At 58.1% G+C, this 54,626-nt stretch carries 51 protein-coding genes and 1 tRNA gene (1 of these 52 only partly in view); 25 read left to right on the top strand and 27 right to left on the bottom strand.

The annotated features are described in order from the left end of the window. From HUU60_04875 to HUU60_04865, 3 genes are all read left to right on the top strand, one after another. The coding region (locus HUU60_04875; protein ID NUL82045.1) for a DUF2380 domain-containing protein at positions 1-664 on the top strand (664 nt) is incomplete at its 5' end. A gap of 368 nt (positions 665-1,032) precedes the next feature. Next, positions 1,033-1,665, top strand: a complete 633-nt coding sequence (locus HUU60_04870) for a hypothetical protein (GenBank protein ID NUL82044.1) — start codon at positions 1,033-1,035, stop codon at positions 1,663-1,665. Beyond that, positions 1,655-2,155, top strand: a complete 501-nt coding sequence (locus HUU60_04865; GenBank protein NUL82043.1) for a hypothetical protein — start codon at positions 1,655-1,657, stop codon at positions 2,153-2,155. The genes HUU60_04870 and HUU60_04865 overlap by 11 nt, the downstream gene beginning before the upstream one ends. Before the next feature lie 55 nt (positions 2,156-2,210). Here HUU60_04865 and HUU60_04860 read toward each other — a convergent pair whose 3' ends face one another. Both HUU60_04860 and HUU60_04855 read right to left on the bottom strand, forming a co-directional pair. Then, positions 2,211-3,467 carry an MFS transporter gene (locus tag HUU60_04860; GenBank protein ID NUL82042.1) on the bottom strand — a complete coding sequence of 419 codons (1,257 nt, stop codon included), beginning with the start codon at positions 3,465-3,467 and terminating at the stop codon, positions 2,211-2,213. A gap of 21 nt (positions 3,468-3,488) precedes the next feature. Continuing rightward, positions 3,489-4,661 carry a Gfo/Idh/MocA family oxidoreductase gene (locus HUU60_04855; GenBank protein ID NUL82041.1) on the bottom strand — a complete coding sequence of 391 codons (1,173 nt, stop codon included), beginning with the start codon at positions 4,659-4,661 and terminating at the stop codon, positions 3,489-3,491. On the opposite strand from HUU60_04855, the gene HUU60_04850 reads away from it, so the two are divergent. The 3 genes from HUU60_04850 to raiA are packed head-to-tail and all read left to right on the top strand — an operon-like array spanning position 4,654 to position 7,453. Beyond that, positions 4,654-5,778, top strand: coding sequence for a TRAM domain-containing protein (locus HUU60_04850; GenBank protein NUL82040.1), 1,125 nt, complete (start codon positions 4,654-4,656; stop codon positions 5,776-5,778). The genes HUU60_04855 and HUU60_04850 overlap by 8 nt on opposite strands. Beyond that, on the top strand, positions 5,714-6,853 hold the full coding sequence (locus tag HUU60_04845) for a 2-C-methyl-D-erythritol 2,4-cyclodiphosphate synthase (GenBank protein ID NUL82039.1): 1,140 nt from the start codon (positions 5,714-5,716) through the stop codon (positions 6,851-6,853). Before HUU60_04850 ends, HUU60_04845 begins: the two co-directional genes overlap by 65 nt. Before the next feature lie 3 nt (positions 6,854-6,856). Then, on the top strand, positions 6,857-7,453 hold the full coding sequence (raiA, locus tag HUU60_04840) for a ribosome-associated translation inhibitor RaiA (protein ID NUL82038.1): 597 nt from the start codon (positions 6,857-6,859) through the stop codon (positions 7,451-7,453). Here raiA and HUU60_04835 read toward each other — a convergent pair. The 4 genes from HUU60_04835 to HUU60_04820 form a co-directional block, all read right to left on the bottom strand. Next, a complete protein-coding gene (locus tag HUU60_04835) occupies positions 7,450-8,064 on the bottom strand; it encodes an HD domain-containing protein (protein ID NUL82037.1) in 615 nt (204 codons plus the stop codon). The two genes, raiA and HUU60_04835, sit on opposite strands and share 4 nt — an antisense overlap. 17 nt (positions 8,065-8,081) lie before the next feature. Beyond that, positions 8,082-9,377: an HD-GYP domain-containing protein gene (locus tag HUU60_04830; protein NUL82036.1), complete on the bottom strand. Its 1,296-nt coding sequence runs from the start codon at positions 9,375-9,377 to the stop codon at positions 8,082-8,084. Positions 9,378-9,701: 324 nt separating this feature from the next. Then, positions 9,702-10,448, bottom strand: coding sequence for a hypothetical protein (locus tag HUU60_04825; protein ID NUL82035.1), 747 nt, complete (start codon positions 10,446-10,448; stop codon positions 9,702-9,704). 268 nt (positions 10,449-10,716) lie between these two features. Next, the gene (locus tag HUU60_04820; protein ID NUL82034.1) at positions 10,717-11,370 is read right to left on the bottom strand and encodes a helix-hairpin-helix domain-containing protein; all 654 of its coding nucleotides are present in this window, start codon (positions 11,368-11,370) and stop codon (positions 10,717-10,719) included. 65 nt (positions 11,371-11,435) lie between these two features. Between HUU60_04820 and HUU60_04815 the strand changes: the two genes are divergently transcribed. The 4 genes from HUU60_04815 (at position 11,436) to HUU60_04800 (ending at position 13,327) form a co-directional block, all read left to right on the top strand. After that, on the top strand, positions 11,436-11,936 hold the full coding sequence (locus tag HUU60_04815) for a DUF1854 domain-containing protein (protein NUL82033.1): 501 nt from the start codon (positions 11,436-11,438) through the stop codon (positions 11,934-11,936). Beyond that, a complete protein-coding gene (locus tag HUU60_04810; protein NUL82032.1) occupies positions 11,936-12,469 on the top strand; it encodes a hypothetical protein in 534 nt (177 codons plus the stop codon). The genes HUU60_04815 and HUU60_04810 overlap by 1 nt, the downstream gene beginning before the upstream one ends. Next, the gene (locus tag HUU60_04805; GenBank protein NUL82031.1) at positions 12,469-13,056 is read left to right on the top strand and encodes a phosphatase PAP2 family protein; all 588 of its coding nucleotides are present in this window, start codon (positions 12,469-12,471) and stop codon (positions 13,054-13,056) included. The genes HUU60_04810 and HUU60_04805 overlap by 1 nt, the downstream gene beginning before the upstream one ends. 61 nt (positions 13,057-13,117) lie before the next feature. Then, positions 13,118-13,327, top strand: a complete 210-nt coding sequence (locus HUU60_04800; GenBank protein ID NUL82030.1) for a hypothetical protein — start codon at positions 13,118-13,120, stop codon at positions 13,325-13,327. Between the two features lie 48 nt (positions 13,328-13,375). On the opposite strand, the gene HUU60_04795 is transcribed toward HUU60_04800, so the two are convergent. From HUU60_04795 to HUU60_04770, 6 genes are all read right to left on the bottom strand, one after another. Further along, the gene (locus HUU60_04795) at positions 13,376-14,113 is read right to left on the bottom strand and encodes a peptidoglycan DD-metalloendopeptidase family protein (GenBank protein ID NUL82029.1); all 738 of its coding nucleotides are present in this window, start codon (positions 14,111-14,113) and stop codon (positions 13,376-13,378) included. Between the two features lie 458 nt (positions 14,114-14,571). Beyond that, positions 14,572-16,257: a hypothetical protein gene (locus HUU60_04790; protein ID NUL82028.1), complete on the bottom strand. Its 1,686-nt coding sequence runs from the start codon at positions 16,255-16,257 to the stop codon at positions 14,572-14,574. After that, positions 16,254-17,447 (bottom strand): bifunctional phosphopantothenoylcysteine decarboxylase/phosphopantothenate--cysteine ligase CoaBC, encoded by a 1,194-nt coding sequence (gene coaBC / locus HUU60_04785; GenBank protein ID NUL82027.1) that lies wholly within the window; start codon positions 17,445-17,447, stop codon positions 16,254-16,256. The genes HUU60_04790 and coaBC overlap by 4 nt, the downstream gene beginning before the upstream one ends. A gap of 4 nt (positions 17,448-17,451) precedes the next feature. Continuing rightward, positions 17,452-18,063: a guanylate kinase gene (gene gmk, locus HUU60_04780; GenBank protein ID NUL82026.1), complete on the bottom strand. Its 612-nt coding sequence runs from the start codon at positions 18,061-18,063 to the stop codon at positions 17,452-17,454. Positions 18,064-18,106: 43 nt separating this feature from the next. After that, complete coding sequence (locus tag HUU60_04775; protein ID NUL82025.1) at positions 18,107-19,102, bottom strand: inositol monophosphatase; 996 nt, start codon at positions 19,100-19,102, stop codon at positions 18,107-18,109. A gap of 17 nt (positions 19,103-19,119) precedes the next feature. After that, the gene (locus tag HUU60_04770) at positions 19,120-20,154 is read right to left on the bottom strand and encodes a lytic transglycosylase domain-containing protein (GenBank protein NUL82024.1); all 1,035 of its coding nucleotides are present in this window, start codon (positions 20,152-20,154) and stop codon (positions 19,120-19,122) included. A 204-nt stretch (positions 20,155-20,358) separates the two neighbouring features. Between HUU60_04770 and HUU60_04765 the strand changes: the two genes are divergently transcribed. The 4 genes from HUU60_04765 to HUU60_04750 all read left to right on the top strand — a co-directional run bounded on the left by HUU60_04765 (position 20,359) and on the right by HUU60_04750 (position 25,445). Next, a complete protein-coding gene (locus tag HUU60_04765) occupies positions 20,359-22,089 on the top strand; it encodes a hypothetical protein (protein NUL82023.1) in 1,731 nt (576 codons plus the stop codon). A gap of 90 nt (positions 22,090-22,179) precedes the next feature. After that, complete coding sequence (locus tag HUU60_04760) at positions 22,180-23,631, top strand: NAD(P)H-hydrate dehydratase (GenBank protein NUL82022.1); 1,452 nt, start codon at positions 22,180-22,182, stop codon at positions 23,629-23,631. Between the two features lie 6 nt (positions 23,632-23,637). After that, the gene (locus HUU60_04755; GenBank protein ID NUL82021.1) at positions 23,638-24,354 is read left to right on the top strand and encodes a hypothetical protein; all 717 of its coding nucleotides are present in this window, start codon (positions 23,638-23,640) and stop codon (positions 24,352-24,354) included. A 14-nt stretch (positions 24,355-24,368) separates the two neighbouring features. Next, positions 24,369-25,445, top strand: coding sequence for a PilT/PilU family type 4a pilus ATPase (locus tag HUU60_04750; GenBank protein ID NUL82020.1), 1,077 nt, complete (start codon positions 24,369-24,371; stop codon positions 25,443-25,445). Here the strand turns inward: HUU60_04750 and dnaB are convergent. Next, the gene (gene dnaB, locus HUU60_04745) at positions 25,442-26,818 is read right to left on the bottom strand and encodes a replicative DNA helicase (protein ID NUL82019.1); all 1,377 of its coding nucleotides are present in this window, start codon (positions 26,816-26,818) and stop codon (positions 25,442-25,444) included. The genes HUU60_04750 and dnaB overlap by 4 nt on opposite strands. Before the next feature lie 39 nt (positions 26,819-26,857). On the opposite strand from dnaB, the gene HUU60_04740 reads away from it, so the two are divergent. The 3 genes from HUU60_04740 to lpdA all read left to right on the top strand — a co-directional run bounded on the left by HUU60_04740 (position 26,858) and on the right by lpdA (position 29,811). Next, entirely contained in the window at positions 26,858-28,141 is a 1,284-nt protein-coding gene (locus tag HUU60_04740) for an O-acetylhomoserine aminocarboxypropyltransferase/cysteine synthase (protein NUL82018.1), read from the top strand. 32 nt (positions 28,142-28,173) lie between these two features. Beyond that, positions 28,174-28,258 (top strand) — tRNA-Leu (locus HUU60_04735). A gap of 134 nt (positions 28,259-28,392) precedes the next feature. Further along, the gene (gene lpdA, locus HUU60_04730; GenBank protein NUL82017.1) at positions 28,393-29,811 is read left to right on the top strand and encodes a dihydrolipoyl dehydrogenase; all 1,419 of its coding nucleotides are present in this window, start codon (positions 28,393-28,395) and stop codon (positions 29,809-29,811) included. 6 nt (positions 29,812-29,817) lie between these two features. Here the strand turns inward: lpdA and HUU60_04725 are convergent, their stop codons facing one another. The 5 genes from HUU60_04725 to HUU60_04705 form a co-directional block, all read right to left on the bottom strand. Beyond that, on the bottom strand, positions 29,818-31,992 hold the full coding sequence (locus HUU60_04725; GenBank protein NUL82016.1) for a DUF255 domain-containing protein: 2,175 nt from the start codon (positions 31,990-31,992) through the stop codon (positions 29,818-29,820). Between the two features lie 204 nt (positions 31,993-32,196). Continuing rightward, positions 32,197-33,087: a lysophospholipid acyltransferase family protein gene (locus HUU60_04720; GenBank protein ID NUL82015.1), complete on the bottom strand. Its 891-nt coding sequence runs from the start codon at positions 33,085-33,087 to the stop codon at positions 32,197-32,199. Continuing rightward, positions 33,080-34,060, bottom strand: coding sequence for a tetraacyldisaccharide 4'-kinase (lpxK, locus tag HUU60_04715; GenBank protein ID NUL82014.1), 981 nt, complete (start codon positions 34,058-34,060; stop codon positions 33,080-33,082). Before lpxK ends, HUU60_04720 begins: the two co-directional genes overlap by 8 nt. Next, a complete protein-coding gene (locus HUU60_04710; GenBank protein ID NUL82013.1) occupies positions 34,057-35,049 on the bottom strand; it encodes a Gfo/Idh/MocA family oxidoreductase in 993 nt (330 codons plus the stop codon). Before HUU60_04710 ends, lpxK begins: the two co-directional genes overlap by 4 nt. After that, on the bottom strand, positions 35,050-36,117 hold the full coding sequence (locus tag HUU60_04705) for a PEP-CTERM sorting domain-containing protein (GenBank protein ID NUL82012.1): 1,068 nt from the start codon (positions 36,115-36,117) through the stop codon (positions 35,050-35,052). It lies immediately after the preceding gene. A 159-nt stretch (positions 36,118-36,276) separates the two neighbouring features. Between HUU60_04705 and recN the strand changes: the two genes are divergently transcribed. Both recN and HUU60_04695 read left to right on the top strand, forming a co-directional pair. After that, the gene (gene recN, locus HUU60_04700; protein NUL82011.1) at positions 36,277-37,953 is read left to right on the top strand and encodes a DNA repair protein RecN; all 1,677 of its coding nucleotides are present in this window, start codon (positions 36,277-36,279) and stop codon (positions 37,951-37,953) included. A gap of 76 nt (positions 37,954-38,029) precedes the next feature. Then, a complete protein-coding gene (locus HUU60_04695; GenBank protein ID NUL82010.1) occupies positions 38,030-38,248 on the top strand; it encodes a hypothetical protein in 219 nt (72 codons plus the stop codon). On the opposite strand, the gene HUU60_04690 is transcribed toward HUU60_04695, so the two are convergent. From HUU60_04690 to HUU60_04680, 3 genes are read right to left on the bottom strand one after another with little or no spacing between them, the layout of a single operon-like run. Further along, on the bottom strand, positions 38,245-38,706 hold the full coding sequence (locus HUU60_04690) for a cupin domain-containing protein (protein NUL82009.1): 462 nt from the start codon (positions 38,704-38,706) through the stop codon (positions 38,245-38,247). The genes HUU60_04695 and HUU60_04690 overlap by 4 nt on opposite strands. After that, positions 38,703-39,689, bottom strand: a complete 987-nt coding sequence (locus HUU60_04685) for an alcohol dehydrogenase catalytic domain-containing protein (protein NUL82008.1) — start codon at positions 39,687-39,689, stop codon at positions 38,703-38,705. The genes HUU60_04690 and HUU60_04685 overlap by 4 nt, the downstream gene beginning before the upstream one ends. Beyond that, the gene (locus tag HUU60_04680) at positions 39,682-40,671 is read right to left on the bottom strand and encodes an alcohol dehydrogenase catalytic domain-containing protein (GenBank protein ID NUL82007.1); all 990 of its coding nucleotides are present in this window, start codon (positions 40,669-40,671) and stop codon (positions 39,682-39,684) included. Before HUU60_04680 ends, HUU60_04685 begins: the two co-directional genes overlap by 8 nt. A 38-nt stretch (positions 40,672-40,709) precedes the next feature. Here HUU60_04680 and HUU60_04675 point away from each other — a divergent pair, with 38 nt between their 5' ends. Both HUU60_04675 and fahA read left to right on the top strand, forming a co-directional pair. Then, on the top strand, positions 40,710-41,504 hold the full coding sequence (locus HUU60_04675; protein ID NUL82006.1) for a hypothetical protein: 795 nt from the start codon (positions 40,710-40,712) through the stop codon (positions 41,502-41,504). After that, the gene (fahA, locus tag HUU60_04670) at positions 41,501-42,754 is read left to right on the top strand and encodes a fumarylacetoacetase (GenBank protein ID NUL82005.1); all 1,254 of its coding nucleotides are present in this window, start codon (positions 41,501-41,503) and stop codon (positions 42,752-42,754) included. The genes HUU60_04675 and fahA overlap by 4 nt, the downstream gene beginning before the upstream one ends. On the opposite strand, the gene HUU60_04665 is transcribed toward fahA, so the two are convergent. Then, complete coding sequence (locus HUU60_04665; GenBank protein ID NUL82004.1) at positions 42,751-43,938, bottom strand: winged helix DNA-binding domain-containing protein; 1,188 nt, start codon at positions 43,936-43,938, stop codon at positions 42,751-42,753. The two genes, fahA and HUU60_04665, sit on opposite strands and share 4 nt — an antisense overlap. 83 nt (positions 43,939-44,021) lie before the next feature. On the opposite strand from HUU60_04665, the gene HUU60_04660 reads away from it, so the two are divergent. Beyond that, positions 44,022-45,941 (top strand): APC family permease, encoded by a 1,920-nt coding sequence (locus tag HUU60_04660; protein NUL82003.1) that lies wholly within the window; start codon positions 44,022-44,024, stop codon positions 45,939-45,941. A gap of 6 nt (positions 45,942-45,947) precedes the next feature. Then, positions 45,948-46,388 carry a universal stress protein gene (locus HUU60_04655; GenBank protein NUL82002.1) on the top strand — a complete coding sequence of 147 codons (441 nt, stop codon included), beginning with the start codon at positions 45,948-45,950 and terminating at the stop codon, positions 46,386-46,388. Positions 46,389-46,425: 37 nt separating this feature from the next. On the opposite strand, the gene HUU60_04650 is transcribed toward HUU60_04655, so the two are convergent. Next, positions 46,426-47,961 (bottom strand): YifB family Mg chelatase-like AAA ATPase, encoded by a 1,536-nt coding sequence (locus HUU60_04650; GenBank protein NUL82001.1) that lies wholly within the window; start codon positions 47,959-47,961, stop codon positions 46,426-46,428. Between the two features lie 133 nt (positions 47,962-48,094). On the opposite strand from HUU60_04650, the gene HUU60_04645 reads away from it, so the two are divergent. Continuing rightward, entirely contained in the window at positions 48,095-49,789 is a 1,695-nt protein-coding gene (locus HUU60_04645) for a hypothetical protein (protein NUL82000.1), read from the top strand. Positions 49,790-49,836: 47 nt separating this feature from the next. After that, a complete protein-coding gene (locus HUU60_04640; protein ID NUL81999.1) occupies positions 49,837-50,205 on the top strand; it encodes a response regulator in 369 nt (122 codons plus the stop codon). Here HUU60_04640 and HUU60_04635 read toward each other — a convergent pair. The 4 genes from HUU60_04635 to HUU60_04620 form a co-directional block, all read right to left on the bottom strand. Further along, positions 50,202-50,723, bottom strand: coding sequence for a TlpA family protein disulfide reductase (locus HUU60_04635; GenBank protein NUL81998.1), 522 nt, complete (start codon positions 50,721-50,723; stop codon positions 50,202-50,204). The two genes, HUU60_04640 and HUU60_04635, sit on opposite strands and share 4 nt — an antisense overlap. A gap of 65 nt (positions 50,724-50,788) precedes the next feature. After that, complete coding sequence (locus tag HUU60_04630; GenBank protein ID NUL81997.1) at positions 50,789-51,610, bottom strand: hypothetical protein; 822 nt, start codon at positions 51,608-51,610, stop codon at positions 50,789-50,791. A 78-nt stretch (positions 51,611-51,688) separates the two neighbouring features. Then, the gene (gene gyrB / locus HUU60_04625; protein ID NUL81996.1) at positions 51,689-53,737 is read right to left on the bottom strand and encodes a DNA topoisomerase (ATP-hydrolyzing) subunit B; all 2,049 of its coding nucleotides are present in this window, start codon (positions 53,735-53,737) and stop codon (positions 51,689-51,691) included. A 93-nt stretch (positions 53,738-53,830) separates the two neighbouring features. Next, positions 53,831-54,626: the 3' portion of a BON domain-containing protein gene (locus HUU60_04620; protein ID NUL81995.1), read on the bottom strand. It continues 110 nt past the right edge of the window; 796 of the gene's 906 nt are visible here — the last part of the coding sequence; its start codon lies beyond the right edge, outside the window — the gene reads right to left on this strand; its stop codon occupies positions 53,831-53,833.

Below are 54,626 nucleotides of genomic sequence, written 5' to 3'. Positions count from 1 at the left end.
GGTCGATTTGCAGAACGGCGCGAACGCGAGGTATTATGTTTTGGACGCTCGCGGCCATGCGCGGGCGATGGTTGACAGCACGGGTTCGGCAACGGACTACTACGAGTACGATGCCTGGGGCAATGTTTTGCCGGGGTCTTACGGCTCGACGCCCAATCTGTTCAAATGGAACGCGGCGGCGGGCTGCCAGCACGTTCCCTTCACCGGTCTCTACCACGTCGACGCTCGCGAATACGACCCTCGGACCGCCCGCTGGCTGCAACGAGACCCCATCGGCCAATCCTCCGGCGACCCGAACCTCTATCGGTATTGCGGAAACGATCCTGTCAATCTGGCCGATCCGAGCGGATTGCAGCCGCCTTTACCTGCGATTGATAGTCCGCGCACTCCTCACGGCTATCTTGCGCAGGCGATGATCTGTTGGGGCCAGTTTAGCGCCCTGACAGTACAGTTTGGGCAACATGCGTCAATTCGGGCCACCAACGCTTGGACTAGCGCGATGGAAAATCTTGCCACGACTCGACTACATCATGTTTTTCCTCAGATGTTGCGCGAACAATTCAAGGGTATTGGAATACATATTGATAAGTACTTGTTGCGAGTTCCCGATTTCTTCCATAAATGGTTGCATAGTGGCGAGAATCGGGGGAGGATGGTGGAATAATCAATGGGAAGAGTTCTTTAAGGTGCCCGGAAGAACGCCAGATGATGCGGCGAAATTTTTGCGCAAACTTTTACAAAAGGTTGGTCTAACGGATGTCAAGTATGAAGAGTTCTTGAGAAGGTGAGATTGACATGTCCGATGTTTGACGGAGATAGCTAAAGACCATGGTGCATTTACTCGACCACTTAAGCGGATTGCCCGACCCTCTTTCACATGATCATAGCATATTGTGCACGCCTCGCAGGTACTGTCCAACTTGTGCGCTTTCCCCCCGATACAATTGTCAACGCGTCCCGGCTCGGCCTTCTAAGGCTATACAGTCACTATTAAGGCCATTTGAGGTCATCTCGGACATTTTTCAGTTCCTATTGAAGATAGTCGCATTTGAGATTGGCGATGAGGCCGACCGATACGTTTGGAGCCATGTCGAGCGGTTTGGGACATTGACGCCTCGTGAATTCGCTGAGATTGCGGGATTGATCAGAGATGCCCTTAATCTCCCGCCGGAACACCCGATCCTGCCTAGTCGCGGGATCGGCCCGTTGCGCTTGAATAAGTCTAGAATATTTCGAGAGTATGATGTAATAGGAAGTCCATTGCTTGGATATATCATTGTATCTCAACGAGCATTAAGTGTAATAATTGAAGAAAAACTGAGTGGGGTATTAGTGTATGAATGTGAGTCGGCGGCAAGCGTTGCGGACTGGCATGAACTGGTGATTATTGGGCAGTGTCGGCCTTCGCCCGATTCGGCAGAAGGTTGTTGGTGGGAATGCCCGGAATGCGGAGAAGTTTGGCTTAAGGGGGAGAGGGCCCTAGAAATAGATCTTAACTCCGTCGAAGCAGAAGTAGATTTTGCTCAGTTTGGCTCTCGCGGCCAGATTGTGATTTCGGATCGTTGCCGTGAAGCGCTAGCGAAGCACGGGTTGAGGCTCGGAATGAACATCCTGAGCGACCTCGTGGTTTCACACGAAGTCGATATGAGCAATCGTGATACCTAGGCGTCCCTCATCCATCGACGCGATCATCGGAACCGGCGCGACGCTGTATGGAACCGCCTCGTATGCCGATTCTCAGTTGGCGGGGTCGCTGGGGTCGCTCAGCTACAAGATCAATACCGGCTCTCCTTTCGCGTCGTTCGGCTATGCCTATTATGCGGACGGCGCTTTGGCCGAGGCGGCGGACACGGCAGGATCGACCTCGCGCAGCTACGAATGGGACTACAACCCGGACGGCTCGCTGCATTACGAGACGATCGGCAGTTCGACCACGGCTTTCGAGTACGACGACGGCGGCAATCTGGTCTATGCGGGCTCGCCGTGCGTGGGCGAGTACGAGGCCGCTTACGATGCGTTCGGGCGACGGGTTTGGGAGCGGATCGACCCTGCGGGCGGCTCGGCCATCGAGACGCATTGCAATTATGACTGTGTTCGGCTCGCGCGGACGCTTGCCCTCCCGATTGGCGATTTGTACGGTGATTTAGGACATTGAACCAAAGCGCCCAAGAAGAAGGGCGAAGCGCACTTTTGTTGACCGACGAAACCCCTCACTCATGGTGCGGGCGGCGTTTGACGACCCAGAAGCTGATCAGAGCGCTTAAGGTGATCATTAGGGCGCATCCAAAGAACGGCGTGCGGCGAGAGGCGAACTCCGCCACCCCGAAAAAGTCGATCGAAACGTGCTGATAGAGGTAGCCGCTGACCATTGCGCCGATGCCGCTACCGATGCCTTGCGCCATCGTAACGGCGCCCAATATAGCCCCTCGGCGAGACGGGTCGACTTCGCTCACCTCCGCCATCCAGGCCGGGAACGCCAGTAAGAACCCAATCGCTGTGATCCCGCCCGCTATAGCCATCACAGCCAAGTGATGTTGCGAAGCGATGATCCAAAGGCAAAGCCCCGATGCCAGCAAGCCCATGTGGATTGCGGTCGGTCGTCCCATTTTGTCCGCCAATCGTCCCAGGGGCACGCTCGCCAAGCCCATCATGACAGCCGGAACCAACAGCAACGCCCCAAATTTCGACTCGGAGAAACCGTACTCGTCCATCGCAAAGAGCTTGATCAACAGCATGACCAGTCCGATGCCCAAAAAGACCGTCAGCGATAGGAGCATGAAGCCTGGGGCCAACTTTATGGCCGACCAGATCTTGCTCAGGCTGCCCGGGTCGTCCTCGTCGTGCGCGTGCTGCTCGGGCCTATCGGCTGGAAACCAGCGATAGACCACCAAGGTCGTCGTTAAGAAGAGCGCGCTGATGACATAGTAGGCGGCTTGCTGATCGTTAAAGAAGTCGTTGGCCGCGCCGCCCACAAACGGACCGGACGCCACCCCCACCATATAGGTCAGATTGAGAAAGCTCATGGCCTGCGCTCTGTTTTTCTTGTCTACCGAGTCGGCCACGGCGGCAAAGGCGGTCGGCCAGAGCATTGCGGCGCCCAGTCCGTCCAGCGCGCGCAACAGCATAAAGCCGTATTTGTCATGGATCACCAGGCTCAGGAGGCTGGTTACAAGGGTGAGCATGGGCGCTAGCATCATCAGCCGCTTGCGACCGAAGCGATCGCTGAGCAGTCCCATGGGCGCACGGAGGATTCCCTCGGCCAGCAGAAAGATCGCCCCGATCGCCGTTACTTCGCTTTCGGAATAGTTGAGTTGATCGCGAAGATAGACCGGCACCTGCGAGATGTTGAGCGTCGCGTAGCCTAATTCGGCCAGTCCAGCCATAATGACCAGCGTCATCATGGGGCTGAGCGTTGGCGATTTAGACGTTCTCTCGCTCGGATCCGGCTTCAGATTGGGGGCCGCCATCGTTGTGCCAACCCAAGGGCCTTACAGCGCGATCTCGACCTCTTTTCCGGTTTCGGCCGACCGATAGATGCCGTCCAAGATTAGGTTGAGCGCCAAGCCTTGTTCGCCCGGCACGGGCGATGGCTTCCCATTTTGGATCGCATCCACAAACGCCTCCACCTCCGCATGGTAGGCGTTAATTTCCGGCAGGTGTCGCGGCGTCATGTCGAACAGCGTCTTGTTCTGCTCGGTAAAAATCTGGCATGGCGGATTGTTGAAGGGATCGGCATAGGCGCCGCCTTTATCGCCCAATAGGAGGGTGTTGAACTCGTCCTGAGCGATGTTGGCGCAGAAGCTTGATTCCAGCGAGACCGTCGCGCCGTTGTCGAACTTGATCAGGCCGACGGCGTAATCTTCTACCGAGAACTTTTCTACGTCCCATTGGCCCATCAGCCCGACCACATCGTGGCGATGGCCAAATTTGGCGTAGGCCGAGCCGTAGACGCTGACCGGCTTGGGATAGCCCATCAGCCAGAGCGTGGCATCCAAGATATGCACACCAATATCGATCAGCGGCCCTCCGCCCTGCTTCTCTTTGTCGATAAAGACGCCCCAGCCGGGGATGCCCCTTCGTCGTAACGCTCGCGCTCGGGCAAAGTAGACGTCGCCCAGATTGCCCTCGCCGATATATCGATGCAGGAACTGCGCCACGCCGGTGAATCGCCACTGCAGCGCTACTTGGAGGATTTTGCCGCTTCTTCTAGAGGCCTCGACCATCTTTCGGGCCTCGTCGGCGTTGCGGGCCAGCGGCTTCTCGCACAGCACGTGCTTGCCCGATTCGAGAGCGGCGATGGTCGGCTCCATGTGCATAAAGTTGGGGGTGCAGACGCTGACCGCATCGATCTCGCTCATCGCCAGGAGTTCCCTGTAATCGGTGAACCAGCGCTGGGCTCCGAACTTTTCTGCCGCGGATCTCGCAGTTTCTTCGTTAGCGTCCGCCACGGCTACGATTTGCGCTTTGTCCGTCAGCCTCGCATAGGCTGGCATGTGCTGCGCCTGCGCGATTCCCCCACTGCCGATGATGCCGATGTTGATCAAAGGAAGACCCTCCCGAAAATGAGTGGTGATAGTCGGCGAAGTATACCTAAACGGCGCAAAGGAAGGCGCCGATGCGCGTCTAAGACGTATAATGAGTGGAGGCCGAGCTATGTCCATCCATCGATTCATGCAACTGATGTTCATCGTCCTAGGGGCGATGTTGGGCGCTTTCTTGGGATTTGGCGTTTCTGAGACCCTATTTGGGGCGCTTTCTGCGCCAGGCGAAAAGGTTAGCGTAGACCCGGGCACTAAGTGGCGAATGGCTGCGGCGGGCATGGTGTTGGGCATCTTCTTGGGCCATCTGCTCTACTTGGCGCTCTCGGCCTTGGCGCATCGGCTGGAAGAAACGGAGCCGGACGAGAAGTTGGCGATCGGATTGGGCGTCATCGCTGGCGCGCTGATCACCTTCTTGCTCAATCCGCTCTTTGTGGCGTTCAATCCTAAATTGGGCTGGGCGCTGACCTTGGTGGCGCTGGTGGTCATCGTCTACATCAGTTGCGTCAGCCTAATGAGCATGAAAGACTACCTGCCCATCACAGCGCAGATGTCGCGCAAGTCTCGCGGCACCAAAGTCTTGGACACCAACGTCATTATCGACGGACGCATCTACGACATCATGCGCACGGGTTTCTTGGAGGGGCGGATATATGTGCCGGGATTTGTGTTGGACGAGCTGCAGCACATAGCCGACTCGACCGATCCGCTCAAGCGGGCAAGAGGGCGGCGCGGATTGGACGTGCTGAAGCGGCTGCAGCAGGACTTTACGCTGGAGATCAAGAATCAAGACCGGCTGGCGCCGCACATGGGCGACGCGGTGGACGCTCGGTTGGTTCGCTTGGCCAAAGCGATGCACGCCGACATCGTTACCAACGACTTCAACCTCAATCGAGTGGCCGAGCTGCAAGAAGTGCGCGTGATGAACATCAACGAGCTGGCGGAGGCCGTTCGGATCCATGTGTTGCCGGGCGAGGAGTTGGTGCTGGCCATCATCCGAGAGGGCAAGGAGGAAGGCCAGGGCATCGCCTATTTGGAAGATGGCACCATGGTCGTGGTGGAAGGCGGCAAGCCGCACATCTCGGAGACGATTCGAGTGGCCGTAACCAGCGTGCTGCAATCCTCGCAAGGCAAGATGGTGTTTGCCAAACCGATGGAAGGCGAACCGGAGGCGGATGATATCAACCAGGGAAGTTTTCGCGCTTATACTGGCGGCCGGAAGCGGCGCCCGCTTCGGTAGCGGCGATAAGCTTTGGCAATCGTTGCTCGGCCGCAAGGTCTGGCAGTTCAGTTTCGAGCAGTTCGCCAAACATCCGATGGTGTCCGGCGTTGCGGTGGTTTGCCCGCCCGATCGGATCGCTGATTATAGAAAAGAGATCGGCAACCGCGCAACGGTCGTCGAAGGCGGGAGGACAAGGGCCGAATCGGCTCGACTCGGACTGGCCGTCGCGCCCCGAGATGCGGCATTGATCGCGGTGCACGATGCGGCCAGGCCGCTGGTATCGCAGTCGCTCTTAACAAAATTGTTTGAGGCGGCCAGCGAACATGGCAGCGCGATCCCTGCACTGCCTGTGGTCGATTCGCTCAAGAACGAACTTGGCGAACCGGTCGATCGCTCCGGATTAAGGGCCGTCCAGACGCCGCAGGTTTTTAGACGAGAATGGCTTGCCGAGGCTTATGCAACGGGCGAAGAGGCCACGGACGATGCGGAGTTAGTGCGCCGCGCGGGCCATCCGTTGCGCTTTGTACCGGGGGAACCGACCAACGTAAAAATTACGAGAACGGAGGATATGAAACTGTTGAACCGGCTGGTTCCTACAGAAGTGCGAGTTGGCCACGGGTACGACATTCATGCGTTCGCCGAGGGCCGAAGGCTTATCTTGGGCGGCGTTGAGATTCCTTGGCACAAGGGCCTTGCCGGCCATTCCGACGCGGACGCGCTGACTCATGCGATTATGGACGCGCTGTTGGGCGCGGCAGGGCTGCCCGACATTGGTTGCCGGTTTCCGAACACCGACCCAACGTGGAAAGACGCCAATAGTCTGAGCTTATTGGCAAGCGTCGCAAAGGAACTGACCGAGAGCGGATGCCGTATCCTGAACATCGATGCCACTATCGTCGCGCAGGCGCCCAAGATGGCGCCCTTCGCCGAACAAATGAAGGCCAATCTTGCCAGTGCGATGGGCGTATCGCACCGAAAAATCGGCCTAAAAGCCACCACCCATGAAGGAGTCGGCTCGCTTGGCAGAGAAGAGGGAATCGCTTGTTTTGCAGCAGCCCTGATTGCGGCGCCGCTGGATGATTGTGGAGGTTAAAGAATGGACAAATCGAAGAACAAAGCCCCAAAGAAGAATAAGCCCAAGCCGGAACCTAATATGGTAGAGGCGCTCTATAGGAGCCCTCACGCCTCGTTTCCCGAAAGTCTCAAGAGACACGTCGAAAAGCGGCTCCAGAAGCTGACCAAGTTCTTTACGCGCATTCTCTCGGTCAGCGTTACTCACGAGGAGCTTCGCGGCAAGCATACGGTTTCGGTCAATTTGGACGCGGACGGTCGCGTCTTGCACGTCAGCCAAACCCACGCGGAGCAGAAGCGCGCGGTCGATGAGCTCTTTGATCGAATGGAGCATCAGCTCAATCGCCACAAGGATCGGATGCGCAAGAATGCGCCTCGAAAGACGCGAGAGGAACTTCTCTCGGCCGTTCATGTTGAAGAGACGGAGATGGCAGACGGCTCGGCAGAATTGGTCGAGGTGCGACGATTGAATCTGAAGCCAATGACGATCGACGAAGCGATCTTACAGATGGAGCTTTCCGCACAGGGTTTTCTGGTGTTCAGTCAAGAAGAGTCTGGGGACACTTGCGTTATTTATCGTCGCAACGATGGGCACTATGCCATGTACGAGATCGAGCCTTAAGAGGCTTGAACGTTTCCAGTCGCATCGATCGCAGCGCCGCCTGCCGTCGGAAGATGGTCGATGATTGCGGCCGCCACGCGCGGATGGTAGAGGGTCCCTGCGCCCTGTTTGAGCGCCAACACGGCCCGATCCAGTCCGTGCGACCAGGCGATCTCGAAGAAGCTACTGAGGGCCGAAAGGATATGCGCTTCGAGCATGATCTTGGGATGTCGGTCGTATCGCGCGTGATGCAGCAACACCAGCCTCTTCAGGCTCTGGAGGTTCGGAATCTGCTCGACCATCGATGCGCCGATCTCCACATGGCGGTCCAAAGTGAGTTGCTCCATAGTCGAGAGCGGTCGCTCGGCGTTTAGTATAAAGTACGGCACAGCGGCCATGCCGATGTCGCGCAGGTAAACGGCCAGTTCCAGCTGTCGCCTTCGCTTGGGCGACAGCCGGAGCGCTTCGGCCACTTCTACAGCCATGCGAGCGATCTTTTTCGAATCGCCAAATCGTCCGCCGGAACGAAGCTCCATGGCTCTGGCAAACGCCTGGAGGCTGCGCCGCTGCCATTTGTACATCTGGCGCGGCAGGTAGGCGTAGGCGTAATAGAACAGCGCCGCAACGCTCAAGAAGGCCGCTCCGCCGACTATCCAGAGGCTGTTGAAGACTCTCTCACCACCTTTTCAAAGACATCGACGACGTCCTCGTTGAATTGGGCGCCCGAGCATCGGCGCAGTTCGGCCAAGGCATCGTCCATAGAACGGGGCTGACGGTAGGTGCGTCGTTCGTCGGGAGTTTCGCCGCCTACCATCGCGTCAAAGGCATCGACCACGCTGATGATGCTTGCCTCTATCGGAATCTCGTCCCCTTTCAAACCAGCAGGATAGCCCCTTCCGTCCGGCCGCTCGTGATGATAGAGCACCCAAGGCACGATCGTATCGAGGAAGGGCGCTTCGCGCAAGATCTCGGCGCCCAAGGAGGGATGTTTCTGCACTTGACGAAATTCCTCCTCGGTCAGTTTGCCGGGTTTGTTCAGGACTCTCTCATCCAGTACGATTTTGCCCAAGTCGTGCAAGAGAGCCGCATCGTAGACCAGTTCCGACCGATGCGGCGGCATCCCCAGTCGCTCGGCAGTGGCGCGGCCCAGTTCAGCTGCTCGCTGAAGATGGCCGCTGGTATAGGGGTGGGCTCGTTGGATGATTAAGCCAAGGCTTCGAATGGTCTGCCGATGAACGGCAAACTGCCGATCGAAAGCCAATAGCGCGTGTCGAACTGCAAAGTACGGCGCCAAGATGGCGAACAGCCCAAACGCGCCATAGAACAGTGTCGCAGCGGCCACAAGCAACGCAAGCGGCAGCATCGCGACAGCTTGCGTCAAGATTGATGGCCCAATCTTTTCGCGCAGCCATCTCAGCGGCAACCGATGCATCAGCGACATCATGATGCTAACGAGGCTAACGTTGACCGCGACATAGCTGGCAAGCGCGGCGATCAGCGCCGCGACGGAGATCAAATCGAACGAAAACCGTTGTGGCTGTATCGCAGAAAACGCCAATCCGCAGGCGCTGGCGCTTAGCACGCTTTGACCGACGTTGAACAGCACCCAGCGGGGCTTGGTCTGCTTGAGCCAGGTGTTCAGCAAACCTGCGATGACCGTTGTAAAGGCATCGACGTAGATCCCCGCCGCCATCCCATAGAGCGCCGCGGCCGTACAGACCAGGGGCGTGCTGACGCTGATCCATAACGAGGACGCATAGGCTCGACCGACGGGCAGCCGGATGAGAAAGAACTCAGCGACAAAGGCAAAAAGGGCGAAACCGGCTATAGCCCAGTATGCCGAGGAGTCGGGCAGAGAAGTCGAGACGCGATACAGAATGAGGAGGCCGGCAACCGACACCAGCCAAAAGAACGTTTCGTCGACGTTGATTCGGACTTTCTTCATCCGGATTGGCCAGATCCGTGCGACTCAGGGACGACGGCCCGAACGCGCCTATACGATTTAGTCGCCTAACGTCTCAACGACCTTCTATTGCCGAGAGTCTTGGCTCGGCGGCGCTTTGTCCGGCGGCGGATAGAGAACGAGTTTCGCCCCTGCCATCGAGACGAGCGTTACCATGGCCGCCATGACGGTGAACCATCGCTTCATAGCTTGACCCCTCCATTGAATGAGATAGCATCTCTCCGCTCAAGGGGTTCGCTTCGCTCAGCGTTCGTTGACCGTCGTCCCTATTGTCGCTCCTTGTCCCTTCTTGGGGATCCATTCCGCTCAGTATGGATTGCCGTCGACGCTTGCCGGTTGACCGGCGCTTGTTTCGACCGCGATCAAGTCGTTGCCCAAGATGGGCGCCAAATCTGCGGGCAGGTTGAGCACCCGTCTGTTCAGCGCGTCCAGCGTGGCGGCGATCACCGCGCGCTGCGGATCCTGCCTGACTATGGCCGAGCCGATCAGCACGTCTTCGCCTTGATCGCCCACCACGCTGATCATGGCGACCACTACGGGCCGCCCGGCCAGCATGACCGATGCGTTCAAGTCGTCCAGCGCGAATCGCTCGTGCAATCCATGCGCCGCTTCGACTGCCCGAAGACAGGCCGTCGCGACCAATCGATAAACGTTTGACGTCGACTTCACGCCCAGTTCCGTGCCGGTGTACACTTTTCCTGCTCGCTCCACCATCACGGTTACTTTGGCGCGCGTGCTGACTTGGGCAATTTCGACGTCAACCCATCTCAGCCTTGGAAAGTCTACTGGCTTCTCGGCCAGGTCTTTTTGAGCCACGCTGATCTTGCGGTGGTCCACAACCAATCGAAACTGGGCTTGCAGGGTCGTTTCCACGTCCCTGACCACCTGTTTCGGATTGCGATCCGCCTCAACGACCAGATGGATCTCTTTGACGCTCCCATCCTCGCCCAACACGGCGCGCGCGGCCGTAACGCTTTTCAGCTCCGTCAACGCACTTTCCAATTGGGCGCTGTTCCACCGGCGTTCGCCGGCCAAGCTGCGTCCGCCTTCCATCGACATCTCCATTATAGCGCGATTCCCCGTACGATTGCAAGGAACTCCGCAACATTACGGGTCTTTGCTCATAGATAACTAAGCGATACGACGCGGAGGAAGCAGATTCCTGCTTGATGTAAAAAAACGCGCAGCAAAGGCCGAGAACTTTCGCTCCCGACCTCAACCGCGCATCTCCTTTTATCTTATCCTTCAAGCCAAAAAAATCAGAAGAAAGTGATGGTCTTTACCCTCGCGCTCTCTATTAGCACGTTTTGTGCCAAAGCTCTCAAAGTCGAGCGACGGGCCGGATTTTCTCCATTTTCTTGGGGCCGATGCCGCTCACATCGAGCAGTTCGTCCACCGATTCGAACCGGCCTCGCTCCTTTCTTAACTGAATTATCCTCTCTGCAATGACCGGGCCGATGCCGGGAAGAGCCTCTAGCTGAGCGGCCGTGGCCGTGTTGATGTTGACGATCTTGGGGCCGGACGCCTTTGCTTCAGGCTTCGAGGCTTCTACGGCTTGCTTGCCTTCTTCGATCAGAACCTTCTTGGCTTCGGCGATGGTGGGTACCACCAGTTTTTCGCCGTCTTCCAAGCGTCTGGAGAGATTCAAACCGTTTGCGTCCGAACCCTCTGCAACGCCGCCCGCCGCCGCGATGGCGTCCGAAACGCGGGCGTCGCTCGAAAGCTCGATCAATCCCGGTTTTTTGACCCCGCCCGCAACATGGACAGTGATGCGCTTGGTCGCTATCGCTTCATTGGGAGGATCTTCTTCTGTGCGCTCAGGAGCATTGAGCGGGATATACTCGCTCACCGATTGGTTCGAAGCAGCTGGCGGAGCCCCGCTCTTGCCAAATTCATAGGCGCCCACTGCAACGATGCAAGCGATCGCAAGGCCGCCCAAGCCCAGTCGCGCCTTCTCATGTGCGCTTAAATTCATGGCATTGGTCGTAGAGATTCGCTAGGCATTCTCCGGTTTCCTATGCGGCGGTAGAATAAGCGGAGATGAGCGGCAGAGCGGAGATCGAGTGGTTGGAGGCCGACAAGGTGAAGATACGGCGCGCGCCAAACGGCTTGGATGCGCGTCTGATGTTGTCGGATCGATGCTACATGCGTGCCGAGTTTGCCCGGGCACAGCCATTCTCCGACCCATACCGATACATCTCGGCGCTCTTGCCCGATGGCGAAGAGATCGGCATGTTTCGCGACCTGAGAGGCATGGATCATGAATCGCTAGCGACTTTGGAAGCCGAATTAGACCGCCGCTACTTTATCCCCAAGATTAGCCGCATCAACTTGCTTCGTGAAGAGTTCGGGCTGCTTAAGTGGGATGTGGAGACCGATCGGGGCAATCGACTCTTCTTCTGCCGCAACTGGCGAGACAACGTTCACGAGCTGACTTCCAATCGCTATCTCATCTGGGCGATGGATGGCAATCGCTACGAGATTCCAGACTATGAAGCGTTGGACGAGCACAGCCATCGACAGGTAGAGCGTCTCTTTTGATGGAACAGCCAAAACGACCCAACCGCACCGTGGCGTGCATCGTCGTATTAGGCGCTCTGGCGGGCATGGTTGGATCGTGGATGCTCTTGGCTTTTCTTTCAGCACAGATTCTCTCCCGCGCGCAAGAAAAAGCGCCGCCCGACTCGATGCAGTGCGTCATAAATCTTCGAGCGCTCTACAGCGCGGCGCAACTGTACGCACAGGAGAACGACGGCCGCCTTCCGCTGGCCGATTCTTGGTCCGATGCGCTGATAGACAAGGGCGCTGACAAGACCGCGTTCGAATGCCCTCGATTGCGGGCGTCCAGCTATGGGTATGCAATGAACAGCGATTTGAGCGGACAGAAGCTATCGGAGATCGAGAATCGAAAGCGTACTGTTCTATTCTTCGAATCCAGCCTTGCAAGGCGCAATGCGCATGACAAAGTGGAGTCGCTCCCTAAGCCTTCCAGGCATCGGGGCGGCAATCTCGTTATCTATGCGGATGGGCGGACCTCCGAGATTCTGGACCAAACACAGGGTCGCCGCCGCTGATGTACGAACTGGACAAGTCTCTCTTCTTTCAGATCAATCACGGATGGAACGCGCCCTGGATGGATGCAGTCATGGTGGTTGTTACAACCCTCGGGCTTGGCTGGGTGCAAGGCGCTGGAGCGCTGGCGTTTGCGAGCATCGCCCAAATAGCCAAATCTCAGCCCTATCTAAGGCTCTATTTTCTGCCGGCCTTGCTGGTAGTCGTTGCCAGCGGCGCCGGGGCGCAAATCGTCAAGCGTCTGATACCGAGAGAGCGGCCTTCCAACCTCCCCGAAGCCATCGTCGCGCCGGACGAACGCATCTTCTACAACTCCTTTCCGTCCGGTCATGCGACCACTAGCTTTGCCATGGCCATGTATGTCTGGTCCATCACAAGAGGCACCCGATATCGCTCTTTTGGATGGGCGGCATGGGTGTTGGCCGCGCTCATTGCGCTCTCGCGCATCTATCGCGGAGTGCACTATCCGTCGGACGTTATCGCGGGAGCGGCGCTCGGCGCCGCGATGGCTTGGATATGCCTCCGATTCTACGCTCCGTACAAAACCAGCGCCTCTCCTGGCAGTCCCCAGGCGCCTTCGGCGGAATAAGGAGATTGGGGAAAACGGGACTGCGGTCTCGTTCAATTACAAACAGGGGAGGAAGCATCCAATGCAATTCAGGGATGCCCAACAGTACGTGGGTTACACCTGCGAGGTGGCTTACAAAGACCGCCACGGAGATGTGCTCAGAGAGACCATGCATATAGTGGACGTTTCGTACGTTCCGATGTACGGCCTCTGCATGCTCACGGACGTGCGGGAGGTGCGACTAGACCGCATTGTCGAAGTACAAGCGATCGACATGGCTCAGGCCGCTTGACCGCTTGCCAATCCGTCGCAAGGGCAACGCGCCCTTGCGACGGATCTCTTACCGTATGCCGTATCGAGATGGATTGACCGGTTCGCCGTTGACTCTGACCTCGAAGTGCAGATGCGGGCCTGTCGAATACCCCGTCGAGCCTACTCGGGCGATCGTCTGTCCCTGACTGACGTTCTGTCCGGCGGATACCAGAAGCGACGAGCAGTGCGCGTAAAGCGTCGCAATCCCGCCGCCATGATCGATGATCACGGTATTGCCGTAACCTCGCCGATAGCTCGCTTCGATCACCACGCCGTCGTCTGCGGCCACGATCTTTGTGCCGTGCGAGGCCCCAAAATCGACACCCGTGTGAAGCTTCGTAACTTTGGCAATAGGGTGCAATCGATTACCGTAGGGAGAGGTCGTGCGTCCCGCAACGGGCTTCACGAATCGCCCCGTCCATGGCGTCGCGGCCCGTGCGGCGCCGGCACTCGAACGCTGCATGGCTCGCAGCGCGCTGGCAATGGCGTTCGATTCCTGTTCGATCTCTCGCAGCTGCTGAAGATAGGTGCTTTCTTGCGATCGCAGTACTTTGAGCGCGACGCCCTTTTCGGTCTTGGCCGATTGGTACTGCGCCGATTCGACCTTCAAGTTCTTCTCTAAGGCGGCAATGCGTCCGACCAGTGCGTCCTTTCTTTTCTTGGCCGCCTCGACGGCGTTGCGCATATAGCGCACGTCGTTCATCAACTTCCGGTCGGTCTCCAATATCCGCTGGACGACATAGCCTCGGCTGCTCAAGTCGTTCATCGAGCGAGCGCCGCTGAGCACCGACACGTAACTGACTTGGCCGCTGGTGTAGGAAGATCGAATTCGACTGGCCAACAATCGCTCGCGCTCGGCCAATTGCTTTTCCAACGTCGAGAGCCTGGATTTGAGTTCGGCCTGTTCGGCACGAGCGTTGCCCAACTGATTTTGGGTCTTGTCCAATCGGTCGCCCGTAACAATAAGGCGGTGGTCTAACTCGCGAATGTCCTTTTTGACCTTGGTGGCTTCTGCGCGAGTCTTTCGAAGAGCGCTTCTAATTTGATTTTTCTTGGCTTCGGCCTCTTTCAGCTGTTTCTGAAGTTGGGTTTGGCTCTGGGCGGGCTTAGGGGCGGGCTTCTTGGTCTGGGAGATGCCGATCGATGCAACAAGCGTCAGCAACGAGACGAGCAATAGCACGAACGTCCTGTTCATAACGGGCCTCCTCGCGCGCCATTATACCGTCAACAGCCGCGCCCGAAGTTCTCCAATAGGATCGCTAGGTCGTAATCGTCCACGAATCCATTGCCGCTGATGTCCGAACGATGAGCGCCAGACATTCCGAAGTCAGCCAGCAATTCGGCTAAGTCTTGGTCGTCCACGCAACCGTCCTGATTGATGTCTCCGAACGGCGCGAGCTCGATGGCTTGTGCCAGAGCAACTCTTGACAAGACTCGGGGATCGGCGAACGCTGCCGGACTTCCGCTCAAAGCTCGATAGTCGATCGATCGTGCCGTTACGTTGACGCGGGTAATGGACGACTCAAAACAGAGCGCGTACACCTCTGCGTCCAGCCAATTGTGGGCGTCCCCGCCTATCGGCGTGATCTGAAGGTTGAAGAAGGCGTTGCAAAGGGGATCGAAGAAAAGCGGCTCGGCTACGATCCGTCCTCTCAGTTTGCCCGCGATTCGCTTGATTAAGGCGTCAAATGCGCCTAAGTTCACACAGAGGTTGGGCTGAGCGTTGAGCGTCCATTCGATCGTCTCAGCATCTATGCGCGAGCCAGAAAAGACGACCGGCACATCGTAAGGCAAGCCCAGATCGATGAGGTTGAGCCTTATGTCCAGCGAGCCCGCTTCCTTTGAAACGCAGATCGGATCGGCTTCTTCGTCCCTTACGTCGCCACCGCCGCTCAAGGCGCCCGAATAGCGATAGGTCAGCGCCCGGATGTCGAAATTGAGCGAAGCGGCATCTCGAAGATCGTCCATCGGCTCGCGAACGATGTTCGGCTCTATTGCTTGCCCCAGTTCGTCATATGCGCCGCGCCGCGCTTCAACCTCGAATGCGAGCGCGATGGTCGTTCCTAAAGGAAGCGAACGCAGCCCGATTGCGGTCGAACCATATTCGGACACGATTGTGCGCTGTTCGATCAGGCCGCCTGGCAAGAAAGGCAAAGAAGGCGAGGCTTGCCACCAGGGAAATCGCTGATCGCCTACACGTACTGATACGTTCGCCCTCAGTCCAAAGTCGTCCCTGAACGGCGATGGAAAGTTGGCATCCGCATACTGGTTTCGACCGACTAGCTTCTTGACCGATGTCATGGTTCTTCTTGCAGTAGCGCTGCCCGTTGACCATTCCAAGTTCAGATCAGGCAGATACTTCGGATCGATCTGAATGCCTGGTTTGTGAGGATTGATATCGAGCCAAGAAACGTCTGTCCAGCGCGGCTCGGGCGCGGCCACCAGTTGGACGCTCGGCGCATTGGACACATAGAGGCTTGCGGCCGAGTAGCGCGGTTGCCAAGAGAAAAGCTGCTCGTTCCAAATCCGAACCTGCATGAGTCGAGGCATGTCGTACAATGCGCCTGCTCGTCCGCCCTGCAGGATCGGCGATGCGTTCAAGACATTGTGCAGCCAATATTGCGACCGATCGCCCCCGTTCTGTTGATAGCCGCTCCAAAAGAGAACCATTCGACCGAACGCATCGCCGCCTTCCGTCAGTAGCACCGTTTGCAAATGGCCATAGCGAACGGTTCTGGGCGGGACGTCCTGATCGGCTCTCAGCTGGGCCCATTGAAACGAGTTGTATCCGCTGCCCGAAAGCACCTCGAAGTAAACGCCCGGGTCGAGCCAACCGTTCCATCCGCTGGCCCTTTGAGCAAAAAGAGGCACGACCATGAAAACCAGCGCGAGCGAGATGAGGCGTTTCATTTCAACATCCCCGAGACGGCGTCTAGAATGAAGTCGGCAATCGCCCGCTTGGACATCTTGGGCGAGGCCTTCTCCTGACCGTCCCTGCTCAATAGGATAACCTGATTATCGTCCGAGTCGAACCCGATTCCCTTTTGACTCACATCGTTGGCGACGATCAGATCAAGACTCTTCTTGGTCAGCTTTTCCTTTGCATTCTTCTTGACCGATTTAGTCTCGGCGGCAAACCCGACGAAAATGCGATCGCCTTTCTTCTTGGCCATGTGCTGCAAAATGTCCGGATTCGGCTCTAACTTCAGGGTCCAACTGCCCTCTTCTTTCTTGCGTTTGTCGGGCAGCGACTCGACCGGTCGATAGTCGGCGACCGCTGCAGCGCTGATGAAAAGGGAGCATGAGTCCCACTTCGATTCGACCGCTCGCAACATCTCTTTGGCTGTTGTTACGCGGATCGTCTCTGCGCCGATAGGGTCTTTCAAAGGCGACGGGCCCAGCACAAGCACAACGGTTGCGCCGCGATCTCTGGCCGCCTCGGCTAAGGCAACGCCCATCTTCCCGCTGCTTCGGTTGGCGATATGCCGCACAGGGTCTATCGGCTCGTGCGTCGGCCCCGCGGTAACCAGAACCTGCTCGCCTTCAAAATCTCTCTTGCCAGTCAAGATCGCTCGCGCTATCGCGATGATGTCCGCCACGTCGGCCATTTTGCCGTAACCCTCGTCGCCGCATGCCATCAGGCCGTAGGCCGGCTCGACGAACTGAACGCCGCGCGATTTGAGGGTCGCAATATTGGCCTGGGTCGCTGGGTGGTCGAGCATCTTCGGGTTCATTGCAGGCGCGACCGACACCGGCGCGTCTGTTGCCAAGAGTACGGTGCTGAGCATGTCGTCCGCCAAGCCATGAGCCATCTTAGCCAAAAAATCTGCCGTACAAGGCGCCACGACGATCAAATCCGACCCTTGCGCCAGCTCGATGTGCGCGATCTTGCCAGCAAAAGGCTCATCGAACGCATCGACCGTTACAGGGCGTCCGGTCAGCGCTTCAAATGTGGCGGGAGCGATCAGTTTGGCAGCGGACTTGGTCAGGACGACCGTAACTTCTGCCCCTTGACGCATCAGCTCCCGCGCTAAGTCTGCGCTTTTGTAGGCGGCGATGCTGCCCGTAACGCCCAGGCAGACTTTCTTGCCTGCGAACATGATCCTAGAGCTTCATGCGACTAATCCGCGACTTTTCGGCCACCAAAATGCTGCGCATGGCATCGACCGCGCGCTGGATGTCGTCGTTCGTTACTAGATAGTCGTAGAACGGGATTTTGGCCATCTCGTCCCAAGCGTTTTTCAGCCGCAGTTGTATGGTCTCTTCGCTATCGCGGCCTCGCTTTCGCATTCGGGCTTCCAATTCCCCCATGTCCGGCGGCTGAATGAACATCAAGACAGCGTCGGGGTTCTTTTCCTTTATCTGCAGGCCGCCTTGAACGTCGATCTTGAGCGCGGCGTCGTCGCCCGCCTCTCGAAAGGCCTCGGCTTCTCGCCGCGGCGTGCCGTAGTGATTGCCATGGACCACAGCATGTTCCAAAAAGGCGCTCTCTTGCACGAGTTGCTTGAACTCCTCCTCTTTGACAAAGAGATAGTCCACGCCATGCCGCTCGCCCTCGGCAGGCGGACGGGTCGTATAGGTTACGACTCGCTTTAGACGCGGCCAAGCCGACTGAAGCCGTTCGAGCAACGTGTCTTTGCCCACGCCCGCCGGGCCGGACACGACGACCATCAGGCCGCGCTGAGACTGTTGAACAACTGGGTTGGTCGCGCTCATCTCCTCCTCCTCCTGCGTTTAGCCATAGTTTATCACACCCGCCCTAACCCCACAGCAATCTTAACAGGGTTGGTTCGATCTGTTGTCTAATCGACTCGTTCGCATAGCCGATCCATCCGACATCGTGCCGAACGTCGAGCGGAGAGGCCAACGGCTTGCCTTCAAGGTCGGTTACGATGGCGCCGTATTCCCTCGCGATCAGCTCGGTGCAAACATCGTAGGGATGACAGCAGAGAGGTCGGCGATCCTTATGGAGGTCCCTAAACGCCCAAGGCCTCAGGTCGGCGACAAAGCGGTCTCTGCCAGAAGCTAACTCGAACAACTGACCGCCAGAAGCCATGTACTGGTCTTCGAACACCATCGGATTGCCGCGCGGGTCCGGCTCGACGACCTCCTTCCACAGTCGGGTTTCCAACTCTGCAATCCGATCCTTGCCTGCAGGGAAAAATTTGGCAAAGGAAGCAAAACCATGCTCGACGCCGGCAGCCTTGCTCGGGGCGATGGAAACTGCCCGAGATTCGCCCGTCTGAAGGTCGTGAATGTCCGATCGGGCGCCTTGACTCTTGACAGCCCAACTCTGATAGCTCTGGGCTTGGCGCGTCGTCGGAATCTCGGTCTGAACGGCGATCACAATGTGCTCCATCGTCGTTTCGTGCCCTAAATTCGGCGCGATGCCGCTCAGAATCCAGGCGCTCCGCTTGTCGTACATGATCTGCCGAGTGCCGTCCACTGGATCGATGATCAGCATGAACTCGGCGCGATTCAAGTCCGTGCCCTCGGGCAAAATATGCCATCCGTCCCCTTCGAATCCCTCGGCGATCAGCACGAACGGCGTTTCCTCTGCCCACTTTCGGCACTCGTCCAGCATCAAACTTTCAATGCTGGCATCGATGCCATATTGAGTATCGCCTTCATGGCTGGGAGCAAGCGTCGACATGGTCGATGAGCCGACCGTAGAGGACATCGTACGAAGATGCGCGCGCAATGTTGAGTGAAGCGACTTGAGCCGAGACAGGTAGAAGCTGGGATCTCGGCTCAATAGTACACTCATCGGAGTTACTGCTGTCCGCAAAGCTGCTTGTAGATTCGAATCACCTTGTCCACATAGGCCTGGGTCTCTTTGTACGGAGGCACGCCCCCATGCTTGCGGACCGCGCCAGAGCCGGCATTGTAGGCCGCCAACGTTAGGACGACGTGATCCCAACTGTCTTTTCGTCCTGTCTGGTTCCAATACTTTTCCAGATGACCGCGCAAAAGACGGACCGAGCCTGCCAAGTTCTGCTTGGGATCATACGCGTTCGAGACGCCTAAGCCCTTAGCCGTTCCGGGCATAAGCTGTCCCAGTCCCATCGCGCCCTTTCGAGAGGTGGCATTGGGGTTGAAACCCGATTCGGCCAATACCAGCGCCATCACCAACCGAGGATCGACCTCATAGTGGCAGCTATACGTCAAGATCGCGTTGGCAATCTCCCTGGCCTGCGCGTCGGTCAATCGAGGGTTGAAATGACGCACCGCGTTGTAATACTCGGGAAAATATCGATCAAGATTTGCTTTGAACGCTGCCCAAGAGACCCGCTCTCCTCGGCCGGTTACGTTTCCGCGACTGGTCAGCGGACGGCTGGTTTGCTGTCTGATCGTAGGCGGCTTCACCGGCGGTTTCTTTGTTGCTAGAATGACCGTCTTCTTTTTCTCGGCCTCTTTGGCTTCCCACAATGCGACCTCGCTTGCGACGGCCACTGCCAGGGCCCGATAGCTAGGCGCCACGATCTCGTTCTCGCGATCGAATTGGACAATGACCCGTACAGGCGTTCGACCAACCCCGGCCCACTCCGGCCACTGGGCGCATTGAAGGCTTACGCTCTTCCCGTCCGACGTCTTAAGCAGCACTGAGATTGCGCCGTCGCAAGAAACGGTGCCTTGAACAATGCCTTCGACTTCGATCGTGCAACTGCCCGCCAGAACGTCGATAGCGGCCGATGTCGTCAGGCCCTTCACGCCCTTCGACTGTCTTTCCTTTATGTATTCGTCCAATTCTTGAGACCCTGCGCCCAAGGCGGCCCATAGGCTCAAAATCAGTAATGTCGATCGCATAGATCCTCCAACAGGACTCTTATTTTCGGCGCCTGCCAAGATTTCCTGCCGTCTCGGAAGCCGAACCGTTGCAAAAGCGCCGTATAATATACTATGGGCTGGGCGGCCTTAAGCCGCCATTTGCCGGTCAAACCCGGCCGATAGGCCATAATTAGACTACGCGGCCTGTTGCGGTCGCAATGAAAGCAGGAGGATACTACACCGATGAAACGGATGTACAGGGCGTTGCAAGGTTTGAAAACCGAGAACCCGATGCGGTTGCCGTTGCGCCCCACTGGCGAAAACTTGATGCCAGTGCGCGGCACAACTATCTCGGCAGGTCTGGCTTATGAAGTAACCGACCGAATGATCGAGGACTTCGTCGCAGGCATTGTGCGACATCCCAAACTGAAGTCTTTAGAGAACGCTCGCTATCGGGTGGTGCAGATCATCCCCGAAATGACGTTCGACCGCAATGGACTGCCGGTTACGCCCGGCGCCTATCGGCTACAGATTTACAATTACGACCGCAACGAGCCCCTCGAGGTCATGGCGGATTTCCCCCGCGCTCGAAACGTCGAAGTCAAGCGCATGGAGCATCAGCCCGAATCGAGCTGGGAGGAGCACCTCCATGCCGTCGAGATCGTCCGACAGCATCCTAAGTTTGGCGAGCCGCTCCGCACAGGCCGCGCGACGACATCGAGAGGAATGCCTTCGGTTCTCGACTACGTCGCCGAGCCCGGAGTCAAGCGTAGATTTGACGCAATGCCCATCGGCGGCAAGCCTCCCGTCAACCGAACCGTTTCGGTCATCGTGCACTTTAACGACGCTGGCATCCTGTCCGGCAACCCCGATCATGCGGTCTATTGGGTCGATCTGGTCAACAATACGGTGGAGTTTGGCGATGCCTTCATCATGGCGTGCGGCGCGCCGTCCAGCGCGTGCGGATCGAACGGCCGAGGCCTGGCTGGCAACATCTGGATCGAGTGGCCCACCGGCAATCCCGTCTGGCGCATCAATACCACGCGACCGTCGTCCTCCTCGGGAGGCAGCGGAAGCGGGATAGAGATCTTCTCGGTCGATTATATGGGCAAGCGCGTGCTCAAGCGAGGCGGACTGCCCGTACTGAACGTCTACTACGACGGCAACGCCTGCGGACCCTACCGAGACTGGATGTACAACGAGAACTGTATCACCGCCACGGGCACAGACTTAGGTCCAGGCTACCGCTGGTCGAACAACCCCTCGACCAATATTTGCGACGTGCGGAACGATGCAGGCAACTTCACCGGAGTCGGCGTTTATGAAAGCGGCAACGAACTGGTGATGATGTGCGAGTGCTCCGCTGGTTGGTACCGCTACATCATGGAGTGGCGCTTCCATCGCGACGGCATCATCCGACCGCGCTTTAAGTATGGCTACACCATGCAGTCGTGCGTCTGCTCGGGTCGAACCCACCACGCCTATTGGCGACTTGACTTTGACCTGAACGGCACAGCCGACCACGTGGTCGAGGAGATTGACAACCCTACCCGCGACCCGCGCGCTCGATGGGATCTGATCCGAATGGAGAGCAAGCGATTTCGGCGGCCAGGCGTCGACCGGCGCTGGCGAGTGCGCAACACCGCCAGCGGCGAAGTGGCCGAGATCATCCCGAACGAGAAGGACGGCTACACCAACTGGCCAGGCACCAGCCCCGTCGACTATGGCAAGGGCGACCTCTGGGTGCTTCGATATGCCGGCAACGGCACTACCGATCAGCAGATCGACGACAGCGGCACCGGACAGAGCGGCACGCAAATCAAGATCGATAGCTTCGCCAATCGAGAGAGCACGGTCAACCAGAACCTCGTGGTCTGGTACGGCGTGCACCTTCGAAAGACCGGTTCGGCTAGCTATCCGGACGATTGGGACTGCCCGCCCTTGGGCCCCGACATCGTTCTTCGAAACTGGTAGCACCCAGGCCTTGTGCGTCTAAGTCCTCCGGCTCGGTCGGGGCAACCGCTCCGACCGAGCTTTCTTTCTTTGATAGGTACAATCCCAAACATGCGATCTATACCGATCGTAACGGCAGAACAGATGCGGCTGCTGGAACGAGCCGCCATGACGAGCGTCTCCTCGCTTGACTTGATGGAGCGCGCGGGCGAAGCGGTAGCAGGCGCGGCCCTCGAACTGATAACCATCGGACCCGTAGCAGCCATCTGCGGCAAGGGAAACAACGGCGGCGACGCCTTGGTCGCCCTTCGACTGTTGAAACAGCGCGGCGCCGATACGACCGCTTTCTTGATCGCGGCTCCTATCGATCTGTCGGACGACGCGACAATTCAGCTCGAGCGCGCTCAGTGTGCTGGCGTAGAGATTCGGCAAGGCATAGGGCCGCTCTCGGACTATTGTTTGATTATCGACGGCCTCCTCGGCACGGGCGCCCGCGGCAGCCTCGCTTCTGTCTATGCCGAAGCGGTTCGCGCTGTCAACCAAAGCGGCAAACCTGTCATTGCGGTCGATCTCCCATCCGGCTTAGACGCCGACACAGGAGCCAGTCTAGGCGAAATCGTACGAGCCGACATCACAGTTGCCTTGGGCCTGCCGAAATCGGGATTGTATCTTCAAAACGGACCGTCTCACTGTGGCCGCGCCTTAATCGCCGACATCGGCCTTGCAGCGCCAACCCAAGATGAGCGCATCGCGAGCGTCGTCCTCGATGCCAGCGATCTGTGGCCTCTGCATTCGCCCGATGCTCACAAGGGCCATCGAGGGCGGGTATGCGTTTTTGGAGGCAGCGCCTCTATGCCGGGCGCTCCCGCGCTCAGCGGCATCTCCGCCTTGCGCTCGGGCGCTGGGTTGGTAACGCTGTTCGTGCCCTCCGAAACACGATCGGTTACAGCCGCCTACTACCCGGAACTGATGACGAAAAGTCTTGAAGACCCATTCGATGCGAACACAGACGCGGCGATCATCGGTCCCGGATTGGGCGAGAGCGACAAGGCGAGAGCGTTTGCCAGAAGTCTCATTGAAGCAATCTCTGCCCCAAAGGCGATCGATGCCGACGGCCTCAATGCGCTGGCAGAGAAACCGCCGATCGATCTGATGTCGAACGCCGTCCTAACGCCGCATCCTGGCGAGGCAGCCAGACTCCTTAAGAAAACGGTCGAGCAGATCCAGTCCGACCGTATGCAGGCTGCAAAAGAACTCGCTCGAGCGTTCAACGCCGTCGTCGTGCTCAAAGGCGCCTGCACGCTGGTCGCCCAAGGCGACGAACTGTTCGCGATCCCAGTCTCAGAACCGGCATTAGCCACGGCAGGCTCGGGCGACGTTCTTGCGGGGCTGATAGGCGGTCTCTTGGCGCAAGGCCTCTCGCCGTTAAATGCCGCAATCGCAGGCGCCTGGCATCACGCCAAAATCGGCCAAAACCTGGCAAAGACGCCGGGTTTTGGCTTTACAGCCGATGACTTGAGCCGAGCGCTGATAGGCGGCCCCAAAAAGGCGCAGGTACAATAGAGCGCTATGCGCGGCGTTCTTGGCTCGACAATGATGGCTGCAATCTTGGTCTGCCAATGCGCATTCTCCCAAGACGAACCTTCGCTGTCTACAAAGCCGGACGTCGTACTGCTCGTCATGCCTCAGGGCAACGGTTCCGAAGTCGTTACCTGGACCTATGCCTTCAAAGCCGACAGAGAAACGGTCGATCGCCATGCGAAAGCCATGGGAGACAAAGCGGGCATGACATTGACTAACGTCAAGTCGCAAGAGCGCACTCTAGCCAACAATCCCAAACCTTCCGACTACTTGACCGTCGTCGAAGCGCAGGCATCCGGACTGATCGACACCACCGCCGGCGCCGCTTGGCTCGATCCCATTTTGGCCGCTTTTGCCGAATACGACACCCTTCGGATCATCGCGCTGCCGGCCGCAACCGTTGCCTATGCCGGCCCGTTGCAATTTGATTCCGATTCGCTCTCCATGCGATCGACGATACAACCAGGCGCATGGGAGTTCTTTATAAGGCTCAAGGCTCACGACCCGGCAGCTCTGACTATTCCGAAACTCGCGCCAAAAGAACCGCCGCCCCCCCCCGCCCGGCAGACTCAGCCTTCTCCTTACCTCTGGGCGGGGATTTTCGCCAGCTTTGTCGTCGCGACGGTCGTTTCAATCGCCGTCTATGCCACAATGCGGCGAAAACTGCATTCGAACGCGATAGCCCCAGAAAAATCCCGTCAATAGGAGACTTACGATCAATGGTAACGATGGAAGAACTGGTGTTGAGAGCCTTTGAACTGAAAGCGTCGGACATTTTCATCAAAGCCTATGGCCCCCCGACCATTCGATTGGATGGAAAAATTCAACCGTTCGAGGGCTTGGAGACGCTGTCGCCATCGGAATCCCGCGACCTCTGCTTTAGCATGATGTCGCACGAACAGATCGCGCGCTTTGAACACCGTCTCTCCATCGACTTGGCCTTTGCCGTAGCCGACGCTTGCCGCGTGCGCGCCAACGTCTATCAGCAGCGCGGCACCGTCTCCGGCGTCTTTCGTCTGATTCCGATCAATAAGCCTCAATTGGAGGAACTTTGGCCGGAAGACCCCCAAACGCCCAAAACTCTGGACGGGCTCTGCAGAGTGCGACAAGGGTTGGTGCTGATCACCGGGCCGACGGGATGCGGAAAATCGACCACGCTGGCGGCCATGATCGACCGCATCAACGACGTTCGCAAGTCCCATATCGTAACGATCGAAGACCCGATCGAATTTGTGCACGACGATAAGCTCAGCATCGTCAGCCAGCGCGAGGTCGGCATCGACTGCGAATCGTTTCTCGACGCGCTTCGATACGTGGTGCGAGAAAGCCCGGACATCATCCTGATCGGCGAAATGCGCGACCCAGAAACGATGCAGACCTGTCTGCAAGCCGCCGAAACGGGCCACTTCGTCTTCTCTACGGTCCACACGCCCAGCGCTGCGGAAACCCTGGACCGAATCGTCAACATGTTCCCGCCCCAAGACAAGAAGCTGGTGGCCGAACGACTGTCAAACTCCCTCAGAGCCGTTATGGCGCAAAAACTCGTGCCGCGCTCCGGCGGCAAAGGCCGAATCGCCGCTATCGAGATCATGATCAACACGCCGACCATCGCCAAACTGATCGAGGACGCCCACTTTGGCGAGATCTATCGCGCGATCGCAGAGGGCAGTTTCTGGGGAATGCAGACGATGAACCAGTGCCTGCACAAGTACGTTCGAACGGGCTTGATCACCGAGGAAGACGCCCTCAACTACGCAGGCATCCAGTCGGAACTGCGCCAGATGCTGCGGCACTAATAGTCGTCGTCTGGCGGCGTGCTGCGCTCCAGCGTTACAAACTTGGTGTAGTCAGGCTGAAAGCCAATGCGCACCTTGCCCGTCGGACCGTTGCGCTGTTTGGCGATGATGATGTCGGCCGTTTCGGTGCGGTCGTGACCTTCGACCGGTTCCTCGTCTTGGGCCTCCTTCTTGTCGTAGTACAGATCGCGATGAATGAACATCACGACGTCGGCTTCTGCCTCAATCGCGCCGCTCTCGCGCAGGTCGGATAGCAAGGGCTCGTTGCTGGTGCGCTTTTCTATGGCTCGACTCAGTTGAGAAAGGGCGATCACAGGAGTCTTAAAGTCGCGCGCGAAAGCCTTGAGCCCGCGCGCAATCTCCGCAATCTCTTGATTGCGATTCTCGGACCGATTGGCCGTGGACATGAGCTGCAAGTAGTCGATAACGACCAGGCCCAACGGCTTTTCGTCTCTCAACCTCCGGCACTTTGCTCGAATATCGAACATTGTCGCTGCAGGGGTGTCGTCAATGTAAAGCGGCGCTCGATCCAAGCGGTTGCACGCCTTGGTCAGCTTCGTCCAATCGCTGTCGCTGATGGCCCCCAGACGTATGCGCTGCGAATTGACTTTGGCCTCAGCGCACAATAACCTCGTAACCAACTGCTCCTTGGACATTTCGAGACTAAAGAGAGCGACCGCTACCTCGCCGCTGTGGGCAATGTTCTCTGCAATGTTGAGCGCCAGGCTGGTCTTTCCCATACTAGGGCGTGCCGCGATGATGATCAGATCGCCGTTCATCAGACCGGCGGTCATCCGATCCAGATCGCGAAAACCTGTGGGCAGCCCCATCATCCCGCGACCAGATTTTTGAATCAGTTCGATCTGATCCATTGCGGGCGTCAACAGCGCGCCCACCGACTCCAGCTTCTGGTCGTCCTTCTCGGAGGCTACGTCGAAAACCAACTGTTCGGCCTGGTCCACGGCATCTTTCGCCGTCAGTTCCGACTGAAAGACGATTTTCGAAATCTCTTGCGAAGCGAAGTAGAGCCTTCGCAGGATCGAAGCCTCCTTCACCAGGCGGCCGTAATGCTCTGCGTTCGATGCGCTGGGAGTGTAGTCGGCCACATGGGCCAGATAGGCCAAGCCGCCCGCATCTTCCAACGAGTCCTGCCGCTCCAACTGGGCGCGAACGGTAACGAGGTCCACTGCGTCGCTCCGTCGCGTCAGCTCCTGAATTGCGTTAAACAAGACGCGATGACGGGGAGCATAGAAATCATCGGGCTGCAGCATGTGCGAGAGCGCCTCGGCCGCGTGCATGTCCAGCATCATCGCGCCCAATGCGCTCAGCTCGGCATCCTCGTAATGGGGCAAGACGCGGTCTATGACGCTCATTTCGGGACTCGAATCATACCCTGAGTATAATAGCCAACGATGAGCGACCGGCGAGAGTTTGGATTTGAAACTCGGATGCTTCACGCCGGGCAGATTCCCGACGGAGCCACCGGCGCCCGCGCAGCGCCCATCTACCAAACCACTTCCTACGTCTTCCCAGACGCCGACTACGCCGCCCAGCTCTTCGAACTCAAACAGTACGGCAATATCTACACTCGGATCAACAATCCGACGACAGCCGTCTTCGAAGAGCGCATAGCCGCGCTGGAGGGCGCCGCAGGAGCGGTAGCGACCGCTAGCGGCATGGCGGCGCAACTGGCCGCCGTCATGACTCTTATGCAGCCCGGCGACCACCTGGTCGCCTCCTCCAAGCTCTATGGCGGCACCTACACCCAGTTTGTACACACCCTCAAAAAGTTGAGCATCGAAACGACCTTCGTCGATCCGGGAGACCTCTCCGCTTGGGAAGCGGCGATCAAGCCCAACACCCGCGCCCTATATGGCGAGACCATCGGCAACCCCCAAGGCGCCATTCTCGACATTCGCACTGTCGCGGACATCGCCGACGCCCATCGCATCCCGCTGATCGTCGATAACACCTTTGCCACCCCTTGGCTATGCCGACCTATCGAGCACGGCGCCACCATCGTCGTCCACTCCGCCACCAAGTTCATAGGCGGACACGGCGCGGCGATCGCAGGCGTGCTGGCCGAATCGGGCCAGTTCGACTATTCCAGCTACCCGACCATTTCAGAGCCGTCCGCTTCCTATCATGGCCTAAAGTTTTATGAGACGTTTGGACACTACGGCTTCCTAATGAAGGCACGGGCAGAGACGCTGCGCGATACGGGCGCCTGCCTATCGCCCTTTAATGCCTTTCTCTTGCTGCTCGGGCTGGAGACGCTTTCCATCCGCATGGATCGGCACGTCCAAAATGCCGTCGCCGTGGCCAAATGGCTCAGCGAACATCCCAAAGTCGCGTGGGTCTCCTATGCCGGATTGCCCAGCCATCCCGATTACGCCAAAGCGCAAAACTATCTGCCCAAAGGCGCCGGCTCGATCTTTGCCTTCGGCCTCAAATCGAACGAACCGCGGGAGGCCGGCAAACGCTTCATCCACAACCTGCAGCTCTTCAGCCACCTGGCCAACGTGGGCGATGCCAAGAGCCTCGTCATTCACCCCGCCTCCACCACCCATCAGCAACTTTCGAACGAAGAACTCGAAATGTGCGGCGTTGGCCCCGAACTGATCCGACTGTCCATCGGATTGGAGACGCTTGACGACTTGATTTGGGACTTGGATCGCGGCCTGGGCGCCGTTTAATCGCCCATAGGTATACTAAATCTGCTGATCTGGCCCGGGTGGCGGAATGGCAGACGCGGTGGACTTAAAATCCCCTGGGCTTTGCCCGTGCGGGTTCGAGTCCCGCCCCGGGCACCAGCAAACCAATCGCGATGGAATCGAACCAAACCCTTGTCCGAAGCCCCATGATCGAAGGGGCTTTGACAACCGACGTCAACCCCATTCTAATCGGGCAGATCGATTCCATCGCACAACCCGAGGAGGCGACTCGAATGTCGAGTTCATCATATGAGTTTGAAACCATCGTCTTAGGCGCCGGGCCGGGCGGATACGTCGCCGCCATCCGCGCCGGACAACTATCCGCCGAGATGGGCGGAAAAGTAGGCTGCATCGAAAAGGAGTTCTTAGGCGGCACCTGCCTCAACTGGGGCTGTATCCCCAGCAAGGTCATGATCGCCAACGCCGAGCGGTATCAGCACGTTTTGCACGCCAAAGACATGGGCGTCCAGGTCAATGGCGACGTTGGCTACGACTTTGCCGCAATGCAAGCCCGGAAGGAGAAAGTCGTAACCACCCTGCGCGGCGGCATCGCCAACCTCTTTAAGAAACATAAGATCGAACACATCGGCGGTACGGGCAAATTGGTCGATCCCAACACGATCGAAGTGATCGACGACAAAGGCGGCAAGCGTGCGATAACGGCCAAAAACATCATCATCGCGACCGGCTCTAGAGCGATCAAGCTTCCAATTCCGGGCTTGGACGGCGAGAACGTCTGGACCAGCGACGACGCGGTCAACGCGCCCTTTGTGCCCAAGTCGATGATTATCATCGGCGGCGGCGCGGTCGGCCTTGAGTTCGCCTACGTCTTCAACGCCATGGGCTCAAAAGTGGTCGTCCTGGAACTGATGGATCAGATCGTGCCCACCATGGACGCCGACATTGCCAAAGAGGCCGAGCGACAGCTCTCTCGCCAAGGCATCAAAATCATGACCGGCGCATCGGCCAAGTCCGCCGAGAGGGTCAAAGGCCAGTGGCAGCTTCAAATCGAAACCGGCAAAGGCGTCGAGATGCTCGAAGCCGAGTTGGTCCTGTTGGGCGTCGGCCGCAAGCCGAACATCGAGAACATAGGGCTTGAAGAGCTCGGCATCAAAACCCACCAGCGCGGCATCGAAGTCGATCCCTTTATGCGCACCAACATAGCCAACGTGTTCGCGATCGGCGACTGCACCGGCCGCATCCAACTGGCGCACGTGGCCTCGATGGAAGGCATCTTCGCTGCTGAGAACTGCTACGGCTTAAGCCGACAGATGGACTACAAAGCCGTGCCCAACGTCGTCTACACCGTGCCAGAAATTGCCAGCGTTGGGCTGACCGAGAAAGAGGCCAAAGAGCAAGGCTACGACCTGCGCATCGGCAAGTTTCAACCGGGCTCGCTAGGTCGGGCGATGGCGGTCAACGAGCGAGGCGGCATCGTCAAGGTGATCGCCGATTCTAAATACGGCGAAATTCTCGGCGCGCACATCTGCGGCCCTCACGCTAGCGACCTGCTTCAGGAGGCGGTGTTGGCCATCAAGTTAGAGGCGACTTTGGACGATCTGGCCGAGACGATCCACCCGCACCCGACGCTGACCGAAGCGCTGATGGAAGCCTTCCACGACGCCGCCGGGCACTGTATCCATAAGATGTGAGGAGCGCTACTCTCCAATCGCAACCCTTGTCACCAAGTTTAGCGTCAACGGTGCAAGGCAGGCGTTATCGCTACAGGCTTGGTAGGTCAATTCGATCAGAATGCGGCCTTCGCCGACATTAGCATCCGTCGCAACGGCAAAGGGCGCGCGTATGGCCAACTCGCCCTTATAGACCGCGAAATCCCCCTCGCGCTGGGCCAGCGGCATGACCGCTGGCTGCAACTCCAACGGCAAATCGGTCGAGAAGGTCGCCTGCAACGGCGTCATGTTAGGCGGCGCATGTCCCGGCGCATAAACCCGCCATCCTTCTGAGATCAGAAGCTCCAACACGATTGCGTCCGGTTCCAATCGCACGTTTGGCGCGATGACGCCGCCTTCCAGTTGGGGCACGGGCACAGCCTCCTGAATCTCCACCCCTCCTTGCTGCAACATCGCCAGCGCATACAACAGGCTTTCGCTTCCCTGCGGAGACGCTAGGATCAGATTCCAGACCGACCCCGCCGCTTCCAATGCCAGCTGACGATAGCGCGGCTCGTCGGTAACCAGCGCCAGATGCGCCAAGAACATCGTCGCCGCTCCGTTGCCGCAAGGCAAAGCCGAATCGTGAGCCGCCTTGGAACGTGCGATCAAAGTCTCGTTCGCCGATCCGGCATTGAAAAAACCGCCATGTTCGGTATCGGCAAACTGTTCGATCATCTCATCGGCCAATGTCTCAGCACGACGCAGATAGTCCAAATCCTTCGTAACTGCCGCCAATGCCACCAGTCCGCCGCCAAACAGCGCGTAATCTTCCAGGAACGCCGAAATCCCCGCCTCGCCATCCCGATAACGGCGAAGCAAGCCGTTCTCAACCTTCATAGTCTGCCAGACAAAGTCGGCAGCCAACTGGGCCGCATCGATGTAATCAGTACGGTCGAACGCCCCGCCCGCATAGGCCAATGCGCCGATCATCAAACCGTTCCAGCCGGTCAGCGCTTTATCGTCCAACAAAGGCCGCGGCCTTCTATCCCGAGCCTCCAATAAAGCCCTTCGTTCCGACATGAAGGACGGCAGCGCCTCAAAACTCTCAGCCCTCAGGATATTGCGCCCGGTCGCTTCGCCAGTCGCCTCTTCCAGATAATTTCCCTCCTTCAAAGCGCCAAACGCCTTGCAGAACGGAATCGCGCTATCGTCGGGCAAGACCTCGCGAATTTCATCCACCGTCCAAGTATAAAACCGACCCTCTTCGCCCTCGCTGTCCGCGTCGATCGAACAGGCGAACGCGCCCTCTCTCAAGCGCATCTCCCGCAAAGCCCAATCGGCCGCAGCCTCTGCAACAAGGCGAAAGACAGGCTCGCCCGTTATCGACCAAGCCTCCGCATAGGCTCGAATCAAAAGCGCATTGTCGGTCAGCATCTTCTCAAAATGAGGCACAAACCAACCCCGGTCGGTCGAGTACCGATGAAACCCGCCTCCGACCAGATCGTGAAATCCGCCCAGAGCCATCTCGCGAAGCGTCTTCAGCGCCATTTGTAGCGCGACCGGCTGTTCGGATGACTGCGCGACCCACAAGAGCAGGGGCAGCGCCATGCCAGGAGGAAACTTGGGCGCGCCGCCAAACCCTCCGTGCTCCCAATCAAAAGTTCGCTGAGTCTGCTCCAAATAGTTCGCCAAAACACGAATGTCCGGCTCGCCTTTGACTTCCGAAGCCTTAAAGTTGAGCGCAGAGCGCACAGCCTCGGCCACTGCGCTTGCTTCTTTCTTCAGCGCCAAGTAGTCCCGATCAAAGGCGGCCACCACGTTCGTCAGCACAGTCTTGAAAACGTCCGGCGGAAAGTAGGTGCCCGCATAGAACGGATCGCCGTCCGGCATCAAAAACACCGACATCGGCCATCCGCCTCGCCTTGTGATGAGTTGCACCGCGGTCATATAAACCTCGTCAACGTCGGGCCGCTCCTCGCGATCGACCTTGATCGACACAAATCGCTCGTTCAATATCCGCGCAATCTCTTCGCTTTCAAACGATTCGCGCTCCATCACATGGCACCAATGGCAGGCCGCATAGCCGACGGACAGAAAGATCGGCTTCCGCTCTGCGCGGGCTTTCTCAAACGCCTCATCGCCCCACGGCATCCAGTCGATCGGGTTGTGCGCGTGTTGCAAGAGGTAAGGGCTTTTCTCGTCTGACAGTCGGTTTGCCATATCTGCCGGAGTATACCGACTGTAACCGCGCCATGACCCAATACGTCCGACTATCGACGCTACCCGTAGGGGTTGACAAACCGAAATCCCATAGGGTATAGTGTCGTCAACGCTAAGGATGGCGCGCTGCTGGGGAGGATCCAAAGGAAAATCCGCAGCTTTATGAAGGCCAGGGACTGGCCTTCTTTCATTTGTAGCCCCCTATTAACCCAGCATCCCAGCCTGTCGCGCCGACTTCCACCGATCGTGAATCCACAAATATTGGTCCGGGTATGCTCGCGCATACCTCTCAATCGCGTCGTGAATCGACTGCATGATCGCCCGTTCGTCTGCTCCCAAAACCATCCGCTCAGCCTCCACTCTGATCGATCCGTCGGGCTTGCGGATTGCAAACGCCGTTACAATAGCCGCGCCGGTTCGCAACGACATTACAGCGGGACCCACCACTGTACCTACAGGATGTCCAAAGAAAGTGATAAACGCATCTCCTGCGTTCTGATCGGGAACAATACCGATCACCTTGTTGGCCTTGAGCTTGCTCAAGATGAATCGCGCCGCATTGCCGCGAGCGTGTACCGACATGCCCGCTTTCTCCCGCGTCTGATTGACCAAGTCGGTCGTCTCTTCGTCGTTTGTATCGCGCGCCACGACGCTAAAGTCATAGCCCAGACGGGCCATGGCCGAACCCATAATCTCCCATGCGCCAAAATGCCCGGTTACAAACAACAATCCACGGCCTTCTGCCAATGCCTCGTCGATGGCCTCTTGGCCGCAAAACTCGACTCGACGCCAAAACGGATCGTCCGACAACGAAGGCATTTTGAAGAAATCGACGATCCCCATGCCCAGGTTCTTGAACAACCGCCGAGCAATGGCCGATCTATCCTGCGTAGAGAGATGGGGAAAAGCGAGCGTCAGGTTTTGATGGGCGATTCGCCTGCGCTTCTTGCTCAGCCGATAGGCCGCCGACCCCGCCCCCCGACCAATCGAATAGGCAAGATTCCAAGGAAGCGCCCGGAACAAGATAGAAAAGAACTTGAGCGCATTTCGACCGGCGAACAGTTCGGCCCGCTTTATCAAACGCTTCTTACCCATCGCGTCTACTTATACCCAGGACTTGATCGACTAGCCACTGCTCAAACTCCGACGAAAACCTCAATTGCAACGGTACGACGAACGCGCGCCCTTGCTCCTCGGGGGTCAAAAACGCCAACTTAGTCGCATCTTTCTCGGTTGTAACGAGAAACGCCTTCTGCATCAACGGCTCTATATCTGGCCTTAAGTAAGTGTGATGGTCTCCAAAACGCTTAGAACCTTGATAATCGACGTTTAGAGATCGAACAAAGCCTTCAAACGCTTCCGGTTGAGCGATCGCGCTCAGCGCGATGACTGGCGCGCCCTCCGGCAATGGCGTCCGACCGTCGTCCAGGCGAATCGGCGATCCAGGAACCTTGATCGCATCGTCGTCCATTTTGACAACGCGGGTTGCTCTGGTCAGACCGTCCAAAGGCTCCCGAAGCGGCCCTGCAGGTAAACAGTAGTTGTTTGGCAGTCGAGCGGGCATCGCGCAAAGGTTGATGTCCCGATACAACGGCAAGTGCTGAAAACCATCGTCCATTATGATAAGCCGTGCGCCCACATCCACAGCGACTCTGGCTGCGGCAACCCGGCGGCGACCGACAACAATGAGCGCCCAAGGCAGCCGCTGTCGAATCATCGCCGTCTCGTCCCCGACTTCCTCAGCCAGAGCGCTTTCGCCAGGATTGATTACGGTCGTCTCATGCCGCTTCGAGCCGCCATAACCTCCGGTCAGAATCGCAATCGAAAGATCGGGAAATCGAACATGGAGCAGTTCGGCTATCGCGATCGTCGCAGGCGTCTTGCCGGACCCTCCGACAAGCAAGGAACCTACACATATCACCGGCGCCCCAACCCGTACCGGCCTCTTGAAGCCAAGCCGGTACCAAAGTTGATACGCCCGCCAGCCAAAGCGATAAAGAGCGGCCAGAATACGCAACAAGACAGGGGGATTAGGATTTAGCCAGACCGACGACCAATCAGTGCTCAAAACGTAACGATTCGTCCCTCTTCAACAGAACGGTAGGCGCCCAGAATCAGCTTCAACACGTCGATGCCGTCCTGGTGATCCTGCACGGGGCGCGTTCCGTTCTGCAGAGACTCGGCAAAGTGGCGCATCTCCTCGGCAAATACGTTGACAGCGCCCAACTCGATCATCGCGCCCTGATGAAAGCCGGTCGGTTGCACATAGATCTTGTTGCCGCGCCCGTAAAGCTGCCCCTTATCGCCGATCATGTGAAACTGCCAATTGCCGTTCGGCGCATCGTAGGCCCAACTGGTGTGAATCGCGCCGCGAACGCCGTTTTCAAAAGTCACCAACACCTCGGCGGTATCCTCGCCTTCTAACGAATTCGCGCTGTGCTTGCTGACCATCGCGCAGACGCTCTTGGGCCTCTGCCCGGCAAGGTGCAATAGCAAGTAACTGGGATGATAGCCGGTGTCGATCAACACGCCGCCACCCATGGTCGCCTTGTCGCCTCGCCATCCCCAAGCGCCTGGCGCGTAGTTGCGAGCCGTAAAGCAATCCATCGTGCGAACCTGCCATAGATGGCCGATAGCGCCCTCGTCCAACAGCTGCTTGGCGCGTCGCACTGCAGGGTCGAAGACCTGATTGTGGGCGCACATCAAAGTAACCCGATTTCGTTCGATGGCTTCAGTGATCGCGTCCGCCTCGCGTTCGTTCATGCAGAGCGGCTTCTCGCAAAGCACGTGCTTGCCAGCGTTGGCCGCGTCGGTTATGCAAGGCGCATGGAGATGGTGGGGCAGGCAGACGTCAAACGCGTCGATATCGTCTCGCGCCAGGAGTTCGCGCCAGTCGCTGACGGCGACCGCGTCGGGAAACCGCTTGGAAAAACGCGCGAGTCGCGCCGGGTCGGTGTCGCAAAGCGCGGTTACTTGAACGAGATCGGGCAACGCTTCAGCGCCCTGGGCATGGCCGTTTGCAATGCCGCCAGTCCCAATGAGCGCGATTCTCAGCATCTATCGACGGCGTCGCCGTGCCAAGGCTATCAGGCCGATTGCAAGCGCAGTCATCGAGGCAGGCTCTGGTACAGGGTTCATCACAAAGCCCTGCAAGCGGCCATTAAAGCTTCCGTATCCCGTAATGTGTCCAGCGTCGCTGATGCCCAATCCTCTCTGAAGCACCCAACTGGACGAAAACCGCACCAATTGATTGAGATCGTGCAGGCTCTCGCCGTCATAGAAGAAACCGCGGTCGCTGCCGTTGGGCATTGTGGACGAACCGACGATATAGCCGAACTCGTTAATGCCGTAAGCCCAGCTCTCGGGACCTCCAAGGGTGCCAATATCGAGAATACCGGAGCTGTGCCACATGGTAGCGGCATTGGCTCCTGACGCCTTTCGCGCAGCCCCGACGATCAAGCCGTCGCTATTGATGCCGGTCGCAATGGAGGCGCTGCCCCCCAACGATCCCAAGCCTGTTATCTGGTTCGTGGCCGGGTCCCAAATGAAAGCTTGATTTTGCCCCAAAGCGTTTCGGGAGTGCCCGACGACCTGGCCCAAACTGTTAACGCCGTAAGCTTCGGCAAAATTGCCGCCCAAAGTCGGCAATTGGCGCATCGTCGTGCCATCGTAATAGAAGGCGCGCGTTTCGCCATTGGCCAATCTGGAAGAACCGACGACCTTGCCGTCGGCAGTGATCCCTCTCGCAAAGCTCTCGTTGCCGCCCAAGGTGCCAAGATCGATCATCTGAGAGCCGTCATAAAGAAAAGCGCGATAAGTGCCGTCTGCGCGCTGTGCTTCGCCTGCGATCATGCCAGCGTCGTTGACGGCATACGCATAACTGCGCTGCCCGCCAAGAGTGCCTAGGTCGGTCATCTGACCATCGACCCATTTGAATGCTCGATAATTGCCTGCGGAGTTGCGAGAATAGCCAACAACCATGCCCTGACTATTCACAGAGCGGCCATAGCTATCAACGCCGCCCAATGTGCCGAGGGCGCGGAAACTATAAGGCTGAGCAGAAGCGCCCGCCACGAGCGCCGCCAAACCTGCGGCAATAACCAAACTCTTATACTGCAAGGACATCGAATCTCACCCCATTTTTTCGCAATCCTGCCTGTCCAATCCCAATCAACCCACATTATATACCAGACGACAGCGCAACGCGTTCCTACCGCTTGTGTAATTCGCCGCGCCCATCTCCGATTCCTTCTTGCTTCCCTAGAACTTTTCGTCGGGTACAACATGGACGGCCTGATGCTCGTCGAACTGCATATCGAGAACGTTGCCATTGTGGACCGGCTGAACCTGCGGTTCGGTCCTGGCCTCATCGCGCTGACGGGCGAAACGGGTGCCGGAAAGTCTATTCTGATAGACGCCATTAGCCTCGCCTTGGGCGACCGCGCCGATACGAATTTGATACGACAAGGCTGCGATCAGGCAACCGTAATAGCCGTTTTCGATGTCAGGCGCTGCCCCGTAGCGATTTCAATCGCCAATGACATTGGCGTCGAACCAGAGGACGGATTGCTCTTCCTCAGCCGAGAACTCTCGACCAACGGCCGGACGGGCGCCCGCATCAATGGCCGTCCGGCCCCCGTCTCTTCATTGAAAAAACTGGCAGAAGCGCTGGTTGATCTGCACGGCCAGCACGAGCATCAATCCCTCTTTCGGGTGGCGTCCCATTTAGAACTCCTGGACGATTGGCTCGGCGCTCCCGCCGTCGAGCTCAAGCACAAAGTTCGCGAGCTCTATCTGGCCAAGCAGTCGATAGAGGCCGAGATTGCAGAACTGACGCAAACCGGTGCCGAACGAGAGCGCGCTCTCGACTTGCTGCGGTATCAGGCTGAAGAGATCGAAGGCGCGAACCTAACCCCGGGAGAAGACGAAACTCTCGAATCGGCCGAGAAGCGTCTGGCCAACGCCGACCGCTTGGGCCAACTCGCAGCCGAAGCGATCGATGCGCTGGACGGCGAGGCAAGCGCCTACGAGGCTTTGGCTCGGGCGCAGAAAAGCCTGTCAGAAGCAGCGAAGCTGGACGACGGACTGGAGGCGCTCGACAGCCTCCTGCTCTCTGCTCTCGATTCGGCCAGAGACTGCGCCACAGCGCTTCGCCGTTATGCCGAGGAGATAGAAGCACAGCCCGAAGAGCTCGATAAGACCGTGAGGCGACTGGACCAAATACGATCGCTCAAACGAAAGTACGGCGAATCCATAGCCGCCGTGATAGCCTTCGGAGAAGAAGCCCGGCGCAAGCTGGGAGACTTTGAAAACCAAGACGAGAGACTGCAGGAGCTCAATAATCAACTCGTTTCGACAGCCAACGAGCTGACTCATACAGCCGCCAACTTGACCAGGATGAGAGCCGATGGCGCGACTTCATTTGCGACCCTCGTAAACGATCACCTGCAAGACCTCGGCATGACCCATGCGCAATTCGCAATCTCGATCGAACCCAAGCCGATCGATGTAAAGGGCGCCGATGCGGTCGAATACCTCTTCAGCGCAAACATCGGCGAATCGCCAAAACCCCTGACCAAGATCGCCTCGGGCGGCGAGATATCGCGCGTCATGCTGGCTATCAAAAGCGCGCTAGCCGGAGCGTCTCCCGTCGGATCGCTCATCTTCGACGAGGTAGACGCAGGGTTGGGCGGTCGAGCAGCAACCATCGTCGCGGATAAACTGAGTCGACTTTCCAAGAACTCGCAAGCGCTGTGCGTAACGCACCTGGCCCAAATCGCAGCGCGCGCCGATCAGCACTTCTCGATCGATAAACAGGAAATAGATGGACGGACTGTCGCTGTAGCACAACTCTTGTCCGGCGCAGAGCGCGAAGAAGAGATCGCCCGTATGATCGCAGGCGATACAGGCCAGACGGCCATCGTCCATGCGCGAGAGATGTTATCGGAAGCCAAAAAATGAGCCGTTTGCAGGAATCGACCATCAGCGCGGCGAAACCGCTGGAAGAAATGCATCAGATGGGGAGGAACTTTTCGATATGAAGGTCAATAACACGACCGCCATTGTGCTTTGCGTCGTCGCGCTCGTAGCCGTCGCCGTGGTGTTCTTTATGTACAACAAGGGGCCGGGCGACACCCGAAATGCGCCAAAGTTGGATAGCTACGACACGAATCCAGGGTCGACCAGGGATTCCGGCACGGGGCAGCCCGGCCAACCTGGCCAGCCAGGCGCGCCCGCTCCAGTCGGCAACCTCTAACCGTCTATTTCGACGATCCGCCTGGTCGCCTCGTTGAATAGCAGCCGGGCGATCTCGTCGTCGGATAAGGGTTGCGGCATATCGCGAGGCGATTCGGCCGGACAGACGAAACCGAACGGTTCGTCGCCAGCATTGACCCATCTGTGCGGCGTCATGGGAGGCACAGTGGCCGCGTCGAACGGTTGCAAGTTCACCACCTGGTCGCCGATCAACGCCTCCCCATGCCCTCGGATCACAACGATCGCGTGGGCGTGTTGATGCTTCTCTAACCTCGAATACCCGCCAGGCGCGATCTCAAAATACCGAAGGTCGAATCGCGCTCCTTCGATCGCCCTGAAAATCTCGCATCGCGTAACGCCTTTCCAAGACATCCCCCGCGCGCCCTGCTCTCCGTCGGCATACCGCTTCTCTTCAACTCCAACCCATCGATGGCCCTCTCGGTCGAACGGGATTCTCATAGCTCTATCACAACCTTTATTGCTTCGTTTGCCTCTCGAACAAGGTCGTACCCGCGTTGAACCTCGTCTAACGCCAGCCGATGAGTAACCAAGCGCTCGGTCGGCAACCCCGCTTCGATCATGCGCACGGCCTCTACAAACTCCGCGGCGCCGGCTGAGTAACTCGGAATCAGGCTGATCTCGTCAAAGTAGACCTTGTGCGCATCGACCGGCCATCTATCATCGGGAGGAAGCGGTGTGAACACCACGACACGTCCTCCTGGCGCCGATAGACTGACCCCTAAGTCCAATGCAGATTGAGAACCAGGACATACCACGACCACATCCCCATTGACATCCGAACCTTCAGTCGGATCCAAGGCCGCAAGGCCCAAATCGCGGGCAAAAGCCAATCGCACCGGATTTAAGTCGATCCCAGCTATCGAACGGGCCCCCATTCGCTGCGCGACCAACGCATGAAGCAGCCCCATCGCGCCCAAACCAACGATTACAAGCCTGTCGGAAGCCTCGAATCGTGCCCGGCGAAGCGACTTGATCGCGCAAGCCAACGGCTCGGTCAAAACGTAGCTTTCAACCGTCCTGTTTCCGCTCAAAGCGACGACGTCCGATGTGGCTATCTCAGGCGGCACGACGACTCGTTCGCTCAACCCGCCCGGATTCAGACGAGACGACCTCCATTGCCCGCAGTGAACGTCGTCCCCTCGCAAACAGGTCGGACATTGCCCGCAGGCCGCGTGGTGATGCAGCGCGATCAGCGTTCCCGGTGCGATCCCGTCTCCCTCGATCACCCGTGCGACGATCTCGTGTCCCGGCGTAAAGGGTGCTTTTTTTGCCATGTACCAGTCCATGACCTCGCCCGTGCACAACCCGCAGGCGACCGTCTCGACCAGCAATCCGCCTGGCTCTCTGGCAGGAAGCTCGCGCTCCTCGATGCGAATGTCGTTCGGCGCATAGTAGACGGCGCATTTCGTTCGGCTAATCATCGTTGATAAAGGCGTACTTCGCCCCCCGGCTTTGATCCAAATCCTCAAATGTCTCAACAAGGCGATCTAACGACCTCCGCTCCGTAATCAACGGCTCCGGGTCTATCTCGCCTTCTGCCAATCGACGCAGCGCTTCCTGGGCGTCTTGAGTCGTATAGTGAAACGCACCGATCAGCGCAACCTCTTCGTAATGCACCCTCTCTGCGGCGATATTGACCATTGCGTCTCTCGTCAACCCGCTATAGAACAAAACCTTTCCGCCCGGCTCCGCCAGCATCGGCGCCAAACTCCAAACTTCAGGGCTGCCGGTCGCCTCGATCACTAAGTCGGCCAATGGCGCATCCTTAATGGCCACCACCTCCGACGCGCCTAAATCTTGTGCTACAGATGCTTTTTGAGGCGACCGAACCGCAACCGTCGCGCGCAACCCCCTGCGTTTGGCCTCCATCAGGTGAAGCATCGCCATCGTGCCCCCGCCCAAGATCAGCACAGACTCGCCCGGCAACGGCTCGCACGCTCGCCAAGCCCGAATCACGCAGGCTAACGGCTCTGTAAAGGCCGCCGTCTCAAATCTCAAACCGCTCGGTTTGCGAAAGAGATGCACCGCGGCAACCTTCGCATGGATCAGCACAAAGTCGGCGAAGGCGCCCAGCACGACCGACTCCATCAACCGCCGGCACAAGTTCTCGCGCCCCTTTTGGCACTGTGGACACTCTTTGCACGGTGCGGTCGGCGTCCACACGACCGCATCGCCCGGTTTGAACCGTTCGATGCCTGCGCCAACCTCTAAAACCTCGCCAGAACCCTCGTGCCCAAACGGTCCGAACGGCAACCGCGCATGGCCGTGCCGATAGGTCTTCAAATCCGTGCCGCAAGTCAGCGCCGCGCGCGCCCGCACCAAAACCTCTCCCGGGCCAGGAGATGGCGGTTCGACGCGGCGCAACTCCAGCGCCCGAGGAGCGATCAAATAACCTTGCCTCACGTCCCTAGTCTACCTAAACCAGGTAAACTCGCTTCGCCATGATGCTCGCGTCTGCCCGCGTCTTGCTCGAAGGCCTGATCGACTATGCGGGACTCTATCCGCCCGCCTGCTTGGACATGTCGGCGACCGTCCAAAACTATGCCGACTACCGACAAAGCGAATGGTCTTGGGCGCTGGGCCGACTGGTGGTTCCCGCCCCGCGCCTGAAAGAACTGGCTGCAAATGCGCCGCCCGATGTAAGATGCCCCCTAGCCGTTCTATTGGGCGAGAATCCGGATGAAGAAGCGCAAAAGGCCCTGGCGTTTTGCGAGCATGACGGTCGATTTACCGTGGATTGCTTCGAAACCAAGACGCTTCCAACAGACATCTTGCCCCGCCCGACCTATTTCGAAACGCCCAACCCGACGGATGCGATAGAACAAGGCTTCTATCCCAAAATCCGCATGGGCGGAATTACCCCCGATCTCATCCCCCATCCCCAAAACGTTGCCCGATTTCTCATGTCGATCGGGGCAAGCCCTTTCAAGGCCACCGCTGGCCTTCACCACCCCTTCTGCGACGAACACCCATTGACCTACGAACCAAACCCGCCGCGATCCTGGATGCACGGCTATGTCAATCTCGCAGTGGCCGTCATGCTGAGCGACGAAGCCGAGATGATCGAAGCGTTAACCGCCGATCGCTCGGATTTCCAGTTTCATGAAGACAAAATGAGTTGGCGAGATCGAGCATTCGACCTTGAAACCATTCGCGCCCTCCGCCGACGATGGACTTCCTTCGGCTCCTGCTCGTTCACCGAGCCAACCCTCGAACTGCTGGAACATCTGAAATGACCCCATTGAACGAAACCCATGATCCGAACCTCAAGAGTTGGGTCGATTCAGCCCAAGACAGCGAATTCCCTGTCCAAAACCTGCCCTTTGGCGTCTTTTCGCCGTCTTCCGCAGAACCCCGCATCGGCGTCGCGATAGGCGACCGTATCTTGGATGCGCGCGAGTGGGCCAAGAACGCCGATCTGTCCGAAACCATCAAAGCGGCGCTATCCCGTCCAACCCTAAATGGCTTCATGTCGCTGGGTCAAGAATCTTGGTCCATGGTCCGCCTGGCGATCAGCCGGGCCTTGCGCCAAGACGGCGATCGCAGCGCGCCGCTTTACAAAGCAAGCGATTGCACAATGCATCTTCCGGCAGACATTGGCGACTACACCGATTTCTATGCCTCGATCTATCACGCGACCAACGTCGGAGCGCTCTTTCGTCCCGACAACCCGCTCCTGCCCAACTATAAGCACATCCCCATCGCCTATCACGGCCGCGCTTCTTCGGTGGTGCCTTCTGGAACCCCGATCAAGCGTCCCAAAGGCCAGACCAAGGCCGACGACGCCGAATCGCCCACATATGGCCCCAGCCGCGTGCTCGATTACGAACTGGAGATCGGCGTCTTCATCGGCCCGGGCAATCAATTGGGCGAGCCGATCGACGCTAGTCAGGCCGAGCAGCAACTTTTCGGACTCTGCCTCCTCAATGACTGGTCTGCGCGAGACCTCCAAAAATGGGAGTATCAGCCCCTCGGCCCCTTCTTGGCCAAGAACTTTGCCTCCACGATCTCGCCATGGATCGTTACGACTGAAGCGCTGGCGCCTTTCCGATGCGACCCGTTCCAGCGCCCCGAAGGCGACCCTCAGCCATTGTCATACCTGTTGCCCGCAGGCAGCGGCTTCGACATCCATCTTGAAGCCCAAATCGCCCAGGCGGATACAGAGCCTATGACCCTCTGCCGATCAAACTCCAAATGGCTTTACTGGACCATCGCACAGATGATCGCCCATCACACAAGCAACGGCTGCAACCTAAAGCCGGGCGATCTCATAGGAACAGGCACGATCTCTGGCCCAGACATCGAAAGCCTGGGTTCCCTGCTCGAATTGACCCGCGGCGGCAAACAGCCCTTCCAACTGCCGAACGGAGAGTCGAGACGCTTCCTGGAAGATGGCGACCGCATCGTTCTCCGGGCAAGATGCGAGAGACAAGGATTTGCGTCGATAGGCTTTGGAGAATGCTCAGGCGAAATCGTGGGCGCTTAACTTCTTAACGCCGCAAGCCTTGGCTCTCGAGAAGCAGGACTGTCCAAACTAAATGAGCGCGCATCCCCGATCTCGTCGCGCACAAAACGCTCCATCTCGACAATTTTGGCCTTTAGAACGGCATCCTCCGGCACAAACAGCGTTCTTTCTATCTTGCCAACGCTCGGATCGAACTCCCAAAGCCCGATAAGCCGTCCTCGATCAAATATCCCGTGGCTCGGCAGGTCCTGCAATCCGCCCACCGAGGTCGTCGTCTTCTCGCCGTACACCTCTCGCCCGGCGTCTTCTTGAGCGACTACTGACGCCGAATCTCGGCGCAAAAGCACGATCGAATCGAGGCTGGACACCAACGAGTATTGAGGCTTAGAAGGCGGTCTGTGCGCCTTAAAGTCGTCCAGTTCGTCGCCGCATATCAAGTAGTCCGACCCCGGTTCGATCGGCATTAGACCGATGGCGTCCAGCGCGGACTGCGTCGCCTTGACGCCAATGCCCGCAAAAGCCTGAAACTGCTTGGCCGTCGCTGGGCCGATCCATCGAAAGTACTTCTTGGCCAATTCGGCCATCGCTTCGTCAAATGTCAACGAAGAACCGTCCAGAGGACTGGGCCGCCAAAGCGCATAGGCATACCGTTCGTGATCCAATCGCCCGTCCACCGGCACGCGACGAATCTTCCCGACTGCCTGCAAACGGCCCAGCGCCGAAGGCAGCGTCGAGACCACGCCTTTCTTCTTGCCCTCGTCCCCCAAACTGCGCACCGCGCCCCCTAGCGATTGTCTTAAGCCGCGGGAATCGAGCGCCCCTTTCGCCAAGGCGTCCAATACCATCGCCATCAACCGGTCCAATTCCTCTTCCGTAACGCCCAGGCTCTTCTCCACGCCGGACAATCCCGGCTTCGAGCCCGTGCCTTGCGCTGCAATCAGTGCAAGCGCATAGTCGCTCTTGGGGATCAGATAGGTGCAGCCCCTGGCACTGGGCAGTTCGTGAATCTGCAGGTCGGCGACCGATTGCTCGGCTTGCGCTTTTCCAATTCCGGCCCGGGCGAACAGGGCGATATAGGGATTGCTGCCGCCCACGGTGCGCGCCCAACCGGACTTTTCCAACACCGCCTTGGGCGAAGCCCCTGCCAGGCTTCCGTCCAATCCCTGCTTTGCAAACCACCACGACCAAAGCTTCTCGTTTATCATCGTTCCTAAAGGCGCGGGTATAGTTATCCTTCGGTCTATGGATCAAGTCCAGGGAGCCGTTTAGGCATGGAGCGCCGGGGCTAATGTTACCCCTGTTGCGCCGCATTTTGTTTGGCCGGCCGTTAGCCTCCAGACGGGCTCGACACGAGCGGCTTCCTAAGATGTTAGCGCTCCCCGTTTTCGCCTCCGACGCCCTCTCCAGTTCGGCCTACGCCACCGAAGAGATGCTCTTGGTCCTGTGGATGGCCGGCGCCGCGGCCTTAAGCCTTACCCTACCCATTACTGGTTGTATCATCGCCCTACTGGCCATCGTCATCTTTTCCTATCGCCAAACGGTACACGCCTACCCAGAGGGAGGCGGCGCGTTCACCGTCTCGCGCGAGAACTTGGGCGACGGCTTCGGCTTGACGGCCGCTGCGGCTCTTCTGATCGGGTACTTGCTGACTGTTGCCGTCAGCATCGCCGCAGGCGCGGCGGCGGTCGCGTCCGCATTCCCGGCCTTGCAGGAGCATCGAACGTTGCTGTGCCTGATGTTTATCGCGCTCATCACGATAGCCAATCTGCGCGGAGCCAAGGAATCGGGCGCCCTCTTCGCCCCGCCCACCTATGGGTTTGTGGCCGTCATCCTCTTTATGGTCGGGTTTGGAGCTTATCGATACTTTTCAGGCTCCGTCGAGCCGCTGCCCCCGAAGGATCCTCCGGGAGAACTTCGAGATTTAAGCTTCTTCTTGATTCTCACCGCCTTCGCTCGCGGCTGTGCGGCGCTGACTGGCACAGAGGCCATCTCCGACGGAGTGCAAGCCTTCAAAGCCCCCGAGGCCAAGAACGCCGCCGCCACGCTGGCCTATATGGGCATCTTGCTGACGCTGCTCTTCGGCGGGATCTCCTGGCTGGCCCGCGTCTTGGGCGTTACGCCCGTCGGATCGCACGGCGAAGGCGCCGAAACGCTCGTCTCCAGCATCGCTCGGTTGGTCTTTGGAGGGAGCGGAATCGACGGGTTCTATTACGTGGTCCAAGGGGCGACCGCCCTGATTCTGATCCTGGCCGCCAACACGGCCTATGTCGATTTCCCGCGACTGTCCTCCATCTTGGCGCGCGCCGGTTTTGCGCCCAGGCAACTGGCAAACGTTGGCGACCGATTGGTGTTCACCAACGGCATTCTCGTCCTTGGACTCCTGGCCGGCTTGACGCTTTGGATCGTGAAAGGCGATACCCATGCGCTGATCCCGCTCTATGCGCTGGGGGTCTTTCTCTCCTTTACCCTCTCCCAGTCCGGCATGGTGGCCCGCTGGCTTCGTATCAAGGGCCCAGGGTGGAAGCTCTACGCCGCGATCAACGGCTTCGGCGCCATTACCACCGCGATCGTCTGCGTCGTTCAGTTCCTGGTCAACTTCGAAAGCGGCTCTTGGGCCATCGCCATCGCCATATCGATCATGGTGCTCGCCCTGACCAAAATCAAACGCCATTACGACCAATTTCGACGAGAACTCTCGGTGGAAAACTACGAAGTCCGAGAAAAGTTGAACGTTCGAGTGGTCGTCCTGGCGCCCAGACTCGATAGAGGCGTCGCCCAAGCCATCGAATTCGCCCGCACCATTGCCGAACCCGAGCATATCATCGCCCTCCACGTCAACATAGACCCCCAAGCGCCCTCCATCTACCGTCGCGTGGTCAAACGCGGCCCGAATCTCGAGGCCAAACTGCAGTTTATGCACCCGGCGGCGCAGCGCCTGCAGGACGAATGGGCGACCAAGATCAAAGACATCCCGCTCACTATCATCGACTCCGAATATCGCTCCCTCGTCGCGCCCGTCATCGAATACCTCGACAAACTGATTGAGGAGGAGAAACTCGACAAGGCGATCGTGGTCATCCCCGAGTTCCATGCGGCTAAGACATGGCATAATCTGTTGCACAACCAGTCAGGTTTGATGCTCAAACTGGCCTTGCTCAATAAACCGAACGTGGTGGTCACCAACGTGCGATACCGGCTTTCAAGATAGGCGACAATGGAAGGCGAACGACACATACTTCTGGCCTACAAAGGCAGCGCGGCAGATCAAGCGGCTCTCCGGATCGTCTGCCGTTTGGCCAAAAGCATCCGCGCCCGCATTACGCTCGTGCACGTCCTAGAGGTGCCGCTCTCCTACGAGGTCGATGCGTTAGACATTCCCGGCCTGGACGATGCCGAACAGCGATTAGAAGAGGCCGAAAAAATCGCCCGCAAACTGGGCATAGACCTGCACGCCGACATGATCCAATCCCGCGAAGCCGGAATGGCGATCGTGGGCGAGGCCGAAGAGATCGCCGCCGACCTCTTGGTTGTAACCGACAGCCGCCGCCACCGCCCCTTAGAACGCCCCATCGGCTCGACGATCCGCTACCTCTTCCAGCGCGCGCCCTGCCCGGTATGGACCATCTACCCCTCGGACGAAAAAGCGGCCTTTTGAAAAAATGTAGCACAATTTTAGGTACGAATCGCGCCCCTTATTCCAAAAAGTACTTCCGATCGAGCGTGCGATACTGCGCCGATTCCATCAAGTGCTCGATGCGTATGCCCGGATCGCCTGATAAGTCGGCAATGGTGCGAGCGACTTTCAACAGCCTGTCCAATGCGCGAGCCGAGAAGCCCATCGCCCGCGTCAAATCCTTCAACTGATCCCGCGACTCCGCGTCCAGTTGACAATGGGCGCGCAACATCCGACCGTTCATTTGAGCGTTGCAGAATGCGTTCTCGTTCTTAAACCGCTCCAACTGCAGCGCTCTTGCCCTCTCGACCCTATCGCGAATGGCCTCCGAGCCCTCTCCGGTCGCCTGGCCCAACAAATGGTCCTCATTCAGGCGCGGAACCTCGATATGAATGTCGATACGGTCGAGCAACGGCCCAGAAATGCGCTGAAGATACTTCCGTATAGTAAAAGGCGAACAGGAGCAGGCCTTGCGCGCATCCCCGTAATAGCCGCAAGGACAGGGGTTCATGGCGGCCAACAGCATAAACCGTGCCGGATAGGTCGCGCTGGCCTGTACGCGAGCGATACTGACCAATCCGTCTTCTAACGGTTGGCGCAAAGCCTCTAACACGTCTCGCTTAAACTCGGGCAACTCGTCCAGAAAGAGCGCGCCGTTGTGCGCCAGGCTCACCTCGCCCGGTCTTGGCGAGGCGCCGCCGCCGATCACCGCAGCGTACGAAGTCGTGTGATGCGGCGACCGGAACGGTCGATCCGTCATCAGACCGCCCTTTGCCTTCAGGACTCCTCCCGCGCTATAGATGCGAGTGGTCTCCAAGGCCTCTTCCAGCGTCATGCTGGGCAAAATGGTCGGCATCCGCCGGGCGATCATCGTCTTGCCCGACCCAGGAGGGCCGATCATCAGCATGTTATGCCCGCCCGCGGCCGCGATCTCGGCGGCTCGCCGGGCCTCCGGCTGGCCCTTCAACTCGTCAAAATCGACCGGATATTCAGGGAGCTTCGATAAAATGGCATCCAGGTCGGCGTAGGCGGGCGATTCGGAACTGAAATCGTGCAGAATTCGCACAACATCCCTCAAATCGCCCGCGCCGTAAGCGGACACTTCTCGAACGACCGCCGCCTCCTCGGCATTCTCCTTAGGCACGATCATGCGCCGAAACCCCATCTCCTTCGCCATCAATGCCATTGACAAAGCGCCGTTGATCGGTCGGAGCGTGCCGTCCAAGGAGAGTTCGCCGGAGAACAGACAACCCTCCAAAGATTCCAAAGGCGCTTGACTAGAGGCCGCCAAGAGTCCTACCGCAATGGGAAGATCGAACGATGGGCCCTCTTTGCGCACATCGGCAGGGGCGAGATTGATCGTCAATCGCTTCCAAGGATACGAAAGTTCGACGTTTTGAATAGCGGTCTTTACTCGCTCGCGCGATTCTTGCACCGCGGCGTCCGGCAGGCCGACGATGGTGATCTGTGGAGCGCCGGGCTGGATGTCCACCTCGACGGTAACCAGATAGGCATCGATGCCTTGAAGCGCGGCGGACTGGACGATTGCGAGCATAGGCGGACGGGACTTGATTCTATGCCCTTTGTCGGGTCTCCTGCCGCCCTATCCGTGTTATAATACAATCGAGGCGTTCTTGGCCCCAAGCCGGTCGCGCCCAGGATTGGCAGTTAGAGTTAGGAGGAGACAAATGCAGAAGCGATTATGGAGTTGCGCCGTGTTGCTAGCCGTATCGACCATGGTATTTGCTCAGGACGAGACGATCATACACGGCCCGAGCGAGATCGTTACCCCTGTTTTCCGCTCAATGAAGAACATTTCTCAGGCTCACCTGGCCGATAACCGGCTGGAACTTCCCAAGTTTGCACAGCGCTACGTGCACAAGCCAAAGGGTAAGGACGACGCGCCCGGTACCGATAGCGAAGGGCCATACGCCATCGATGAGAGCGTTTTCGGCGGCACGATCCAGGCCTATACCCTGGGCCGAGGCTTTGCCGGTCCGGCGCCCAACGAATGGACGCCGCCCGACCCCGACATGGCGGTTGGCCGCAACCATGTTATCGGCGTGAACAACGACGACATCGTCATCTACACGAAGAATGGTCAACAGCTCTCCTCGGTGGATGCCAACACCCTCTTTAACAGCAATGACTTTATCTTCGACTCCTGGTGCGCTTACGATCCATGGTGGGACCGCTTCTTGGTTCTGTTCGCCCGTCAGCAAAGTCCTCAGAGTTCCTGGGAACTGGCCGTTTCGCGCACGGGCAATCCGATGGACGGCTGGTGGGTCTATCGGATCAATGCAAGGTTGCGAGCTGGCCAAGACATCGCCCAGTGGCCGGATTATGAAAAACTAGGCTTCAACAAGGATGTGCTCGCGCTGCACGGCAATATGTACCAGTTCGGCGGTGGGTTCTTGGGCTCCCAGATAACGTTGCTGAACAAAGCGCAGATCTACAACGGTCAAGCCAGCACAAGGTACGACGTGTTCTACTCGGGCCTTGGAACCTTGCACCCTGCCGAGATGTTCACCATGCCCGACGGACAAGAAGCGCTCTTCTTGTGCGCGGTCGGCGGCGGCAATCAGATGCGCGTGCGCAAGATCATCAACCCGTCGCAGTTCTGGGCCAATGGAACCGAGCCGACATTCGAGAGCAACAACGTAGCGATCCCGAACTATGCTTCGTCTCCAGGCGGCCGCCAGCCAGGTACGACCACCCGAATCAGCAACATCGATTCCAGATTGCTCAATGCGACCTATGCTCACGGCGTGATGACGACTGGCCACAGCGTTGCTCGAGATTGGGGAGACGGTCTGGGCAGTCGCGCCGCGGCCCGCATCTATAGAATGACTGTAGCCGTGGGTCAAACGCCCAGCGTTACAACCGTAACTTATGGCGCGCCAGGGATGGACTACTACTTCCCAGCCATGCAGGTCAATCGCGACAAGGACATCCTGTTCATCATGGGGCGTTCGTCCGACAGCCCGGCTACATTTGCCGAGGTCGCCGTTTCGGCATGGCGCAACGGCCAGCCAAACCCAGAATCGGCTACGCCAGTCGCGCTGGGCAACTCTGCGTACGGCGGCAACCGTTGGGGCGATTACTTCGGCGTCGGGCTTGATCCCACCGACATGCGCACCGTCTGGGGCGTTGGCCAGCGAGCGACCGGTGGAAACTGGTCGGCCTGGATTCAAGAGTGGCGGTATTCCGTCCGTCCAGGCGATGTGGACCTAAACGGCTGCGTGGACGACACGGACCTCGCGGCCGTGCTGGCCGCTTTTGGCCTAAACAGCCCGTTGCATCCCGCCGATCTGAACACCGACGGAAGGATAGACGATGACGACTTGGCCATCGTGCTCTCAAACTTCGGAGCCGGGTGCTAAGGGACCGACACTAATGCCATTCGCGGCATGGCTCCGATAATAGAACCATGCCGCGAAGCGTTCTAATAGTCGATGACGTCAAGTACATGCGAGATCGTCTTCGCGAGATCCTGTCCGAACTGGGAGTTCAAGTGGTCGGGGAGGCCGAGAACGGGGCGATCGGCGTCGAGCTCTACCAGACGCTTCACCCAGATGCGGTCTTTATGGACATCGCGATGCCCGAAATGAACGGCCTGGAAGCGCTCGAACGGATCAAGCAGGCCGATCCAATGGCCAAAACCCTGGTTTGCTCCGCATCGGGAAACAAGGAAGTTGTGATGGAAGCCATCAGGCTGGGAGCGGCCGACTTTATCGCCAAACCGTTCCAGCCCGATCGCGTTTTACAAGGTCTGCGCAGGGTTTTCCCCGAACTCTAACGGCGCTGCGCCAACGACGTTCGGATGACTTGGTCCATCTCCTTCTTTTTGGCTTCGCCCAGCCCCGAAGTCGAGAAGGCCACTTTGCCCTTTCGATCAATGACCACGAACGCGGGAATGCCGCTGACGTTGTAAGCCTGTCCGACCGAGCCCTTCTCATCGAGCGCCACTCGGAACGAATAACCGTTTTGCTTCATAAAGCCGGCGACCTTCTGACGGTCTTCCCTCAGATTCACAGCAATGACGGCCAACTGGCCCGACTTGGCCTCAGGGGAGACGGACAAAGCTTGCGTATGAGGAAGGGTCTGCTTGCACGGCCCGCACCAAGTGGCCCAAAAGTCGAGCACGACGACCTTGCCGCCCAACTGCTTGTCCGACACGACCTTTCCTTCCAGGTCTTTCAGCGAGAACTCAGGCGCTGCCGTGCCGACTGCGATCGGACCGCGATTCTGAGCGGTCGTCAGAGCAAGAGTCGACAAGACGGCAATGCCGATAGCCAAAGTAAGCTTCTTGATCATCTGTTACCTCCGGATGTAACGTCCGAAGGTAACTACGAGCAACGAGCGATTGCGTTCCTGTGGTTTTAGTCGTCGCAACCGTCGCCGAACCGCTCCAGCACCAGCGCAAGGTCGGTATCGTCCACAACGCCGTCGCCGTTGATGTCGGCAGGGCAATCGGTGCACTGGGAGCCGAAGTTCTCCAAGACTAAGGAGAGATCGTCATCGTCCACGCAACAGTCCCCGGTGACGTCGCCAATGATGAAAGCGTGATCGCCCTCGATGGTGAAGGACATGTCGGCCTCCCATCCAAAAATCTGGCTGCCATCTTGCGGGCTTGATCCAAATCCGAATCCGTTGCCAGGATTGTGGAACACATGCTGAGACTTCTGAACGGGAGTGTTCCGCCACCAGAACCACTGCAGGCCGGAGTTGTAGTCGCGCACCACATAGACCGTCATGAAGTACTGACCGGCAGGCAAAATAAGGCTTAGGTTGTTAAACTCCAGCAGGCTCGCTACATTCTCGCCCGTTTCGATACCGCCCGCATCCAAATAAATAGTGCCCGGATTCTCAAAGTCAGCGCGTTCCTGAATGCGAACGCGAACGGCTTGATTGTTCGCCGCGTTGCCAAGTTCGTTGCCATAAGCCGTGATCTTTCTGATTCGCCATGCGCAACCGTCCACGGTGAAATCGTCGAACTGAAAAATCGAGAACTGTGGATAATCCGGGAAGACCTGAGAGGCAACGTCGTAATCGAATCCGTCGTAAGGATCGTCCCAGAGCAGAGATTGGATACCGATCCGATCCAAGAAACTGCCAGCCTTCGTGCTGGAGTAAGAGGGTTGCGCCACAGCCATAGCAATGGACGCCGCCGATAAGCCTAATAGCATCAATAAACGGTGCATAGGTGCCAAGCCTCCTTCGTCTGCAGGCGGCAAACCGCCGCCCAAGATATTATATCACGGCAAAGGCCAATCGCGGCGCTAATAATGCCAGTCAACTTCGGTAACTTCGGTGGCGTGCTTCTCTATAAACGCTCTCCGCGGTTCGACCTTGTCGCCCATCAAAAGGCTAAAGAGTCGGTCGGCCTCGATGCCGTCTTCGAGCGTAACCTTTACAATGGCCCGCTTCGTTGGGTCCATGGTCGTCTCGGCCAGGTCGTCGGCGTCCATTTCGCCCAAGCCCTTAAAGCGCGTTACTGCGATGTTCTTGGTCTTAACGTCCTTTAGAATGCGGTCTCGCTCTTCTTCATCTTGAGCATAGAACTGCTCGTTCTTGCCCACGCGAATGCGAAAGAGCGGCGGCTTGGCAATGTAAATGTGCCCCTCATCGATCAGCGGACGCATATATCGAAAGAAAAGGGTCAGCAACAATGTCCGAATGTGCTGCCCGTCCACGTCGGCATCGGTCATCAGGATGATCCGGTGATAACGGAGCTTGCTCAAATCGAACTTGCTGGCCGCCTCGCCGCCGTTGTTGTCCGCTTGCCCGTTCATCGCGATCCCAGTGCCTAGAGAGGCGATCAAGGCGCGGATTTCCGCATTCTCCAGCGCTTTGTCCAGCCGCGCCTTCTCGACGTTCAGCACCTTGCCCTTAAGCGTCAGGATGGCTTGCGTCCGGCGATCTCGACCGCCCTTGGCCGAACCGCCTGCCGATTCGCCTTCGACGAGAAACAGTTCGCTCTTGCTGGGGTCGCGCTCTGTGCAGTCATAAAGCTTGCCGGGCAGGGAGCCGCCCTCCAGAGCGCTTTGACGGCGCACAAGCTCCGCCTGCTTGCGCGCGGCCTCTCGCACTCGTTGAGCGGTTACCGCCTTGTCGATTATCTTGCGGGCGATCGACGGATTCTCTTCCAAAAACTGCGTAAATCCCTCGCCTACGATCGAGTTCACCAAACCCTGCATCTCAAGGTTGCCCAGCTTGGACTTGGTCTGCCCCTCAAACTGCGGGTTTAACAGTTTCACCGCCACAACCGAGGTCAATCCCTCCAAAACGTCGTCGCCGGTGAAGTTCGCGTCCTTTTCCTTAAGCAAGCCCGCTTTGCGCGCATACTGGTTCATAACGCGAGTCATCGCCGTCTTGAATCCTGAGAGGTGAGTGCCGCCTTCGTGCGTGTGAATGTTGTTCGCGTAGGTGAAGATCGTAGCCTGGTATCCGGCGTGATATTGGAGAGCTACTTCGACCTCGGTGTCCTCTCTCGCGTTTCGGAAGTAGATCGGCTTGTGAATGGGGTCCTTGCTCTCGTTCAGGAACTCGACCAACTCCGCGATGCCGCGCTTGTAGAAGAACTCGAAAGTCTCGCCCGTAACTTCATTTGAAAAATGAAACCGAGTGGAAGGGTTGAGGTAAGCCAGCTCCCTCAGCCGTTGCGTGAAGAAGTGATATTCATACTTGAACTCGCCAAAAATCTCATGATCGGCCAGCCAGCGAACCTTGGTGCCCCGGTAATTAACCTTCTTGACCTTCTCTAGATCCTTGACCGGAACGCCGCGCTCAAACCGCTGATGATGGAGCCATCCATCGCGCGCGACCTCCACCTCTAACCACTCCGAAAGGGCATTGACCACCGAAACGCCGACGCCGTGCAAGCCGCCCGAAAACCGATAGCCGCCGCTGCCGAACTTGCCGCCAGCGTGCAGCATCGTCATCACGACTTCGACGCCTGGGCGGCCAGTGTCGGGATGGATTTCGACCGGAATGCCGCGACCGTTATCCTGAACGGAGAGGGAATTGTCCTCGTGCAGGACCACGTCGATCGTGTCGCAGTGGCCGGCCATCGCCTCGTCCACCGCGTTGTCGGTTACCTCTACAAAGAGATGGTGAAGACCCTTGGTAAAGACGTCGCCGATATACATTGCGGGCCGCACTCGAACGGCCTCCAACCCTTGGAGAACGGTCAGTTGTTCAGCAGTGTATTCGCCCTCGACGACCGAAGAGGCCTGTTCGACGCTCTCGCCTACCGAAAGTTCGTAAACTTGCTCTTCGCCGGGCTCATCGGGGAACGACAGTGGGGCTTGTTCGCTATTGGCGGCCATGAGGGCGCAGCCTCCCTAAATTTCGTGCCTTCAAGTCCCTCAATTATGGCAGATTTAGGTAAGAAAAGTCAACGGCAGACCGCACCCTTCATCCTATCTTCTTCGCTTGACCTCGATCGTGTTCTCGATCGTATAGTTGCTGCCCATCTCATCCAGCGCCTTGCGAGCCATCCTCTCCGCTTTTGCCTTTTGCGAAGCATTGGCAACGCGACCGGTCAATATGACCTTCGTTCCAGATTGTGCGACATAGACGCCCGCGCGCCTCAACTCCGCATCCTCGTTGATCGAATCGTAGACATAACGGGACATATTCAGCAATGGCACGGGCTCGGCTCGAACTTCGTTGCCTATAGTCGCCTCGCCCTCCATGCCCTCGGCCATGTCCTTGAACATGTCGAACATGGATGAGCCAGACTTGTTTAGCGATTCGAGTTCCTTCTCGAGATCGAACTTGGCAATGCCCTCTAAACGGGCGATAGACGCAATGTTGACGAGGCTCAGATCCAGTTCGCTGTCCGCGTTTGCGCCCCCTCCGAACAATGTCGAAGGGTCAGGCTCGTCGCCAGAAGCCATCGATTCCATCATAAGGGTCATGAAGTCTTTTGATTCAGATTTGATCCGATAGGTAACCAGGAACGTCTGCCCTGCAATCTGCAGCGTTTCGCCCTTGGTGTAGGCCGCGTCGCCTTTATCGCCGCCGCCGAACATTTGATTGAGGAAGGCCATGCCCATCATCGCTTCCGCGCCCGATTCGCCGCCGCCCGGCTCGCTCGACATCGTAGAGCCAAGCATCATCATGGGCATCAATTGCTTCATGAGGTCTCCTTGGCCGTCCCCCGATCCGACAAGGGTCAACTTGACCCGCTTCCATTCGGAAGTCAAGTCCTTA

The organism is Armatimonadota bacterium (genome assembly GCA_013359125.1).
Classification (GTDB): Bacteria; Armatimonadota; Fimbriimonadia; order Fimbriimonadales; family GBS-DC; genus JABWCR01.
Note: the sequence above shows the minus strand (reverse complement) of the source record. Positions and strands in the feature narration are given on the sequence as shown.

Excerpts from the sequence above, each read along its gene's own strand:
- HUU60_04765 (NUL82023.1), top strand. The coding sequence starts at position 20,359 with ATGAAACGGATGTACAGGGCGTTGCAAGGTTTGAAAACCGAGAACCCG.
- HUU60_04630 (NUL81997.1), bottom strand. The coding sequence starts at position 51,610 with ATGCACCGTTTATTGATGCTATTAGGCTTATCGGCGGCGTCCATTGCT.
- HUU60_04805 (NUL82031.1), top strand. The coding sequence starts at position 12,469 with ATGTACGAACTGGACAAGTCTCTCTTCTTTCAGATCAATCACGGATGG.
- HUU60_04695 (NUL82010.1), top strand. The coding sequence starts at position 38,030 with ATGAAGGTCAATAACACGACCGCCATTGTGCTTTGCGTCGTCGCGCTC.
- HUU60_04845 (NUL82039.1), top strand. The coding sequence starts at position 5,714 with ATGATATCAACCAGGGAAGTTTTCGCGCTTATACTGGCGGCCGGAAGC.
- HUU60_04740 (NUL82018.1), top strand. The coding sequence starts at position 26,858 with ATGAGCGACCGGCGAGAGTTTGGATTTGAAACTCGGATGCTTCACGCC.
- dnaB (NUL82019.1), bottom strand. The coding sequence starts at position 26,818 with ATGAGCGTCATAGACCGCGTCTTGCCCCATTACGAGGATGCCGAGCTG.
- HUU60_04755 (NUL82021.1), top strand. The coding sequence starts at position 23,638 with ATGCGCGGCGTTCTTGGCTCGACAATGATGGCTGCAATCTTGGTCTGC.
- HUU60_04710 (NUL82013.1), bottom strand. The coding sequence starts at position 35,049 with ATGCTGAGAATCGCGCTCATTGGGACTGGCGGCATTGCAAACGGCCAT.
- gyrB (NUL81996.1), bottom strand. The coding sequence starts at position 53,737 with ATGGCCGCCAATAGCGAACAAGCCCCACTGTCGTTCCCCGATGAGCCC.
- HUU60_04825 (NUL82035.1), bottom strand. The coding sequence starts at position 10,448 with ATGGAAGGCGGACGCAGCTTGGCCGGCGAACGCCGGTGGAACAGCGCC.
- fahA (NUL82005.1), top strand. The coding sequence starts at position 41,501 with ATGACCCCATTGAACGAAACCCATGATCCGAACCTCAAGAGTTGGGTC.
- HUU60_04705 (NUL82012.1), bottom strand. The coding sequence starts at position 36,117 with ATGTCCTTGCAGTATAAGAGTTTGGTTATTGCCGCAGGTTTGGCGGCG.
- HUU60_04770 (NUL82024.1), bottom strand. The coding sequence starts at position 20,154 with ATGCGATCGACATTACTGATTTTGAGCCTATGGGCCGCCTTGGGCGCA.
- HUU60_04860 (NUL82042.1), bottom strand. The coding sequence starts at position 3,467 with ATGGCGGCCCCCAATCTGAAGCCGGATCCGAGCGAGAGAACGTCTAAA.
- HUU60_04800 (NUL82030.1), top strand. The coding sequence starts at position 13,118 with ATGCAATTCAGGGATGCCCAACAGTACGTGGGTTACACCTGCGAGGTG.
- HUU60_04855 (NUL82041.1), bottom strand. The coding sequence starts at position 4,661 with ATGGACATAGCTCGGCCTCCACTCATTATACGTCTTAGACGCGCATCG.
- raiA (NUL82038.1), top strand. The coding sequence starts at position 6,857 with ATGGACAAATCGAAGAACAAAGCCCCAAAGAAGAATAAGCCCAAGCCG.
- HUU60_04815 (NUL82033.1), top strand. The coding sequence starts at position 11,436 with ATGAGCGGCAGAGCGGAGATCGAGTGGTTGGAGGCCGACAAGGTGAAG.
- HUU60_04750 (NUL82020.1), top strand. The coding sequence starts at position 24,369 with ATGGTAACGATGGAAGAACTGGTGTTGAGAGCCTTTGAACTGAAAGCG.
- HUU60_04650 (NUL82001.1), bottom strand. The coding sequence starts at position 47,961 with ATGCTCGCAATCGTCCAGTCCGCCGCGCTTCAAGGCATCGATGCCTAT.
- HUU60_04640 (NUL81999.1), top strand. The coding sequence starts at position 49,837 with ATGCCGCGAAGCGTTCTAATAGTCGATGACGTCAAGTACATGCGAGAT.
- HUU60_04810 (NUL82032.1), top strand. The coding sequence starts at position 11,936 with ATGGAACAGCCAAAACGACCCAACCGCACCGTGGCGTGCATCGTCGTA.
- HUU60_04675 (NUL82006.1), top strand. The coding sequence starts at position 40,710 with ATGATGCTCGCGTCTGCCCGCGTCTTGCTCGAAGGCCTGATCGACTAT.
- coaBC (NUL82027.1), bottom strand. The coding sequence starts at position 17,447 with ATGTTCGCAGGCAAGAAAGTCTGCCTGGGCGTTACGGGCAGCATCGCC.
- HUU60_04725 (NUL82016.1), bottom strand. The coding sequence starts at position 31,992 with ATGGCAAACCGACTGTCAGACGAGAAAAGCCCTTACCTCTTGCAACAC.
- HUU60_04830 (NUL82036.1), bottom strand. The coding sequence starts at position 9,377 with ATGAAGAAAGTCCGAATCAACGTCGACGAAACGTTCTTTTGGCTGGTG.
- HUU60_04635 (NUL81998.1), bottom strand. The coding sequence starts at position 50,723 with ATGATCAAGAAGCTTACTTTGGCTATCGGCATTGCCGTCTTGTCGACT.
- HUU60_04850 (NUL82040.1), top strand. The coding sequence starts at position 4,654 with ATGTCCATCCATCGATTCATGCAACTGATGTTCATCGTCCTAGGGGCG.
- HUU60_04760 (NUL82022.1), top strand. The coding sequence starts at position 22,180 with ATGCGATCTATACCGATCGTAACGGCAGAACAGATGCGGCTGCTGGAA.
- HUU60_04820 (NUL82034.1), bottom strand. The coding sequence starts at position 11,370 with ATGAATTTAAGCGCACATGAGAAGGCGCGACTGGGCTTGGGCGGCCTT.
- HUU60_04660 (NUL82003.1), top strand. The coding sequence starts at position 44,022 with ATGTTACCCCTGTTGCGCCGCATTTTGTTTGGCCGGCCGTTAGCCTCC.
- gmk (NUL82026.1), bottom strand. The coding sequence starts at position 18,063 with ATGAGCGCGACCAACCCAGTTGTTCAACAGTCTCAGCGCGGCCTGATG.
- HUU60_04685 (NUL82008.1), bottom strand. The coding sequence starts at position 39,689 with ATGATTAGCCGAACGAAATGCGCCGTCTACTATGCGCCGAACGACATT.
- lpdA (NUL82017.1), top strand. The coding sequence starts at position 28,393 with ATGTCGAGTTCATCATATGAGTTTGAAACCATCGTCTTAGGCGCCGGG.
- HUU60_04720 (NUL82015.1), bottom strand. The coding sequence starts at position 33,087 with ATGGGTAAGAAGCGTTTGATAAAGCGGGCCGAACTGTTCGCCGGTCGA.
- HUU60_04690 (NUL82009.1), bottom strand. The coding sequence starts at position 38,706 with ATGAGAATCCCGTTCGACCGAGAGGGCCATCGATGGGTTGGAGTTGAA.
- HUU60_04645 (NUL82000.1), top strand. The coding sequence starts at position 48,095 with ATGCAGAAGCGATTATGGAGTTGCGCCGTGTTGCTAGCCGTATCGACC.
- recN (NUL82011.1), top strand. The coding sequence starts at position 36,277 with ATGGACGGCCTGATGCTCGTCGAACTGCATATCGAGAACGTTGCCATT.
- HUU60_04795 (NUL82029.1), bottom strand. The coding sequence starts at position 14,113 with ATGAACGACTTGAGCAGCCGAGGCTATGTCGTCCAGCGGATATTGGAG.
- HUU60_04665 (NUL82004.1), bottom strand. The coding sequence starts at position 43,938 with ATGATAAACGAGAAGCTTTGGTCGTGGTGGTTTGCAAAGCAGGGATTG.
- HUU60_04655 (NUL82002.1), top strand. The coding sequence starts at position 45,948 with ATGGAAGGCGAACGACACATACTTCTGGCCTACAAAGGCAGCGCGGCA.
- HUU60_04790 (NUL82028.1), bottom strand. The coding sequence starts at position 16,257 with ATGAAACGCCTCATCTCGCTCGCGCTGGTTTTCATGGTCGTGCCTCTT.